The sequence below is a fragment of the Nocardia rhizosphaerae genome, assembly GCF_042650365.1.
In the GTDB taxonomy this organism is placed as follows: domain Bacteria; phylum Actinomycetota; class Actinomycetes; order Mycobacteriales; family Mycobacteriaceae; genus Nocardia; species Nocardia rhizosphaerae.
In genome coordinates, this window is the sequence record NZ_JBHSBA010000014.1 from 207282 (window position 1) to 263429 (window position 56148).

Below are 56148 nucleotides of genomic sequence, written 5' to 3' on the forward strand. Positions count from 1 at the left end.
AATCCGGCGCGTATCGAGGGGCAGAAGACCGCGTCGTTCGAGATCTGCGATGTGCTGGGCAAGGCGCCGGATGTGCATGTGCTGCCGGTCGGCAATGCGGGCAACATCACTGCCTACTGGCGTGGTTACCGCGAATACCATGCCGATGGCATCACCTCGGTGTTGCCGCGGATGCTCGGTGTGCAGGCCGCTGGTGCGGCGCCGCTGGTCAGCGGGGCGCCGGTGAAGGACCCGGAGACTGTCGCGACCGCGATCAGGATCGGTGCGCCGGCGTCGTGGAACGGGGCGATGGAGGCCAAGGAGCAGTCCGGTGGCGCGTTCCGCGCGGCCACTGACGAGGAGATCCTGGCCGCGTACCGGCTGGTCGCGGCGACCGAGGGCGTGTTCGTCGAGCCCGCGTCGGCCGCGAGCGTGGCCGGTCTGCTGGCTGCTCGTGCTGAGGGTTGGCTGGATTCGGGCCTGACCGTGGTGTGCACGGTGACCGGTAACGGTCTCAAGGACCCGGACAACGCGTTGGCCGGGATGCCCGAGGTTACGCCGATCGCTGTCGACCCGGTGGCTGTCGCGCACGAACTCGAGCTGGCCTGAGTTGAGCGCGCGCGAGAGCAGGCTGATGACAGCGACCCTGCCCGCCGGGTCTCCGCAGGTGCGGACGCTGCCCGTCGGCCTCGAAGTGACCGTGCGGGTTCCCGCGTCGAGCGCCAACCTGGGCCCTGGATTCGATGCGCTGGCGCTGGCGCTGGCGATCGAAGACCGGATTCGGGTGCGCACCATCGAATCCGGGCTCGAGGTCGAGGTCACCGGCGAAGGCGCCAGGGAGCTGCCGCGCGATGAGCGGAATGTGGTGGTCCGTTCGATCCGCCGGGTGTTCGACACCGTCGGCGTTCGGGTGCCGGGTCTCCATGTGCACTGCCACAACAAGATTCCGCACGCACGGGGTCTCGGCTCGTCGGCGGCTGCCATCGTCGGTGGTTCGGCGGTCGCCGGCGCGCTTGCCGCCGCGTTCGATTGTGCGCTGACGTTGGACGCCGATCGGCTCCTGCACCTGGCGGCGGAGGTCGAGGGCCATCCGGACAATGTGGCGGCGTGTGTACTCGGCGGCGTGGTGGCGGCCTGGGCGGATACCTCGTGTGCCCGCCCGGGGGCGCCGGTGCGCTACAGGGCGGCCAGGTTCGAGCCACATCCTGGCCTTCGGCCGCTTGTCTTCGTGCCGAAGGAGCGGTCCTCGACGCAGCACACGCGGGGCTTGCTGCCGATGTCGGTGCCACACCGGGACGCTGCCTTCACCGCGGGACGGGCAGCGCTGACCCTGGCCGCGTTGACGACGAATCCCGAGCTCCTACTGCCCGCCACCGAAGACCGACTGCACCAGGGCTACCGGGCCCCGGCCTGGCCGCGTACCGCGACATGGATGGCCAGGTTGCGGGCGAGCGGGATCGCGGCGACGGTGTCGGGTGCCGGCCCCAGCGTTCTCGCCCTGTGCGATCGAGAACTGCCGCGGCGACTGTACGACGACGCTGACGCGGCCGGTCTGGCCGTGCTGGAGCCGGGTATCAGCGCCGGTGTCAGGATCGAGTGAGCTCGGTACCGGTCCGCAGGACGCGTCCTGCGGACCGGTACCGGTAGGCGATCTGGGAATGGTCATTGACGGTCTCGTGGATGCGGTCCGCGAGGAGGCGGAGTTGCTGTGCTGACATCGCCACTTCGGTCTCCCAGCCGCCGCCGAGGTCCTGTCTCGGCGCATCCGGCGCGACGGAATCGCGCACTGCCAGGGTCGCGGCGAGGTGTCGGGACGCCGCATCGAACTCCAGGCGAATGGCGTAGAGGCTGTCGCGGAGCCGAGTCGATTCCGCCAAGGCGTGTTTGACGGTCTGTCGGGCACGGTAGGCGGCTTGGCGGCACGCGCGCGAGCAATACACCTGGGGCCGTCCGGTGGCCGGTTGACTGAATCGAGCCGAGCAAACCCCACACTGCGGATCGATCGAGGTGTTGAGCGTCGAGCTCAGCACGGTCCGGTTCATCTCTGAAATCTCCGTTCCCCAAACGGTTTACGAATGCCAGGTTCTCCTGCGCGTCCTCGGCATCCTGTTGTTCCCGATTAACTTAACAGGCGTCTGACACGGTGTCGAACGCTTGTAGTTCAAGATGTCGATCTCTAAGCTGTTCGACAACTGAGGCGCGGCAGTCAGTCGCAGTCCACCACGAAGGAGTGCCCGTCATCATCGCCAGAGGTGCCTCGGGTCGAGGCAAGGCCCCGCAGGTAGAACGCTCGCTTATCGGTGCGCTGTCGCAATTGCTCGGCGACGGAATCCCGTTCTCCGACATCACCATCGAGCAGTTGGCAGGTCGTGCCGGCATCTCCCGCCCGATGTTCTATTACTACTTCGAAGACAAGGTGGCGCTGCTGGCCCACGCCTTCGAGGCCGCGGTGCCGTTGGCTCTGTACGCGCGGCAGCAGGTGGACACCTGGACGTCGGGAGAACTCACCGTGTCGACAGCACTCGAGGCCACAGCGGAGCTCGTCGAACGTGACCGCGATCTCTTCGCCGCGGCCATACAAGTCTCCAGCCGCGACGACGCGATCTCCGCACTGCTGCATCGCACCTGTGACACCGTGCGGCTCATGCTCACCGAGCACCTGCGTTCGGCGCAGACGTCGCAAACAGCGGTCTCGGCGCAGGCGGAGTCGATCGCGTTCGGGCTCACCATTCTTGTGCGTGCGATGGTGCGCCAATTGGTGGCGGAACCCGACGTCGGTAGCTCTTGCGACATAGTTGAGGCAACGACCGTGGTATGGGAACGCTTGCTGTCCACGTGCCAGCCTGTTCGTCAATCTGGTCGGTCCAGTGCTGCCGCCCGCCCGTGAAACATGCCGCCGCAAGGCAGTGCCGGTTGGGTCGGCGACGCACTTCACGTAACAGGTGAGGTTCCCCGCTTTCCTGGAGGTTGGTCCTCCCCGATTTCACGGAGCAGCGGGGAACCTCACCTCGGAGGAGGTTGCACGCAGATCGCGTCAATCGAGCGGGACGGTCGGTTCCGAGCTGGCACCCCAGGGCGCGAACCTGCGACCCGTGACCTGGGGTTTCTTGGGCGTCCCGGTTCTAACTTCTTACTAAAATGGCCCTGACCTGCGCAAATGATGCGCAGGTTGGCGCCCCCGGCAGGAATCGAACCTGCGACCTAGGGATTAGAAGGCCCTTGCTCTATCCAACTGAGCTACGGAGGCAATCGCATCCACCTTGGCCGAACTCGGCCCCGGTGTCCAGCGCGAAAAGTATAGCGAGTGACCAAGTGCGTGGTCAGGGCAGGAGCGATGCCCCATCGGGACGGGGAGGAGCAGGCCGAACTACCCTCGTTGGCATGTCGTTGACGCAAGACCCCTCCGCTGGAACCGCCGAGGACGGCGTGCCACCGGTGGAGCCGGGTCGGGCCGCGCCGACAGGAAACGCCGCGTCCTTCGGGGCGCTCACCGTTGTCGCGGGTGCGATCGCCGCCTTCGTCGCGGCGGTGGTGGTCGGTCTGTCGGCGGCGCAGGCGCTGAGTCTGCTCGGTATTCCCGATCCCGGACCGCTCACCACCTACGGTTTGCCCGCGTTGCGTGCGGTCGCCGATCTGGCGGCCGCGGTGACCGTCGGTTCGTTGTTGTTCGCTGCGTTCCTGCTGCCACCGCGTGACAGCGGCCTGCTCGAAGTAGGCGGGTATCGCGCGGTACGAAGGGCGGGGGACGCGGCGCTGGTCTGGGCGGTGTCGGCGGCGCTGCTCGTGCCCTTGACGGTGTCGGACACGACCGGGCAGCCGGTGACCGACATCTGGCGGCCCGAGGTGCTCTGGCCGGTCATCGCGCAGGTCGAGGTGGCGGGCGCTTGGCGGACGACGACATTGTTCGCGCTGATCGTGGTGATCGGGTGCAGGCTCGCGCTGCGCTGGAGCTGGACACCGCTGCTGCTGACCGGCTCGCTGATCGCCATGATGCCGCTGGCGCTGACCGGCCACTCGTCCTCCGGCGGTTCCCACGATGTGGCGACGAACTCGCTGATCCTGCACATGGTCGCGGCCGCGGTCTGGGTGGGCGGGCTGATCGCGGTACTCGCCCACGCGCTGCGCGGCGGGCCCGGCGTCGACGTGGCCGCGCGCCGGTTCTCGCTGGTGGCGACGATCGCGTTCGTCGTGATCGGGCTCAGCGGTGTGATCAACACCTGGGTGCGGGTGCCCGCGTCGGACCTGTTCACCACCACCTACGGCAAGCTGGCGCTGGCGAAGGTCGCGGCGCTGGTGGTGCTGGGTGTGCTCGGGTACCTGCAGCGCAGGTCCGCGCTGCCTGCGCTGGCGGCCGACCCGCGCGATCGTTCCGCGCTGATCCGGTTCGCCGGGGTGGAGATGGTGATCTTCGCGGCGACCGTCGGTCTCGCCGTTGGACTCGGCCGCACGCCTCCGCCTCCGCCCACCTCGATCCCGACGCCGGTCGAAGTGGAGCTCGGCTACACCCTGTCCGGGCCGCCGACGGTGGGCAGGCTGCTGTTCGACTGGCGGTTCGACCTGATCTTCGGCACTCTCGCGCTGGTCCTGGCCGCGCTGTATCTGCTGGGGGTCCGGCGGCTGCGCAGGCGGGGTGATGCCTGGCCGGTGGGGCGGACCATCGCGTGGTGCAGTGGCTGCCTGGTTCTGCTGCTCGCGACATCGTCGGGTGTCGGCCGGTACGCGCCCGCCATGTTGAGCGTGCACATGGGCGCGCACATGGCGATGTCGATGCTGGCGCCGATCCTGCTCGCGCTCGGCGGCGCGGTGACGCTCGCGCTGCGTGCGCTGCCGCCCGCCGGTCGCGCGGGCGTGCCGGGCCCGCGTGAATGGATCCTGGCCGCGGTGCACAATCCGGTCTCCCGGTTCCTGACCCAGCCGGTGGTGGCCTCGGCGATCTTCGTCGCCGGGTTCTACGCGCTGTATCTCGGCGGGATCTTCGACGCCTCGGTCGACTCGCACGCCGCCCACCTGATGATGAACGCGCACTTCCTGATCAGCGGCTACCTGTTCTACTGGGTGGTGATCGGCATCGATCCCAAGCCGCGCGAGGTGGCGCCGCTGACCAAGCTCGCGATGGTGTTCGGCACCCTGCCGTTCCACGCGTTCTTCGGTATCGCGCTGATGAGCATGAACACCGTGCTCGGCGGCTGGTTCTACCGCACCCTCGATCTCGGCTGGAGCATCGACCTGCTCGCCGATCAGCGCAACGGCGGCAGCTTCGCCTGGGCCAGCGGCGAGGTGCCGCTGGTGGTGGTGATGCTGGCCCTGCTGATCCAATGGTCGCGCAGCGATCAGCGGCTGGCCAAGCGCACCGATCGCGCGGCCGACCGCGACAACGATGCCGAACTGTCCGCCTACAACGCGATGTACGCCGAACTGGCGCGGCGTGACGGTGAGGTTCGCCGGTGACCGGATGTGGCGTGCCGGTACGCGGCGGACCACATCGGGTGTTGCGGACCGATGTGCGGGCTGCCCGGCGCAGGCTGGTAAACCGGGTACGTAAGACGCCGGTGTTCCACACCACCGTCGACGGCCCGGAGGGACCGGTGCCGGTCTCGCTGAAACTGGAATTCCTGCAGCACGGCGGCACCTTCAAAGTACGCGGCGCGTTCAACGCGCTGCTCACCGCGGGAGACGACGTCGACCACGTGGTGGTGGCCTCGGCGGGCAACGCCGGGATCGCGGTCGCGCTGGCCGCCGCCGAGCTCGGCAAGGCGTGCACGGTGGTGGTGCCGGAATCGGCGCCGCACACCAAGGTCGCCGCGATGTGGACGCACGGTGCCGAGGTGCTCTGGTACGGGACCACCTACGTCGAGGCACAGCGCAGGGCCGTCTCGCTCGCGGTCGAACGCGAGGCACACCACCTGCCTGCCTACGACCTGCCCGCTGTTGTCGCCGGTGCCGGCGTGATCGGTCTCGAACTGGAAGAACAGGTGCGGGGCAGGCCGCCGGTGCTGGCCGCGGTCGGCGGCGGTGGCCTGATCGCCGGGCTCGGTGCGGCGCTCGGCAGGCGCAGGGAGATCATCGGTGTCGAATCCGAGCACGTGCCAGCGCTGACCACCGCGCTCGCCGCCGATCCGACAGCGGAGCACCGCTCGGAGAACGCGGCGACCGGGATCGGCGAGATCGCGCTCGAGATCGCGCGTAGGCACCGGATGCCGGTGCGCACTGTCGCCGACGACGCGATCGCCGCGGCACGTGAGTACCTGTGGCGCGAATTCCGGGTCGTCGTCGAGCTGGAGGGGGCTGCCGCGCTGGCCGCGGTGCAGAGCGGGGTGTATCGCCCCGACCCCGGCGTGCGGCCGATCGTAGTGCTCTGCGGCGCGAACACCGAACTCCCCGTCGTCTGAGCAGGCCGGTATCCACAACCGCGGAGTTGTCCCCAATTGTGGTTTCGGCCACCCCGTGCCCGACGGTGGCGGGCCATGCTCGAAAGGGTCACAGGCAACGACGAATGGGGGCGAATCGATGTACGAGGCGAATGCGACGGTGATCGGTACCGTGGTCACCCATCCGGTGCGGCGGGAGCTCGCCGGCGGCGAGCAGGTGCTGACCTTCCGGATGGCGAGCAACTCCCGCCGGTTCGACGCGAACGCGGGGGAATGGGTCGACAACGGGACCCTCTACCTCACGGTGACGTGCTGGCGCAGGCTGGTGAGCGGGGTCGACCGCTCGCTGCACCGAGGCGATCCGGTGATCGCCTACGGGCAGCTGCGCTCGCACGAGTATCGCGGCAAGGACGGGACCCAGCGACGCGATCTGGAGATGCGCGCGGTCGCGGTGGGACCTGATCTCGCCCGGTGTACGGCATCGGTGGTCCGGCGCCCCGCCGCCGCTCACCCGGCGCCGCACGCGGCCGGGAATATCTCCGACCGGCGTGGCGCTGCAATACCGGCTGCCGAGGACGCGGCCGGATATGCGCCGACCGAACCCACTGCCGTAGCCTCTACGACCGCGGCGGATTCCGTCCCGGCGCGATCGCCGGAAGCGGTGCCGATCCAGGGCACGCCCGAGCCGGTCGACGCCTGAGGGTCGGTCCGCGGCACCCGGCCCGCTCCGCATCTCACCCGTTTACCCCGCACCGATAGGCTTTCGTATATGGCTGAGTTCATCTACCAAATGATCAAGGTTCGCAAGGCGCACGGCGACAAGGTCATCCTCGACGACGTGACGCTGAACTTCCTGCCCGGCGCCAAGATCGGTGTCGTCGGCCCCAACGGCGCCGGTAAGTCCAGCGTGCTGAAGATCATGGCGGGGCTGGACCGGCCGAACAACGGTGAGGCGTTCCTCGCGCCCGGCGCGACCGTCGGCATCCTGCAACAGGAGCCGCCGCTGAACGAGGAGAAGACCGTCCGCGGCAACGTGGAGGAGGGCCTCGGCGAGGTCAAGGTGAAGCTGGACCGCTTCAACGAGATCGCCGAGCTCATGGCCACCGACTACTCCGACGAGCTCATGGACGAGATGGGCAAACTGCAGGAGTACCTCGACCACGCCGACGCGTGGGATGTCGACTCCCAGCTCGAGCAGGCCATGGACGCGCTGCGCTGCCCGCCGCCGGACGAGCCGGTCACCAACCTCTCCGGTGGTGAGCGCCGCCGGGTCGCGCTGTGCAAGCTGCTGCTGAGCAAGCCCGACCTGCTGCTGCTCGACGAGCCGACCAACCACCTCGACGCCGAGAGCGTGCTGTGGCTCGAACAGCACCTGGCCTCCTACCCGGGCGCCGTGCTCGCCGTCACCCACGACCGGTACTTCCTCGACAACGTCGCCGAGTGGATCCTCGAGCTCGACCGCGGCCGGGCCTACCCGTACGAGGGCAACTACTCCACCTACCTGGAGAAGAAGGCCCAGCGGCTCGAGGTCCAGGGCAAGAAGGACCAGAAGCTGCAGAAGCGCCTCAAAGAGGAGCTGGCCTGGGTGCGCTCCGGCGCGAAGGCGCGGCAGGCCAAGAACAAGGCCCGCCTCGGCCGCTACGAGGAGATGGCCGCGGAGGCCGAGAAGCACCGCAAGCTGGACTTCGAGGAGATCCAGATCCCCGCGGGTCCGCGCCTCGGCAACGTGGTCGTCGAGGTCGAGCATCTGGACAAGGGCTTCGGCGACCGCCAGCTCATCAAGGATCTGTCGTTCACGTTGCCGCGCAACGGCATCGTCGGCGTGATCGGCCCGAACGGCGTGGGTAAGTCCACGCTGTTCAAGACCATCGTCGGGCTCGAGCAGCCCGACAGCGGCGAGGTGAAGGTCGGCGACACCGTCAAGCTCAGCTATGTCGACCAGAACCGCGCGGGCATCGACCCGGACAAGAACGTCTGGCAGGTCGTCTCCGATGGGCTCGACTTCATCGAGGTCGGCAACCAGGAAATGCCGTCGCGGGCCTACGTGAGCGCGTTCGGGTTCAAGGGCCCGGACCAGCAGAAGCCGGCGGGGGTGCTCTCCGGTGGTGAACGCAACCGGCTGAACCTGGCCCTGACGCTCAAACAGGGTGGCAACCTGATCCTGCTCGACGAGCCGACCAACGACCTCGACGTCGAGACCCTGAGCTCACTGGAGAACGCACTCGAGCAGTTCCCCGGCTGCGCCGTCGTGATCTCCCATGACCGCTGGTTCCTCGACCGCACCTGCACCCACATCCTGGCCTGGGAGGGTGACGACGACAACGAGGCCAAGTGGTTCTGGTTCGAGGGCAACTTCGAGGCCTACGAGGCGAACAAGATCGAGCGCCTCGGCGCCGAAGCGGCCCGCCCGCACCGGGTAACCCACCGGAAGCTGACCCGCGACTGACCTCGCGAGGAGTACACGGCCCGGCGGAAAAGATCGGTGAACGATCGGCTCCGCCGGGCCGTGCTCATCGTTCACCGAACGTTGGCCAAGTTACCGGCGCGGCAAGGACAAAATCCCTCCGCGTGTCCAACTACCCCCGGCTAGTCTCGAAAATGCGTCACCTGAGTTGCGGAATCGAAGCGAACCGAATCCATGGGAGTGGGCGAAACAATGACGGTCTCGTCGGAAATGTCGAGCGCGGCGTGGGCCGCGGGGATGCCGCACAGCTTGCGCGGTGATCTCGCGACACTCGAAGGCGCGTATTTCCGACACGTCGACGCCGGTGACGCCGACTTCCCGGTCACCGGCATCAACCAGATCTTCCGCCGCCATATGGAATTGGCCGCGCAGCGCCCTGCGGGCACCGCGCTGGTGCGGGTCTACCATCCCGACGACGGATCGGGGATGGGGGCCGCCGTGCAGGTGGTCACCGACGATATGCCGCTGCTCGTCGAATCCATCACCGCGGCGCTGAGCCGGATGCAGATGAGCGTCACCGAGGTGATCCACCCGGTCTTCGAGGTCACCCGCGACGCCGCAGGCGTGCTCACCGGAGCGGCGCCGCACGAGGTCGACGGCAACGGCTCCCACGGCGAGCCGGAGTCGTGGATGCACCTGCAGCTGCATCCGTCGACGAGCCGAGCCCAGCTCGACCACATCGAGCGCACCCTGCCCGAGGTGATCGCCGACGTCCGTCAGGTCATCGACGACACCGAGGCGATGGCCGCGGTGCAGAGCGCGCTGGCCGACCAGCTCGACCGCACCGCGGGCAGTAACTCCGCCCCGTTCCCCGCCATCGACCTGGCCGAATGCGCCCAGCTGCTGCGCTGGCTCGCCGACGGCAACTTCACGCTGCTCGGCTACGCCCGCTACCGGCGCGAGAGCGACCACGGCCGCACGATGTCCACGCCGGTGTCCGGCTCCAGCCTCGGCGTGCTGCGCGCCGATATCGGCACCGACTTCCAGGTGCCGATCAACGGCGGTGACCGGCCGCTGCTGATGCTCACCCAGGGGCTGGTCCGCGCGACCGTGCACCGCTCGGTGTATCCGTACTTCGTCGGTGTCGCCGATGTCGACGACGCGGGCGTGATCGCCGGGGTGCATCTGTTCATCGGCATCTTCACCGTCAGCGCCGTGCACGAGAACGTGCTCGACATCCCGGTGATCAACACCAGGGTGCGGACCGCGATCGAGGCGGCAGGCTTCGACAAGGACTCGTTCTCCGGGCAGGCGATGCTCGAGGTGATCGAGTCGTTCCCGCGCACCGAACTGTTCTCCGCCGATATCGAGACGATGCGCCGCACCGCGGTCGCCGTGCTCGGCGTCGGGCTGCGCAGGCAGGTGCGGCTGTTCCTGCGCAACGACGGCTACGGCCGGTTCGTCGCGTGCATGGTGTACCTACCGCGGGACCGCTACACCACCGCCGTCCGCCTGCACATGCAGGAGATCCTGGTCGAGGAACTCGGCGGCGTCGACATCGACTACTCGGCGCGGGTCAGCGAAAGCGAGCTCGCCAGTGTGTACTTCACGGTGATGCTGTCCGGGGAGGGCGCGGTGGCGCCCGACACCTCCGAGGAGAACCGGCTGCGGCTGCAGACCTTGCTGAACGCGGCCAGCCACACCTGGGACGACCGGATCGGCGAGCAGGTCGCCACCTCCACCGTGCTCGATCCCGCGATGGTGAAGCGGTATGCCGAGGCGTTCCCGGAAAGCTACAAGGAGGACTTCGGCCCCGACCGCGCGCTGGCCGATATCGGCAGGCTCGAACGGCTCGCCGAGGGGGGTATCGGCCAGCACCTGTACCGCAGGCCCGACGCCGCGCCGGGTTCGTGGCGGTTCAGCCTCTACATCGGCGGCTCCGGTGTCTCGCTGAGCCAGGTGCTGCCGGTGCTGCAGAGTCTGGGCGTCGAGGTGGTCGACGAGCGGCCCTACCAGCTGGACTTCGACGGCGGGCCCGAGCGCTGGATCTACGATTTCGGTCTGCAGGCCAGGCCGGAGCTGCTGCGCAACGCGCTCGGCGGTGATCTCGACGCCGAACTGCTCGAGCGCCCAGGGCATCAGCACGCCCTGCACTCGCGGTTCACCGACGCGTTCGAGGCGGTCTGGTACGACCGGGCCGAGGCCGATGGTCTCAACGAGCTGGTGCTGCGCGCCGGGCTGCCGTGGCGGTCGGTGTCGATCCTGCGCGCGTACGCGAAATACCTGCAGCAGGCGGGCTTCCCGTACAGCCAGGCCAATATCGCCCGTGTCCTGCTCGCCCATCCCGAAGTCGCGCGCGGCTTCGTCGACCTGTTCGCCGCCCGCTTCGATCCGGCGACCGTGTCCGCCGAGGCCGCCGCCGAGATCGAGGCGACGGCACGCGCCGGCATCGACGACGTGGTGAGCATGGACGCCGACCGCATCCTGCGGGCCATGCTCGGCCTGATCAAGGCGACCTTGCGCACCAACTACTACGTCCTCGACGCCGAGGGCAACTCGCGCGGCTTCCTGTCGTTCAAGGTGGAACCCCGCGAGATCGCCGAATTGCCGAAGCCGCGACCGCAATTCGAGATCTTCGTGTACTCGCCGCGGGTCGAGGGGGTGCACCTGCGGTTCGGTTCGGTGGCGCGCGGCGGTCTGCGCTGGTCGGACCGGCTCGAGGACTTCCGCACCGAGATCCTCGGTCTGGTGAAGGCGCAAGCCGTGAAGAACGCGGTGATCGTTCCGGTCGGCGCGAAGGGCGGTTTCGTGGTGAAGCAACCGCCCGCCGCTAGCGGTGATCCGGTCGCCGACCGGCAGGCGAGTATCGCCGAGGGTATCGCCTGCTACCGCACCTTCATCTCCGGTCTGCTCGATGTCACCGACAACGTCGACCTGGCCACCGGCGCGGTGCTGCCCCCCGACCGGGTGGTCCGCCGTGACGGCGACGACACCTACCTGGTGGTCGCCGCCGACAAGGGCACCGCCAGTTTCTCCGACATCGCCAATGAGGTGGCTATCAGCTACGGCTTCTGGCTCGGTGACGCGTTCGCGTCCGGTGGTTCGGCCGGCTACGACCACAAGGCGATGGGCATCACGGCCAGGGGCGCGTGGGAAGCCGTCAAACGGCACTTCCGGGAGATGGGTATCGACACCCAGACCCAGGACTTCACCGTCGTCGGCGTCGGCGACATGAGCGGCGACGTGTTCGGCAACGGCATGCTGCTGTCCGAACACATCCGGCTGGTCGCCGCGTTCGACCACCGGCACATCTTCCTCGATCCGAATCCCGACGCCGCCACCTCCTACGCCGAGCGTGCCCGGCTGTTCGCCCTGCCGCGCTCCTCCTGGGCCGACTACGACCGCACCCTGATCAGCGCGGGCGGCGGCGTCTTCGAACGGACCGTGAAGTCGGTACCGATCTCGGCGCAGGCGAGGGCCGCGCTCGGGCTGCCCGACTCGGTGCAGGCGCTCTCGCCGCCGGAGCTGGTGCGCGCGATCCTGCTGGCCCCCGTGCAGTTGCTGTGGAACGGCGGCATCGGTACCTACGTGAAGGCGAGCACCGAATCCAACGCCGAGGTGGGCGACAAGTCCAACGACGCGGTGCGTGTCGACGGAAACCAGCTGCGGGTCGCGGTGATCGGCGAGGGCGGCAACCTGGGTGCCACCGCGCTCGGCCGGATCGAGTTCTGCCGCGTGGGCGGCAAGATGAACACCGACGCGCTGGACAACTCGGCGGGCGTGGACTGCTCCGACCACGAGGTCAATATCAAGGTGCTGCTCGACGGCGTGGTGAGCGCGGGCGCGCTGGCGCGGGCCGAGCGCAATCCGCTGCTGGCCTCGATGACCGACGAGGTCGCGCGGATGGTGTTGCAGGACAATGTCGATCAGAACGTGCTCATCGGCATCGCCCGCACCGACGCGCCGCAGATGGCCAGTGTGCACGCCAGGGTCATCGACGATCTCGAACAGCGGCGTGGCCTCGATCGTGAGCTCGAGGCGCTGCCGACCGATGCGGAACTGAAGCGGCGGGCCGAGGACGGCCGCGGCCTCACCTCACCCGAGCTGGCCAACCTGCTCGCGCATGTGAAGCTCGGCCTCAAAGCGGACCTGCTCGAGACCGATTTGCCCGACAGCGTCTACTTCGCCCGCCGACTGCCGAAGTACTTCCCGACTCCGCTGCGGGAGCGGTTCGGCGCGGAGATCAAGAAGCACCGGCTGCGCCGCGAGATCGTCACCACCATGCTGGTGAACGAGGTCGTCGACTACGGCGGTATCACCTACGCGCACCGGCTCAACGAAGAGGTGGGCGCGAGCACCTCCGACACCGTGCGCGCGTTCGCCGCGGCCACCGAGATCTTCGAGCTGCACGATGTGTGGGCGCGCATCCGCACCGCCGACGCCCCCGCCGGGGTCTGTGACCTGCTGGAACTGGAATCCAAGCGGACCCTGGACCGCGCCTCGCGCTGGCTGCTGAGCAACCGGCCGCAGCCGATCGCGGTCGGCGCCGAGATCAACCGGTACCACCGCCGGGTGCAGGAGCTGGCGCCGCGGGTGCCGGGCTGGCTGCGTGGGCACCACATCACCTCGCTCACCCAGGGCGCGGCCGAACTGATCGCGCGTGGCGCGCCGACCGAGCTGGCGACCGAGGTGTTCGGGCTGCTCAGCCTGTACCCGTTGCTCGACATCGTCGACATCGCCGATATCGCCGACCGGGACGGCACCGAGGTGGGCGCGCTGTACTACGCGCTCAACGAGCACCTCAAGATCGACTGGCTGCTGGAGGCGGTCAGCCATCTGGAACGCGGCGACCGGTGGCACGCGCTGGCCCGGCTCGCGCTGCGCGACGACATGTACGGTTCGCTGCGCTCGCTCACCCTCGACGTGCTGTCCGCGGGTGACCCGGAGGAGACCGCCGACGAGAAAATTGCATACTGGGAGTCGAAGAACCAGTCCCGGCTCGGCCGTGCGCGCGCGGCGCTGTCGGAACTGTTCGAGTCCGGGACCCACGACCTCGCCACACTGTCGGTCGCCGCGCGACAGGTGCGGAGCATGGTGAGCGGGGTGGGCGCCCAATCGGAGGTACCCCGGTGACGAGTTCGCCGAACGGCAATACGGCCGCCCCCGCGGCCGACTTGGCGCTACCCCAGCGCTTCCACGCGAAAGTGGAGATCCGCTGGTCGGATATGGACGTGTATCAACACGTCAACCACGCGCGGATGGTGACTCTGCTGGAAGAGGCCAGAATTCCGTGGCTGTTCGACGGTGACAAGCCGACGGCGTCGATGGGCAGGCAGGGCTGCGTGCTGGTCGACCTGCACGTGAAGTACCGCGGGCAGTTGCGGCACGAGGACACCCCCCTCGATATCGCCATGTGGATCAAGCAGTTGCGGGCGGTGGACTTCACCATCGGCTACGAGGTGCGAGCCAGCGGCGCCGCGCCGGATTCGCCGCCCGCGGTCACCGCGACCACCCAGCTGGCCGCGTTCGACATCGACACCCAGCGCTTGCGCAGGCTCACCGACAGCGAACGCGACTATCTGGCCCGGTGGCGGGCCTGACGCCGGTGAGTGCCGAACAGCGGGTGCTGCACGCCGCCGACCCTGCCGAACGCGAAAACCTGGCCACCTTCCTGACCAGGGCCATCCGGCTCGATCCAGCTGCGGTCGTGCGCCTGCGGCGCCGGGGTTCGAGTCTGGTGTCGGCTTGGGTCGCAACAGGTTTCGAGACGCTGGCGGTCCGCACGGTGACCGCCGAACTCGGCGTCGACGATGTGACCGCCGGCGCCGACACCGTGCTCGCCGGGATCCGTACCGGGCATCCGGTCGACCTCGGTTACAGCATGGACTCGGCCTGGCGCGGTGCGCTGCCACCCACCGAGGGCTTCACCCACCTCGACGACGTCCCGGCCCGCGCCCTGGTCGAATTGGCCGAGCGCGGCGCCGATCTGGCCCGCGAGCATGGTGGCGCCCACGGCCCGCCCGCCTCGCTGCTGGATCAGCCGGTGCTCACCGTCACCGGCGCGGACGACCGTGCGGTCGAGGTGCCGATGCGCGTGGTCTTCGCGCTCACCGCCATGGATTTCATTCCGCACGCGGGGGAGAAGACCGAGTCGCGCCGCATCCAGCCCGCGGAGCTGGTCCGCGTTCGCGCCACTCGCACCTGGCTGCGCCTCGACGCGCGCTACGGATCGGTGGCCCGCCGTCTAGGGGGCGCAATCCCGCTGTCGCCCAGCTGATCTCGTGATCATGCCGGTCGAGGAGCACGCGGTCGACCGCGAGTCGGCGGGTGGCGTGCGGCCGGCTTGATCGAGCGGGTTCACGGCTGGACCGGCGTATCCGGTCACCCGCAGCGGTCGCTGTCCGCGCACCATGATGGGGAGCGCGAACGAGGCAGGCATCGGTGCCGGGCCGGCAGCATCGGCGTGCTACCGGTTCGTGCGGTGGTACGCGGCCGGGGTCCTGAATCAGTGCACGCCGACCAGCCGGAGCAGGGCCGTCGTCGCCGCCGCGGCGATCACGGTGACCAGCAGCGGTGCCCGGCGCCACGCCAGGACGCCGCCGACACCGACCCCGGCGGGCAGGGCGATGCCGAGCTCGCCCGAACCGGTCGGCAGGGTCGCGGTCGCGACGAGTGCGGCGAGCAGGATCATGGCTCCGGTGTCGAGCAGGTGAGTCGCCCTGGCCGACAGCCGAAGTCGATGCCGCAGCGCGGGGCCGGTCCAGCGCAGCGCGTAGGTGCCGATCGCGAGGGCGAGCATGGCGGGGAGCAGATACGGCGCGTTCATCGCCCGCACCGCCGCCGCGCGCTGGAGTCGTCGACGGAACGGGCGGCGCAGGACGTCCGCGACGGACTCCATCGTTCGCCTCGCCCGCGAGCACGCCGTCGCTGCCCCGGCGGCGCAGGCACCGAGGTCGGCAGCTGGGCGTGGGTCGCGCGCGAGGCGGCAGAGCCCCACGTGGATCGGCAGCCACGCGGGTCGGTCGACGCGGTGCCACGTCCCGATCCCGTGGCTGACGCGAGATCGAGAGACACGACATCGCTCGACGGGGGTGGTGCAGGCAGCGGCGGTGTCGAGGCGAACGGGGCCGCGCGGGCCATCACGCCGTCGGCCGCCATTCTCAGCATGCCGCCACCTCGGCGGTGCTCGTCGGCGGGCGGAGCGCGAACACCAGTCCGAACAGGGCGATCAGCACCGGCAGCCCGGCGGGGACGAACGGAGCGACCGCGACAGCGAGCGCGGCGCCGACGAGGACCGCCCGCAGCGTGGTCCGATCGCGGAGCGCGGGCAGGATCAGTGCCAGCAGGATCACCGGGAACACCGCGTCCAGGCCGAAGGCCGCGGTGTCGGGGACCAGCGATCCCAGGGCGGCGCCGAGCGCGGCGCCGACCGGCCAGCACAGGGCAACGCCGATACCGCAGGCCCAGTAGGCGGCGCGCTTGCGGTCCCGGTCGCCGGGCGCGGTGGCGAAGGCGACCGATTCGTCGTTCAGGACATGGATACCGAGCATTCGCCGCCAGCCCTGCCCGAACACCTCGGGCGCCGACAACCCGTAGGGCAGGTGTCTGGCGTTGAGCAGCAGTCCGGCGACCACCGCGGCCAGCGGGCTGCCACCGGCCGCGACGATGCCGAAGAACAGCAGTTCCGAGCCGCCGGCGAGCACGGTCACCGCCATCACGATCGGCATCCACGCCGGGAATCCGGCCGCGATCGTCGAGGCGCCGTAGGACACGCCGAAGAGGCCGACGGCGAAGCAGGCCGCGGCCACCGCGGCCAGGGTGCCGCGATCGAGTGTTCGTTGAATCGAACGCATGTTTTTCATGGTGAACGCCCGCTGTGGGTAAAGTCAACTCGAAATCGCCAGCTCCCCAGGAGGCGTTGATGGACCGGCAGGACCCGGTCGCCGGACCACCCCAAGCGGTGATCGCGGCGTCGCTACGGCGCGAGCGTGCCCGCGCAGGCTTGTCGCTGACCGAGGTCGCGAATCGGGCCGGGATCGCGAAATCGACACTGTCCCAACTGGAATCGGGCACCGGGAATCCCAGCCTGGAGACCCTGTGGGCGCTGTGCGTCGCGCTGGAGATGCCGTTCTCCCGGCTGCTCGATCCACCGCGGCCCAATGTGCAGGTGATCCGCGCCGACGAGGGCGCGCCGGTGCCTGCGGCCGACGCGGCCTACCGCGTGACGTTGCTCGCAGCGGGTCAATCACACACCCGCTGCGACGTCTACCGGGTCGTCGCCGAGCCCGGCCACACCCGGCGCTCCGATCCACACCAGGTCGGCGTGGTCGAACACGTGGTGCTGTCGGCCGGGCGCGCGCTGGTCGGGCCCGCGGACGACCCCATCGAGGTCGGTCCCGGTGACTACGTCCGCTACCTGGGAGATCTCCCGCACATCTTCGAGGCGCTCGAACCGGGTACCTGGGCGTCGATGGTCATCGAGAGCCCCTGACTCAGGCGGCTCCCTCGCCCAGATACTGCAACCAGACGGGATCCAGCTCGGCGGTGGTCGACAGCAACCGCCAATGCGGCCCTTTCGGGGACACCAGCGGGTGGCGCAGGGTCCAGCCGAGCTCGGTGAGCATCTTGTCGGCCTTGCGGTGATTGCACGGTGCGCAGCTGGCGACGCAGTTCTCCCACGAGTGCTCGCCGCCACGACTGCGCGGGATCACGTGGTCGATGGTCTCGGCTTTGCCGCCGCAGTATCCGCAGCGGTAGCGGTCTCGGTGCATCAGGGCGGCGCGGGTCATCGGAACCCTGGCGCGGTAGGGCACGCGGACGTAGGTGCGCAGCCGGATCACGGAGGGAATGGCCACGGCGGCTCCCGCCGAATGCAGGACCGGGGCCTCGGGATTGTCGTGGACCGCGTCGGCCTTGGCACAGATCAGCAGGACGACGGCGCGGCGCGCGGACAGCGCGGTGAGCGGTTCGTAGGTGGCGTTGAGGAGGAGGACCCGGCGTTTGCGCCAAGCGGCGGCGTCGCGGTCTCCGGCGAGGTGCAGCGGTGGTGCGGGGTGATGCGGCTGATGGTCGGACACGATGTGCAGCGGAATGGCCCCCGACCCACGATTGTGGACGTCGGCGGGCTGGAGTTGTCGGTGCGCGCGCGCCTCGTGTGACCGGGCGCCGGGTCGCTGCTTCATCTTGACCTCAATTTCATGATTGGCAGGATCATGTGGTATCTGGGGCCGATACCGTCCCCAGTTGACCATGGTTCGCCCCGTATTGCACGGCTATTTTTCAAACTATCGGGTGAACTGTGGCTGAAGGGCGACCAGGCCGGTGGTCGAGGCACAATGGAGCCTGTGACTTCAGGTGAGCAGACAGCAACCTCGTTCTATGAGGCAGTGGGCGGCGCCGAGACCTTCCGTCGCCTCGTCTCGGTGTTCTATCGCGAGGTCGCCGCCGACGAGATCCTGCGTCCGCTGTATCCGGAGGAGGATCTCGGCCCGGCCGAGCGCCGGATGCGGATGTTCCTCGAACAGTACTGGGGTGGTCCGCGCACCTACTCCGACGAGCGTGGGCACCCGCGCCTGCGGATGCGGCACCACCCGTTCGCCATCGGGCCGCTCGAGCGGGACGCGTGGTTGCGGTGCATGACGATCGCGGTGGGTGAGATCGAACCGTCGATCCTGGACGACGAACACCGCAAGGCCCTACTCGACTACTTCCGGATGGCCGCGGCTTCCCTGCAGAACACGCCCGGCTGACAACGACGGTGCGTCGGATTCCGGCAAAACACGCCCGGCTGACAGGCTAGGTGCCCAACGTTCGCTGATCACCGGCCGCTCGCCGCGCCGATCTCCGGCGATATCGGGGTTACCCGAAGGTTTCCGGCAGGAGTCGTGAACGCTGACAATTTGCCGTATCGGCAGAAAGTCTCGTGCCGTAGGAATATCACGAGCGATCTTTGGCAATATTGCGGATGTGACACAGACACCTGCCTCGCCGGTGCCGGGGGAAGACAGCACCGCTCCGTGGTGGACCACCGCCGTGTTCTATCAGGTCTATCCGCGCTCGTTCGCCGACTCCGACGGTGACGGCGTCGGCGACCTCGGTGGCGTGCGCGAGAAGCTGGGCTACCTCGAGCTGCTCGGCGTCGATGCGCTGTGGATCTGCCCGGTGATGCGCTCACCGCAGGCCGACGGTGGGTACGACGTGTCGGATCCGCGCGATATCGACCCGCTTTTCGGTGGGTTGGCCGCGCTCGACGAGCTGATCGCCGATGCGCACGATCGCGAGATCAAGGTGACGATGGACCTGGTGCCCAACCACACCAGCGTCGAACACCCGTGGTTCACCGCGGCGCTCGAGGCCGCGCCGGGCAGTCCGGAGCGGGAGCGATACCTCTTCCGCGACGGTCGCGGCCCGGACGGCGCCGAGCCGCCGAACAACTGGCCGAGCATCTTCGGCGGCCCCGCCTGGACCAGGGTCATCGAGGCCGACGGCACACCCGGCCAGTGGTACCTGCACATCTTCGCGCCGGAACAGCCCGACCTGAACTGGGAGAACCCCGAGGTCGCCGCCGATTTCGAGAAGACACTGCGGTTCTGGCTCGACCGCGGCGTCGACGGTTTCCGTATCGATGTCGCGCACGGCATGGCCAAGCCGGACGGCCTGCCCGATATGGCCAGGGTCGAGACCAAGATGCTGGTGCACGACGACGACGATCCCCGCTTCAACAATCCCGGCGTGCACGCCATTCACCGCCGGATCCGCGCGGTGATGGACGACTACCCGCACGCGGTGTCGATCGGGGAGGTGTGGGTCGACGACAACACCCGCTTCGGCGAGTACGTCCGCCCCGACGAACTACATCTCGCTTTCAATTTCCGGCTGGCCGAGACCCCGTTCACCGCCGAGGCGGTGAAGGGCGCGATCACGCATTCGCTCGACGCGGTGCGCGGGGTCGGCGCGCCACCCACCTGGACGCTGTCCAACCATGACATCGAGCGGGAGGTCACCCGGTACGGCGGCGGTCGCGAGGGGTTGGCGCGGGCGCGGGCGATGATGATGGTGGAGCTGGCGCTGCCCGGCGCGGTGTTCGTCTACAACGGCGCCGAACTCGGCCTGCCCAATGTCGACGACCTGCCCGACGACGCATTGCGCGATCCGGTGTGGGAACGCTCCGGCCACACCGAGCGCGGCCGTGACGGCTGCCGGGTGCCGATCCCGTGGGAGGGTGCGCTGCCGCCGTTCGGTTTCACCGAGGGCGAGCCGTGGCTGCCGATTCCCGCCGAGTGGGCCGATCGCACCGTGGAAGCCCAGCTGGAAACGCTGCGTTCGACGCTGTCGCTGTACCGGCTGGCGATCGAATTGCGCGGGACGAGAACGGAATTCGCCGGTGCGCGCATCGAGTGGTACGGCAGCCCCGATGGGTGTCTGGCGTTCCGGCGGCCGGGCGGGCTGGTGTGTGTGCTCAATGCCTCCGATGGACCGATCCAGCTGCCGCCGGGGGAGGTGCTGCTGGCCAGCGCGCCGGTCTCCGACGACCGGCTGCCCGCGAACGCGGCGGCCTGGCTGGTGTGACGAGGCCGGACACGCCGGTCACTGGTGTGGCCGGAGGATGACCTACTACACAGCATCGTCTACCGTTGGACCGTGAGCATTCTCGAGACAGTGCTGATCTTCGTCGGCATCCCGGCCGCGATCTACTTCGCGATCGCGGGTTTGTCCTATCTCGGTAAGCCATTTCCCGGTGACAAGCCGGCCCACTTCGCGCTCGGGCAGAAGTGGACCCACCCGCCGGTGCTGTGGAGCGCTACCGACGAGGTGACCTCAGCGGGTCACCACACCGCCGAGTCGCATGGCAGCCATGCGGCTCTCGAAGCCGCAGACGCGGAGCTGATCGGAGGCCGGGCAAGTGGCAAGTTCTAAGTGGCCCGCGGTGGTCGAGGCCGACCTGGCGCACGGATTCGCGCTGACCAGCAGCGGCCGCGTGTCCGGTGTGCACGAGCCGGGCACCGTGTTCGACGAGGTGCCCTTCACCGATCGTGAGCGGGTGTCGCTCGACAACGCGCTCACCGACGCGACCCGCGCGACGAAGGTTCGCTTCAACATCTACCTGGGCGATCTCGGTGCCGACCCGGCGGCCGGTGCCGACGCGCTGCTGCCGAACACCCCGGAGGCGGCCGGCTCGGTGCTCATCGCGGTGTCGCCGAACCAGGGTGCGATCGAGGTCCGCTCCGGCGCCGACGTGGCCGAGCGTGCCAACGACCGCATCTGCCAGCTCGGCGTCACGGCCGCGCTGGCCTCGTTCCGTCAGGGCAACCTGATCGACGGCCTGATCTCGGCCGTGCGCGTGATGGCCGCGGCTATCGGTCGCTAGTCTCCCTCGTCGCCGTCCGGCGCGTTCACCCACTGTGGTGAACGCGCCGTTCGTGTTTTCGGACCGGGTTGAGCCGGGTGGCGGCCGCGGGGCTGTCGGACGAATCCGAGAAGTTTCCTGAAGCGGGAATCAACCGGCAGCATCTAACCGTTCATCCTTATGTAAGTGGTTAGAGCAACCGAACGTGAAAGGACACAACATGTCTCGTCTACCCCTGATCCAGCCCGATACCGCCACCGGTAAGGCCGCCGACCTGCTTGCCGGTGTGCAGCAGGCGCTGGGGGTCACGCCGAACATGACCAAGGCGATGGTCAACAGCCCGGCCGTGCTCGAGGCCTACCTCGGCTTCTCCTCGGCGCTCGCGGGCGGCGCGCTGTCCGCGCCGGCCAGGGAACGTATCGCGTTGCTGGTGGCCGAGGAGAACGGGTGCGACTACTGCCTGTCGGCGCACAGCTACATCGGTGCCACTATCGCCGAGCTCGATGACGCCGAGATCGCCGAGGCGCGGCACGGGCGCTCGGCCGATCCGATGGCCGCCGCGGTGCTCGCGTTCGCCACCGCCGTGGTGCGCGCCAAGGGCGGAGTCGACGAGGCCGAGGTCAAGGCCGCGCAGGCCGCCGGCCTGACCGACGGTGAGATCGCCGAGGTGATCGCGAACGTGGCGCTCAACGTGTTCACCAACTACCTGAACAAGGCCGTCGACACCGATATCGACTGGCCGGTGGTGCGCCACCACGCGCATTGATGACTCCTCGCCCGGCCGGGCCGGTCCTGGCCGGGCGGGTTCCACACCCGACGAGCGGGAAAGCTCCCATGATCGAATACGCAGTTCCCGGCCACCCCCGGCGCACCGGGGCGCTGTCATGACCGGGCATTACGCACAGGTCGCGTTCACCCCGCTGGTGCGCGAGCATCAGCGCGCACACGGCAGCCTGCGCAGCTACCAGCGGATGGCGAGCGTGCCCGAGGTCGCCGACCGGATCGGGCCCGACGAGGCCTGGTTCATCGGCGAGCGCGACAGCTTCTACCTGGCCACCGTCGGGGAGACCGGCTGGCCCTACATCCAGCACCGCGGCGGCCCGCCGGGGTTCTTGAAGGTGCTCGACGAGCGCACGCTCGGCTTCGCCGACTTCCGCGGCAACAAGCAGTACATCAGCCGCGGCAACCTCGACCACGATGCGCGCGTCTCGCTGTTCCTGATGGACTACAGCACCCAGTCCAGGATGAAGATCTTCGGCCGGGCCCGCGTGGTGGAGGCGGCCGACGATCCGGCACTGCTCGGCTCGCTGGTGGTCGAGGGGTATGCGGCGCGGGTCGAGCGGGCGGTGCTGATCGAGGTCGAGGCGTTCGACTGGAACTGCCGCCAGCACATCCCGACGCTGTACCCGCGCGCCGCGGTCGCCGAGGCGATGCAGGTCCTGCGTGACCGGATCGCGGAGCTCGAAGCCCAGAACGCCCGGTTGCGCGCCGACTCCGGGCGCGACTGAACCGCACTCGATCCGGCGGTAGCACCTGCATGCCCGGTTCTAACCATTGAAATCTATATAAACAGTTAGGAGGTAACGTCATGCGGGCTCCGCATCTCGCCTCGGCCGGCCTCGCGGCCATGACGGTGTCGTTCGGGCTGAACTTCACCATGGGGGTGTTCTTCGCCCCGACCGCCGCCGCGTACGGGGTGTCGGCGACCGCACTGGCCGTGGCCGCCGGCCTGAGCACCGCGGTGACCGGGCTCGCCCAGGGCGGCGTCGGCCGGCTGCTCGACCGATACGGTCCCAAGCTCGTCCTGACCGGTGGGCTGACGCTCATTTCCGGCAGCTACCTGGTGCTTTCCGCGGTCACCGAGACCTGGCAGTTCGTCGCGGCCTACATGCTGCTCGGCGGGTTCGGCTTCGCGGCATCGTCCACCCTCACCGTAACCACCCTGCTCGCGCGGGCTCATGGCGCGCAGGCGGGACCGGCGATGGCGCGGGCGGCGATCGGCATCAACCTGGGCCAGTTGATCACGCCATGGGCCGCGACCGCGCTGTTCGATCCGGTCAGCGTGCGCGGCACCTTCGCCCTGCTCGGCGCCGTCGGCCTCGTGGCTACCGCGCTGCTGTGGACACTGCTGCCCGCGGATCGGCCGGCGTCCACCGCCGCGACGGCCGGCGAATCGCTCGCGGATCGGTGGAAGGTGCTGGTGTCGTTCGGGTTACACGCGGCGACGCTGTACGTGGTGGTCCTGATGCTGCCGAAACACGCGGTGGACCTGGGCTGGTCGGTGGCCGGGGCGGGCAGGCTCGTCGCGCTCGCCGCCCTCGCGGCCGGGCTGACTTCGGCGGCGATGGTCCGGCTGCTGCCACGGCACTCGCCGGAATCGCTGCTGCGCGTGCTGTATTCGGTGCGTCTGGCCGCGCTGCTGCCCGCGGTGTTCGTGCCGGGCCCGCAGGTGCTCGTCGTCGTCGCGGTGCTGTTCGGCATCGCCTCGTTCCCGGTCATCCCGCTGACCATGGCGATTCTGTCGCGTGGTCTCGATCCGGCCCGGATGGGCCGCTCGCTGGCACCCGCCTGGGTGATCCACCAGCTCGCCGCCGCGACCGGACTCGGCGTCGCCACGATCGTGCACGCCGTCACCGACAGCTACCGCGGCTACTTCGCCCTCGGCGCGGCGTTCACCGTCGCCGCCGTTCTCCTGATCACCCCGGTGCGCAGCCGCATCGCGGTGACCGTCTGACCATCCGCACGAAACAACCATCGAGAAAGCGAGAGTCCCATGACCGACGTCCGCCACCGCACAATCGACATCCAGGGACAGTCGATCTTCTACCGGGAAGCCGGCGATCCCGCCGCGCCGACAGTGGTGCTGCTGCACGGCTTCCCGACCAGTTCGGCGATGTTTCGCAACCTGATCCCCGAGCTCGCCGCGGACTACCACGTGCTCGCCCCCGACCACCTGGGCTTCGGCCAGTCGGCGATGCCGCCGGTCGACGAATTCGACTACAGCTTCGAGAAACTCACCGAGATCACCCTGGACCTGCTCGATGTCCTCGGGATCGACCGGTTCGCGCTCTACATCCAGGATTACGGCGCTCCGATCGGCCTGCGCATCGCCGCCCGGAACCCCGAGCGGGTCAGTGCGCTCATCACCCAGAGCGGCAACGCCTACCTCGAAGGGTTCACCCCGTTCTGGGAGGTGCTGTTCGCGCACGCGAACGACCGCGCCACTCACGAGCCCGAGGTGCGCAAGCTGCTCGAGCCCGACGCGACGAAGTGGCAGTACACCCATGGTGTTCCGGCCGACCGGCTGGCGCTGATCAGCCCGGACACGTGGACCCTGGACCAGGCCTACCTGGAGCGGCCGGGCAACAAGGAGATCCAGCTGCAGCTGTTCGCCGACTACAAGCTCAACCTCGACGGCTACCCCGGCTTCCAGAAGTATTTCGCCGAGCACCGCCCGCCGACGCTGATCGCCTGGGGCGAGCACGACGAGATCTTCGGCCCCGACGGCGCCCGCGCCTACCTGCGCGACCTGCCCGACGCCGAACTGCACCTGCTCGATGCCGGGCACTTCGCGCTGGAAACCCACGGACCCGAGATCGCCGGGCTGATCCGGGATTTCCTCGGCCGGGTGTTGCGCTGACCGGTCGATCCGGCCCGGGGCCGCCGGGCCGGATCGAGTACCCTGATGCGCGGTCTATCGGCGTCGACGGGGGGGAACATGCGGACCGGAATCCTGCGGGCGGTCGCGGCCGCCGTGGTAGCGTGCTCGGCCCTGGTGACCACATCCTGCGCCGGGGACACCGCTGACGCGGCAGGCGTCGCGCTCGGCACGCCGCAGTCCGACTTCTACGCACCCCCCGCCGAAGCCGTTCCGGGACGGCACGGGTCGGTGATCAGGACCCGTGCGCTGACCGGCGTGCCGACGGTGCGCGGCGCGAGCAACCACCTCGTCCTGTACCGCTCGGTCGACGCGCGCAACACCCCGGTGGCGGTCTCCGGCACGCTCGCGGTGCCTGCGGGCGCACCGCCCGAGGGTGGCTGGCCGCTGGTCGTCTGGGGCCCTGGCACCAGCGGGGTCGCCGACGACTGCGCGCCCTCACGGACCGGTGGGTCCTCGCCGAGCGCCGACGACCAGGCGCGGTGGGTGGCGGCGGGCTACGCCGTCGCCAAGACCGACTATCAGGGGCTCGGCACCCCGGGTCCGCACGGCTACCTGATCGGCGACACCGAACAGCGCGCCATGGCCGATCTGGCCACGGCCGCACGGGAAGTCGACGCCTCCGTGGGGACCCGCTGGGTGGCGATGGGACACTCCCAGGGTGGGCACGCGGCCCTGTTCGCCGCGGGAGCGGCCGCGGCGTGGACGCCGGAATCGCCGCTGCTCGGCGCCGTCGCGCTGGCGCCGGTCTCGCATATCGGCGAACAGGTGCGGATGGCGAAATGGACGGTCGGCAACCCCCTCGGCAAGCTCGGTGCGGGCGACATCGGGAGTTTCGTGCCCCTGCTGGTCCGCGGGGCGCAGACGGTCACCGAGCTCGATCCGGGCCGGTTCCTCACCGGGCGCGCGGTGGAACTGCTGCCGAGCGCCGACACCGAATGTGCCGCCGCGCTCCGAGATTCGAGCAGGTGGGGTGGACTGTCGCCGCGGGAGGTGTTCACCTCCGACGGTGATCTGTCCGAACTGCTGCGGGTGCTCGACGACAACGATCCCAGCGGTGTGCGGTTCACCGTGCCCGTACTGGTGCTCCAGGGCCGCGACGATCTGACGGTACCGCTGACGTCGACCGACGCGATGGTCGCCGAACAGCAACTGCGCGGTCAGACGGTCGACTACCGCAAGTTCGACGACACCGACCACAGCGCGATCATCGGCGCCTCCTTCACCGACGCGCTCGGCTGGGTGGACACCCGCTTCGGCATCACCCGCTGAGCCGATTACGCCGACAGCAGAAGAACCGGGTACTTCGCCGCCGCTGTCCCTACGCTCGCGGTATGGGCGAGCACAACGGGTTGCGGGTGATTCCGGGCGGACGACGCGAGCAGCGGGCGCGGCCCGAGCCACTCTGGCGCGAGGCACTCGGTGACCGGCTGCGCGCCCTACGCCTGGAGCAGCGCTCCACCCTGGTCGACACCGCGGGCCGGGCCGGTATCTCCCCGCAGTACCTGTCCGAGGTGGAACGCGGGCGTAAGGAACCCTCCAGCGAGATGATCGCAGCGCTGGCAGGCGCCCTCGGCACGTCGCTCGGCGAGCTGGTTGCCCAGGTGGCCGAGTCCATGCGGGGCCCGGCGCATGCCGTCCACATCGGCGGTGATCGCCGCGTCGCCGCACCCCGGCCGAACTCCGTCGCCCCGAACGCATTGCTCTCGGTGGCCTGAGCCGACGCGAGCTCGGTTTTCCGCTGCGGACAGCAGGCCGGACGCCGCCTCGTCGAGGCGGATCCGCCGATCAGTGGCGGACAGCGGGCTCCTCGACCAGGCTGCGCACGAGATCGACGAGGGCGCTCACGGGCATCTCCGGGTCGATCGCGCGTTGGACACCGAGGCCGATGCCGAGCGAAAGCAGCCGCAGTGCGGCCTCGTCGGCGGAGATCGGCAGCTCGATGCCGAGTTGCTCGGCCTGCACCTGGATCAGCGAGCCCAGCATCGCGGTGAGTGATCTTCTGCGCGTGGCCAATTCGGCGCGCACCTCCGGCAGGTGCCGGGTGCTGGTCGCGAACTCGACCTCGAGCGCTGTCCAGCCGACATCGCCGATGTTCGCATCCGCCCAGCGGGCGAATCCCTCGATCCGCGCCGCCATCGTGTCCTGGTGCAGCAGGGCTTCGCCGAGGGATTCGGCCCGCTCCACATGCACGACATCGATGACGGCCAGGCCCAGCTCGTGCTTGGTGGCGAAATTCGAGTAGACCGCTCCTTTGGAGAACCCGGCCTCCGCGGCCACCTTCTCCAGCGAGGTCACGTTGTAGCCGTCGGCCAGGAACAGGCGCTTGGCTGTCTCGACCAGACGTTCGCGAGTCTGAGCATGCGACTGCTTGCGCGTCATCCTGGCCATGCGCCGGAGTTTAGCAAAACGGGGTACCGCTGGAATTCGAATACCGTTAGTATCCGAAACATGACTACACGACGTGGCCTCGCCATCGGATGCGGCGGCATCCTCGGCTTCGCCTGGACGGCGGTGGCCCTCGCCGCCGTCGAACGCGCGCTCGACTGGGACGCCAGGACCGCAGAGGTCCTGATCGGTACGTCCGCGGGGGCCGAGATCGCTGCCGCGCTCGGCTCCGGCCGCACGCCCGCCGACCTGCTGGCCGCCCTCGACGGTGCCCCGGCCACCGATCCGGTGCTCACCCGGCACGTCGCGGTCGACCCTGGCCGGGTTCCACCGCTGCCCGCGCCCGCGCTGCCCGGACTCGGCTTGATCGGTGCGGGCCTGCGTACCGGATCGCCCTACACCGCCCTCGCCGGTCTACTTCCCCGCGGCCGCGGCGACGCACGCTGGTTGCGCGATTTCGGCAGCGCGCTCACCGAACCAGGTGCCTTCGGCGGCAGGCCGGAGAGGGGCAACGCACCAGCTGCCAACGCGCGAGGTGCGAAGCTCAGCGCGAGCCCCGATGCCGCAGCCGACGCCGGCACCGGTAGCCCTGCCGACGGGCGGGGGCGCACCGGAGCGGTACCTGGTCAGGCCGCTCGAGCGTGGGTGGATCACCCCGCGACGTGGCTGGTCGCCGCTGACGCCGCGACGGGGGATCGGGTCGCCTTCGGCAGTCCCGGCGCACCCCCGGCTGACCTCGGTGCGGCGATTGCCGCGTCCTGGGCGATCCCCGGCTGGTTCCCTCCGGTGCGGATCGCGGGGCGCGACTATGTCGACGGTGGCGCGGTCTCGTCGGTCTCGGCGGATCTGTTGCTGCCGCTCGAACTCGACGAGGTGGTCGTCGTCGCGCCGATGACATCCGCCGGTGGTGCTCCGGCGCGGGGACTGGACCGGGCCGAGCGGTTGCTGCGTCGGCAGATGACCCGTGGTCTCGACCGTGAAGTCGCGGCTCTGCGTGCCGCCGGAACCCGGGTGATCCGGGTTGAACCGAGCCTGGTCGATCTCGCCGTCATGGGCCCCAACTTCATGGAATTCAGCAGGCGCGCGGCGACACTCGAGATCGCCCGCCGCACCACCTCCACCCGGGTCGCCGCGGCGATCCGCGCCGCACACGAAGGAGCGACCGTATGACCAGCCACCACGAGGTGATCGTGATCGGGGCGGGCATCTCCGGCATCTGCGCCGCCATCAAGCTCGCCGAGGCGGGCGTCGAGGACGTGCTCATCGTCGAGAAGGCCGACGCCTTCGGCGGCACCTGGCGCGCCAACACCTACCCCGGTTGCGCCTGCGATGTGCCGTCGGGGCTGTACTCGTTCTCGTTCGCGCCCAACAGCGAGTGGTCACGGCTGTTCGCGACCCAGCCCGAGATTCTCGCCTACGTCGACCGGGTGGCCCGCGAGCACGGGCTGGCCGAGCGCACCCGGTTCGGCGTCGAGGTCACCGGCGCGCACTGGGACGACGCCGCGCGGCAGTGGCGCCTCGCCACCGGAGACGGTGAGCTGACCGCGCGCTTCGTGGTCTCGGCCGCGGGGCCGTGGAACGAGCCGCGCGTCCCCGAGATCCCCGGCCTGGCCGAATTCCCCGGCGAGGTCTTCCATTCCGCGCGCTGGAACCATGAGTACGACCTGCGCGGCAAGCGGGTCGCGGTGGTGGGCACCGGTGCCTCGGCCGTGCAGTTCGTGCCCGCGATCCAGCCCGAGGTGGCCGAGCTGCACCTGTTCCAGCGCACCGCGCAGTGGGTGCTGCCGAAACTGGATCACCCGGTGCCCGCGATCGAGAAGCGGCTGATGCGCCGGGTACCGTTCGCGCACAGGGCGCTGCGCTCGGTGGAGTACGCGCTGATGGAGGCGCTCGGTGTCGCCTTCCGGCATCCGCGGCCGCTGATGCAGACGGTGCAGTCGGTCGGCTCCGCGTATCTGCGCGCGGTGGTGCGCGATCCGGTGCTGCGCGCCAAGCTCACCCCTGACTACCTGCTCGGTTGTAAGCGAATCCTGTTCTCCAACAGCTACCTCCAGTCGCTCACCGAAGGCAATGTCGATGTGCACGCCACTGCGGTGGCCGAATTCCGCGGCAGTACCGTGCACGGCGCCGACGGCACCACCGCCGAGGTCGACGCGGTGATCCTCGGCACCGGCTTCCACATCCTCGACACTCCGCTGGCCGATATCGTGCGCGGTGCCGACGGACGCTCGATGGCCGAGCACTGGCAGGGCTCGCCCGAGGCCTATCTCGGCACCGTCACCACCGGATTCCCCAACGCGTTCACCGTGCTCGGGCCGAGTCTGGGCACCGGGCACTCCTCGGCCTTCGCCATTCTCGAAGCCCAGGTCGACTTCCTGGTTTCGGCGATCGCGAGCGCGCGGCGGCGGGGTTGGGCGATGCTGGACGTGCGGCCGCAGGTGCAGGCCCGCTACGTCGAGCAGGTGCAGGCCGCGCTGGCCGGCACGGTCTACAACGCGGGCGGCTGCCAGAGCTACTACCTGGATGCCAATGGCCGCAACAGTTTCAGCTGGCCCTGGTCGACCGGCGAGCTGACCCGCAGGGTCAGTGCCTTCGACCCCGACGACTTCACCATTGTCACCGACGACGAGATGGCGGTACCGGCATGAGTTACCCGCGAATCGATCTGAACGGCGCGCTGGTCGCGATCACCGGCGCGGCCCGCGGGATCGGCCTCGCCACGGCGGCGGCGTTCGTGGCCGAGGGCGCCTATGTGGCGCTCGGCGATCTCGACGAGGCCATGGCCGTGCAGGCCGCCGACGGGCTCGGCGACCGGGCCGTGGGGCACGCGCTCGACGTCACCGACAAGGCCTCCTACGCGGCGTTTCTCGGCGCGGCGGCGGCCTGGCGTGGCGCGCCGCTGGACGTGCTGGTGAACAACGCCGGGGTGATGCCCAACGGACCGTTCCTCGACCAGTCCGACCGGATCGACCAGCTCACGATGGACGTCAACGTCTACGGTGTCATCCACGGGATGCGGCTGGCCCTGCCCGGCATGCTGGAGCGCGACCGCGGGCACGTGGTCAATATCGCCTCGCTGGCGGGCAAGTTCCCGATCAAGGGCCTGGCGGTGTACAACGCCAGCAAGTACGCCGTGGTCGGACTTACCGCCGCCACCCGCCTCGAGCTGGACGACACCGGCGTGAGCGTGAGCGCCGTGCTGCCCTCGGCGGTGCGCACCGAACTCAGCTCCGGCATCGACTATGGCATCCTGCCCGCCGTCGACCCCGAGGATATCGCCGCCGCCGTGGTCCGCACGGTCGAGACGAGGGCGGCCGAGACCGCCGTGCCCGGCTATGTCGGGATGGCCGCCAATGCCGCCGGGCTGGTCCCGGAACCGGTGATGCGCCTGCTGCGCAGGGCCGCCAACGATGACGCCGCCATCACCCGCGTCGACCACGCCACCCGCCGCGTCTACCTCGACCGCATCGAAAAGCAGTAGCGCCCGCCCATACCGGGTAGGTCGATTCGCCAGGCGACGGTGGCTTCGCCTCCTGCCCCGGTCGCCGCCACGCGGGCCTGGGGATCGATCGTCCGACAGTGGCTAGTCGCGTTCCTGCAGGACCTGGTCGACGAGGCCGTAGGCGGGAGCGGTCTCGGCGGTGAAGACGCGGTCGCGGTCGGTGTCGCGACGCAGGGTTTCGGGGGTCTGGCCGGTGTGTTCGGCGAGAATGGTCTCGACCGCGGCGCGCATGCGGACGAGTTCGTCGGCCTGCAGGATCAGGTCCGGGATGGTGCCCTGGCCGCGCGTCGCGGGCTGGTGCAACACGATTCGGGTGTGCGGGAGCATCGCGCGGTGGCCGGGTGCGCCCGCCGCGAGGAGGACGGCGCCGACGGCGATGGCCTGCCCGACGCAGGTCGTGTGCACCGGTGCCTTGATGAACCGCATGGTGTCGTAGACCGCGAGCATGGCCGACAGGTCGCCGCCCTCGCAGTTGATGTAGAGGCTGATCGGCGCGCCAGGGCTGTCGGATTCCAGATGCAGCAGTTGCGCGATGAGCGCGTTGGCGACACCGGAGTCGATCGGGGTGCCGAGATAGACGATGCGTTCGCTGAGCAGGTGCGAATAGATGTCGGTGATCCGCTCGCCACCGCGATGCTGGGAGACGACGTTGGGGATGGTGTAACTCGTCATGGTTGCCGCCTTTGGGCGTTCGGGCCGAACTCGTCGGCGGATGGCTGTGCTCGGCCTCGGCGACGGTGCGGGGTGGGCTGTCTCGCGTCGGAGAGGTGACCGAGCGTGCGGTATCGGGTCGTGCCGTCAGGCTGTGATGCCGATGCGGTGCCGATTGGGCACGACCTCGTCGAAGGATTCGACGATGTGGTCGATGAAGCCGTATTCGCGCGCCTGGGTCGCGGTGAACCAGCGGTCGTGCAGCGAGTCCTCGTAGACCCGGTCGTAGGGCTGACCGGTGTCGGTGGCGATCAGGCCGAGCACCGTCTGCACGGTGTAGCGCAGATCGTCGGCCTGTACCTCGACCTCCACCGCGCTACCGCCGATCCCGGCCGAACCCTGGTGCATCAGGATGCGGGCGTGCGGCAGTGCGAACCGGCGCCCCGGCGTGCCCGAGGACAGCAGGAATTGCCCGGCGCTGCACGCCAATCCGAGCGCGAGGGTGGACACCTCGCACGGCACCAGCCGCATCACGTCGCGGATGGCGAGCATCGATGGCACCGAACCGCCGGGGGAGTGGATCCACAGCGAGATCGGCGCCTCCGGGGATTGGGCGGCCAGGGTGAGCAGCTGGGTGATCAGCAGGGTGCCGTTGTCGTCGTCGAGCGCTCCGTCCAGCACCAGAATCCGGCGGCCGAACAGCTGCTCCCGCGCCCGCCAGCTGAACATCGGGGTCTTGTCGTCGTGTGCCATGCGTCCACCGTGCCTCGCCCGCACCGCGATTCGCCCGCGATGCTGCCCTGGGCAGATCCGCTCACAGCAGCAGCGCTGTCGGCCTGCGCGGGCCGGGCAGCTTGCCGGATTGTCGGCGGGTTGCGGTGGCGACGCGGCACGGACCAAGGGGCGGCCGTAGCGGCGATGGCCCCGATCCGCCGGGGATCGGGGCCATCGGGTGTCGTTCCTACTTGGCGTCGAATTCCCTTGCGCGCAGGGAACGTTCGATGCCCGCGCGGCCCTCGGAGACGAGGCGGTACAGGGCGGGCGGATGGTCGCCTGCCAGGAACTCGTCGGCCTTGGCGACGGCCTGTTCGCTGATCGCCCAGTGCGGGTACAGGCCTACGACGACGGTCTGGGCCACCTCGCTGGAGCGGCGCTCCCACACCTCGGGGATGTCGGCGAAGTACTGGTCTACATACGGCGCGAGCAGCTCACCCTGGCCGACCGGCGCGAAGCCGCCGACGATGGCGCGGGCGGTGATGTTGGGCACCGAATCGTCGCCCATCACCGTCTGCCAGGCCTTGGCCTTCACCTCGGCGATCGGGCGGGCGGTCGAGGCCGCGGCCGCCTGCCGCTTGCCCGCCGCGGTCGGATCGTTCGCCAGCTCGGCGTCGATGGTGGGGGTGTCGAGGCCGTCGGCGTCGATCTGCCCGGCCGCGGCCAGCGCGGTGACGACCCGCCAGCGCAGATCGGTGTCGATGCTCAGGCCCGCCAGCCCCGCCGCGGCCGGATCACCGTCGAGCAGCTGCGCGAGCACCCCGGTGTGCCGGGACTCCAGCTTGGCGCCGGTGAGCGCGTTGACGAAGGCCAGCTGATGATCCGAGCCCGCCTCGGCGCCGCGGGCCAGCTCTAGCAGCCGGTCGGCGAAACCGGGCCAGCCCTCCCGCTGCGCCCAGACCGGATCGGCGTAGCTGGAGATGGCGGTGGCGGCCTGCATGAGCAGCCGCTGCACCACCCCGATCTCGGACTCCGCGCCGATCCCGCGCTGCACGAGGGCGACGAAATCGCGGGCCTTGAGCTCGGCCTGCCGGGTCATCTCCCAGGCCGCCGACCAGGCCAGCGTGCGCGGCAGCGAATCGGCGATATCGCCGATTCGCTGCACCGCCACCTCGAGCGAGTCGGGGTCTAGACGCAGCGAGCAGTAGGTGAGGTCGTCGTCGTTGACCAGCACCAGCTTGCCGCGCGGCACCCCGACCAGCTCGGGCACCTCGGTGCGTGAGGCCGCGTCGAGGTCGAGTTCGACACGGTGGGTCCGTACCAGCTTGCCGTCGACATCGTCGTACACACCGACCGCGATCCGGTGCACCCGGACCTCACCGGCGCCGGGCGCGGCACCCTCTTGCACCACACCGAAATTCGCGAAGGTGCCGTCGGGCGCCACCACGAAGTCAGGGCGCAGGATATTGAGCCCGGTGGTCTTGAGCCACTGCGCGCCCCAGTCGGACAGATCCCGGCCCGACGCCTTCTCCAGTGCGGCGAGCAGATCGTCGAAGGTGGCATTGCCGTAGGCGTGTTCGGAGAAGTAGTCGCGCAGCCCGGCCAGGAACGGCTGCAGGCCGACGTAGGCGACGAGTTGCTTGAGCACCGAGGCGCCCTTGGCGTAGGTGATGCCGTCGAAGTTCACCTCCACCGCGTGCAGGTCGGGGATGTCGGCGGCGATCGGATGGGTGGAGGGCAGCTGGTCCTGGCGATATGCCCACGACTTCTCGACATTGGCGAATGTCGTCCAGGCGCTGGTGTATTCGGTGGCCTCGGCTTGGCACAGCACCGAGGCGAAGGTCGCGAACGACTCGTTGAGCCACAGGTCGTCCCACCACTTCATGGTGACCAGGTCGCCGAACCACATGTGCGCCATCTCGTGCAGTACCGTCTCGGCGCGGCGCTCGTAGGACGCGCGGGTCACCTTGGACCGGAACACGTAGTCCTCGAGGAAGGTGACCGCGCCCGCGTTCTCCATCGCGCCCGCATTGAACTCCGGCACGAACAGCTGGTCGTACTTGCCGAAGGCATACGGCACACCGAAGTTGTCGTGGTAGAAGGCGAAACCCTGCTTGGTCTCGGTGAACAGGCGCTGCGCGTCCATGTGTTCGGCGAGCGAGGCCCGGCAGAACAGGCCGAGCGGGATCTCGCCGTGGCTGTCGGTGTAGGTATCGGTCCACTTGGCGTACGGACCGGCGATCATGGCGACCAGGTAGGTGCTCATCTTCGGGGTGGTGGCGAAGGTGTGCCGCACCACCGCGCCGACCTTGTGCTCCTCCACAGTCGCGCCGTTGGACACGACCTGCCAGTCGGCGGGAGCGGTCGCCACCACGTCGAAGGTGGCCTTGAGATCGGGCTGGTCGAAGCAGGCGAACATCCGCTTGGCGTCGGCGGTCTCGAACTGCGAATACAGGTAGACCCGGTCGTCGGTGGGGTCGACGAAGCGGTGCAGGCCCTCGCCGGTGTGCGAGTACTCGCAGTCGGCCTCGACCACGAGCTCGTTGGTCGCCGCCAGGTCGGTCAGCGCGATGCCCTGCGACTCGTTGTAGTCACGCACATCCAGGGGCGTGCCGTTGAGTACCGCCGAGCGCACCCGCGGCGCCACCAGGTCGATGAAGGTGCTCGCGCCCGGGGTGGCGGTGAAGGTGACGGTCGTCTTCGAACCGAAGGTGTCCGAGACCTCCGAACCCGTGCCTCGCGGCTGGTCGGTGAGGTCGAGTTCGATCCGGTAGTTCTGCACGGCCACCGTGGCCGCGCGTTCGACCGCCTGGTCGCGGGTGAGATTCGGGGCGGACATAGATCTCCTTCGTCGTCGACGAACACGGCACGGCTCGCACACGCCGGGTTCGCCCGGCGCGCACATCAGCGTCCACAATGCCACCTGCCGCGTGGGACCGCCCACGAGTTTCCCGCCCCGGAATGTGATCGGACTCGCGTCCCGGTGACCAGGGATGATCCGGTGCGGTTCCGGGCCGGTACAGTTCCTCCGTACGCGAGAGAACCCAGGATCCGAAAGGCTCGACGTTGAAGCATGTGCACGCGGGGAAAGTCCGTGACCTCTACTCCGACGGTGACACCCTGCTGCTCGTCGCCTCCGATCGGGTCTCGGTCTACGACGTGGTGCTGCCGACGCCCATCCCGGAGAAGGGCGCGCTGCTGACGCAGCTGTCGAACTGGTGGTTCGAGTACTTCACCGGTATCCCCAACCATGTCGTGTCGGCGACCGACGTGCCCGCGGAGTTCGCCGGGCGCGGCATCCGGGTCAAGCCGCTGAAGATGGTGCAGGTCGAGTGCATCGCGCGCGGCTACCTCACCGGATCCGGGCTGAAGGAGTACCAGCGGTCGGGCACCGTGTCCGGGATCGCGCTGCCGCCGGGACTGCGCGACGGTGACAAGCTGCCCGAGCCGATCTTCACCCCGTCCACCAAGGCCGCCGAGGGGCACGACGAGGCGATCAGCTTCGCCGACGTGGTGAATCAGGAGGGCCGCGAGGTCGCCGAGCTGCTGCGTGATCGCACGCTGGAGATCTACTCGCGCGGTGCCGAGCACGCGGCGAAGTCCGGCGTGATCGTCGCCGACACCAAGGTCGAATTCGGTTGGGACGGTGACGTTCTCACCCTCGGCGACGAGGTGCTCACCTCAGACTCCTCGCGTTTCTGGCCCGCCGACGAATGGGAGCCGGGCAGGCCGCAGCGCTCCTTCGACAAGCAGTTCGTGCGCGACTGGTCCACCTCGACCGGCTGGAACAAGGAATACCCCGGCCCGCAGATCCCCGCCGAGGTGGTCGAGGCCACCCGGCGCAAGTACGAAGAGGCCTACGAGCGCATCACGGGCAAGACCTGGACGGGAATCCGGGCCTGACGGTTCGCGGCGTCGGCGCCGAGCGCGGTCTCAGTGCACCGGCGCCGCGACGCCTTTCACCGCGCAGATGTGATCCATGTTGTCGTTGCCCCAGGCACCGAGGGTCACCAGCGCCGCGTTCAGTGAGACACCCAGATCGGTGAGGGAGTACTCGACCTTCGGCGGTACCTGTGGGTAGACCTCGCGGTGCACGATGCCGTCGTGCTCCAGCTCGCGCAGCTGCTGGATCAGCATCTTCTCGGTGACGCCGGGAACCAGGCGTTTCAGGTCACCGAACCGCTGCGTCCCGGTGGACAGCGCCCACAGGATCAGCGCCTTCCATTTGCCGCCGACGACGTCGAGCGCGGCGTCGATACCGCACGAGTAGGGCCGTTCCCGCTGCTTCATACTTACCTTTTGGTTGGTATTGCACTTGATTGTCGGTACTTGTGCCGCATAACTCTACCGATGAATCTAGGAGTGCGTCACGTCCGGCGACGCGAACTTCTGAGCAAGGGGAGATATGACCAACTCGGGTACGACGCAGCGGGTTTCGGTGATCGGCCTCGGCGCGATGGGCGCCGCGCTGGCACAGGCGCTGCTTCGCGGTGGGCATCGGGTGACGGTGTGGAACCGCACCCCCGCCAAGGCCGAGGCGCTGGTGGGCGATGGTGCAGTGCTCGCGGCGACGGCCGCGGATGCGATGGCGGCGAGTGATCTGGTGATCCTGTGCGTGCTCGACGATGCCGCGGTGCGCGAGCACCTCGAACCGGCGGCCGAGCGGCTGCGCGGTCGCACCGTGGTGAACCTGACCACCACCACGCCGGAGCAGGCCCGCTCGCTGGGTGCGTGGGCGGGTGGGAACGGGATCGACCTGATCGACGGTGGGATCATGGCCGTGCCCGCGATGATCGGTGGTCCGCGGGCGTTCGTGCTCTACAGCGGCGCGACGGCGGCGTTCGAGCGGTACCGGGAGGTGCTCGGCCTGTTCGGCCGGGCCGAATGGGCCGGCGCGGATTTCGGCGCCGCCGCGATGTACGACCTGGCGATCCTGGGTGGCATGTACTCGATGTTCGCAGGCTTCCAGCAGGGCGGCCGGATGGTGCGCACCACCGGCGGCACCGCCACGCATCTGGCCACCCTGATGGCGCCGTTCCTGCAGGCGATGGCCGGGTTGTTCGGGCAGTACGCGCTGGGAATCGATGACCCGGCGAGCTATGTCCCGGAGCAGAGCGCCGATTTCACCGTAGGCGCGCTGCGTACCATCGCCACCGCTGCCGACGAGTCAGGCACGGCCAGTGAGCTTTTCGAGGTGCTGCTGAAGACCGTGCCGGGGATCTGAGCCGGATGTGATGGCTCGGCTGTCGTTCCTCCCCGGACCCCGAGTGCCGGATACGCGCTCGGGGTCCGGCGGCGCGTCGGTCAGGCCCTGACCAGCTGGGCGGCGAGGAAATCGTCGACATATCCCTCGGCGGTCGCCTCGAACGCGGCGTAGTGCGCGTCGCGCGCGTTGCCGCTGATCGCGGCGCCGACCTGGAAGTTGCCCTCGGCATCCAGGGTCTGCGGCTGCTCCTCGGCGTCGGGGAGTACGTGGACCCGAGAATCGGCGAAGCCGGAGTAGTAGGCCAGGCCCTCGCTGAGCTGGGTGGCCAGCACCTGCTCCATGCCGGGGACGATCGCGTCGTCGGCGGTCGCCCCGGCCAGGCCGAGCCACAGCATCCGTTTGCCCGCCAGGCGCGGCTTGCTGCGACCGTAGGCGAAACCGTAGTTCCATACCCGGTCGATCCAGCCCTTCATGATGGCGGGCACGCTCATCCAATAGATCGGGAACACCGCGACGACCACCTCCGCGGCCAGGAGACGACCCATGTGCGCCTCGACCTCGGCGGAGTACCGCTTGTCGCGATCGCCCCAATCGGGTTGGTCGGCCACGGTCATCCGGGGGTCGAAGTTCTCGGCGTGCAGGTCGAGCAGGTCGACGGTGTATCCGGCGGCGGTGAGCCTGCCGACCGCCCGGCGGGCGATGTGGGCGGACAGCGAATCGGCCCGGTGGTGGGCGAGCACGACAAGCGCTGTGCGGGTAGAGGATTCGGCCGGCTGCGTCACGATGGACTCCCTGTTCGATGATGGCGGCGGGCTGTTCGTCCCGCGTGCTCAGTCAACCGCAGAAAGTGTGGACGATCTATGGATGATCGTCTCCTTTTGATAGGAGATCGTCTATCGTGGGGGAGTGGATCTGTTGAGTTCGCTGCTGAGCGGCATTCGTGCCGATGGTTCCGTCGTCGCCCATGCGGTGCTGTCGGCACCGTGGACGATTCATTTCGCCGACCGTGCGCCGCTGATCATGGTGAGCGTGGTCCGCGGCGGCGGCACGCTGGTGCTCGCCGACGGCTCACGCACCCGGCTCGGCGTCGGCGACACGGCGCTGGTCCAGGCGAAGGAGCCGTTCCAATTGTCCGATGCCGCATCGGCATCCGAGCGGCCACCGATCGAGTACGAACTGTCGTGCTTCGCGCCGGACACCATCGTCGATACCGAACTTCGCTGCACCACACCGGAATATGTCGCCTGCGGCACCGAAGGGGACGCGGCGGAGGAGACCTCGCTGATCGTCGGGGTGTATCGCGCCTCGGGGCACCGGCACGAACGCCTGTTGCGGGCGCTGCCCGCCGTGATGGTGGTCGGCAGCGACAGTGACGTGTGCGAGTGGCTGGCGAAGATCGCCGCCGACGCGGTGCGGTTCAGCGCGGGCTCACAGGCGCTGATGGACCGGCTCATCGACTGGTCGCTGGTGTGCACACTGCGCGACTGGCTCGCCAGGGAACAGCACTGCGCGCCCGCCTGGTACCGGGGCATGATCGACCCGGTGGTCGGTCCGGCGCTGGAAGCCATCCACGCCAAGCCGTTCGAGCGCTGGACGGTGGCGAGCCTGGCCGCCGAGGCCGCCGTCTCGCGCGCGTTGTTCGCCAAGCGTTTCACCGAGGTGATGGGTCAGCCGCCGCTGGCGTACCTCACCGAATGGCGGATGGCCGAGGCCGAGGAACTGCTCGCCGACCCCGCGCGCAGCGTCGCGCAGGTGGCAACCACCGTCGGCTACTCCGACGCGTTCGGGTTCAGTGCCGCGTTCAAACGCTCGCGCGGCGCCAGCCCGACCGAGTTCCGCGCCGCGCTCGTCTAGCGGGGCGTCAGCAGGACCAGCGGGATCTCGCGGGTGGTCTTGGTCTGGTAGTCGCCGTAACCCTTGTACGAGGCGACCACGCGCGGCCACAGCGACGCCCGCTCCTCGGCGGTCGCGACGTGCGCGCGCATGGGCTTGCGGGCACCCTGCGCCAGCGCCACCTCGACCTCGGGATTGTCGCGCAGGTTGAGGAACCAGGCCGGATGGGTGGGGTCGCCGCCGCGGGAGGCCACGACCACGATGGTGTCGCCATCGATGACCGGCGCGGTCAGCATGACCTTGCGCGGGGTGCCGGATTTGCGGCCGACGGTGGTGAGCTCGAGGGACGGCATCCCGAAGATCTGGTTGCCGATCCGGCCGCCGGTGACGGTCAGCAGCGCACGGTGGACGCCGTTCATGATCTTCAGCTGGAGGTCGCTGGGCATGCTGAGCAATCTACCGCCGTGCGGCGTCGGCCGCTCGGGTCGTCGGTGTCAGTCGAGGTATTCGGCCAGGCGGCCCAGGAACGGGCGCTGGCCCTTGCCGAGCTTGTCCGCCGCGGTGTCCAGGTCGAACCAGGCGGCACGATCGATTTCCGGGAACACCCCGATCCGGCCCGACCGCGGCGGCCACTCCAGCTCGAAGGTGCCAGGCACGATCTCGGCCGGATCGAGGTCGCCCTCCACGCCCCACACGGTGACGGTCTTGCGTTTGCCGCCGCTGCCGTACCGCACATCGCCGAGATCGACCCACGGCCCGTCGGGCACCGGCAGGCCGAGTTCCTCGGTGAACTCGCGCCGGGCCGCCGCACGCGGGTGTTCCTCGCCGAGCAGGTACTGGCCCTTGGGAATCGACCAGGCCGAGGCGTCCTTCCGCACCCACAGCGGCCCGCCCATGTGGCCGAGCAGCACTTCGGTGGTCGCCGCTGCGCCGCGCCGGTAGACCAGGACTCCCGCGCTGAACACTTCCGTCACGCGGGTGAGTCTGCCAGCAATCCGGTCAGTCCAGCGCGTCGACGAAGCGGGCGAGCAGAAGGGCGAAGGCGGTGCGGTCGGTATCCGGCCAGCCGGTCATCGCCCGGTCGAAGGCGGCGCGCCTGCGGTCGTGCGCCTGCTCGAGTACCGCGCGACCCCGTTCGGTGAGTACCAGCAGTGAGCGCCTGCCGTCGGCCTGGTCGGCTTCCCGGCGCAGCAGGCCGTCGGTGACCGCGGCGGCGACGAGCTTGCTCGCCCGTGGCTGGTCGACGGCGAGCGCGCCGGCCACGGTCGACACGGTGGGGTCGGTCGCGTCCTCGACGACATCCAGCACGTCGAACGCCTGGCCGCGCGGCTCGTCCGCGGCCAGCGCGCGGCGCGTCTGGCGCCGTCGGATGGCGATCATCGCCCGTTCGATCCGCTCGACCTCGTCCACCGACACATGGTACCGTCGGGAATATGCATGTCATTGGACATGTAGTTGCGGGAAGGAATGTCATGGCGGAGCGCAGATTGATCGGCTATCAGGTCAAGCGCCTCGACCAGCTCATCGAGGCTGCCTTCGGCCAGGCGATCGACACGGCGGGCATGACCCGCACGCAGTGGCAGGCGCTGAACACCATCGTGTGCGCCCCTGTCGCCGAGACGGACCTCGACGACGCCCTCCGTCCGTTCTGGGATGGTGGCACGGAATCGGTCGCCGACGTGCTGGCCGCCCTGGTCGGCCACGACTGGATCACTCCGGCCGGTGGCCGATACACCGTGACGCCCAGCGGTCGGGCGGCACACGAGGCTGCGGCGCACTCGGTCGCCCGCATTCGCGCCCAGCTGGCCGCAGGGCTCACCGATGCCGAATTCGCCACCTGCACAGCGGTTCTCGCACGCATGATCGCGAATCTGGAAGGCGCCGGGTCATAGTGCCGACGCTGCTCGGCATCCCCCTAGCCGGCCTCGCGGAGCCTGGCCGCACGCAACAGCAGATAGTCACGCTCGGGTGTGCTCGCCGTCCGGTCCGCGGCGAGCTGGTACTCGGCGACGGCCGCCGCTCGATCACCCGCCATCTCGTGCAGGTGGCCACGAACGGCGGCGAGCCGGTGCGACCGGGCCAGCGGTCCGGCGACCGTGTCCGCCACGGCCAGCCCGGCCGCCGGGCCGTGCACCATGGCGGTCGCCACCGCTCGGTTGAGGGTGACCATCGGATTCGGGGCCAGCTGTTCGAGCATGGTGTACAGGACCAGGACGCGCGGCCAGTCGGTGTCCTCGACCCGCGATGCCTGCGCGTGCAGCCCGGCGATCGCGCCCTGGATCTGATAGGGCCCGGTGAGGCCGCCCGCCAAGGTGCCGGTGAGCAGGCGCAGGCCCTCGGTGATCTGGGCGCGGTCCCAGCGCGAGCGGTCCTGTTCGTGCAGCGGGATCAGTTCGCCGTGCCGGCCGGTCCGCGCGGCGCGGCGGGCATCGGTCAGCAGCATCACCGTGAGCAGGCCGACGACCTCGGTGTCGTCCGGCAGTAGGGCGTACAGCGCTCGGGTGAGGCGAATCGCCTCCGCCGACAGATCGGCCCTGCGCAACCCGGTGCCCGCCGTGCTGGTGTGGCCTTCGGTGAAGATCACATACAGCGCCCGCAGTACCGCGCCGAGCCGGGCGGTGTCGGTCGCGCCGTCGGCGAACGGCCGGTCCACCTCGGCCAGACGCTTCTTCGCCCGCGAGATCCGCTGTGCCATGGTGGCTTCCGGAACCAGGAAGGCGGCAGCGATCTCGGCGGTGCTCAGGCCACCGACCGCGCGCAAGGTGAGTGCGATCGCGCCCGCGGGCGGCAGGTCGGGGTGACAGCACAGAAAGTACAGGTCGAGCGTATCGTCGCGGCCGCTCGCCGCCACCTCGACCTCGACCTCGCGCACGAAAACCGTGGTCTCCCTGCGCCGCCGGGCCACCTCCGCGCGGACCGCGTCGGCCATCCGGCGCTGGGCCACCTGGATCAGCCAGCCGCGTGGATTGTCCGGCAACCCCTCGGCGGCCCACTGGGTCGCGGCCGCGAGCAGGGCGTCCTGCACCGCGTCCTCGGCCAGGTCGAAGTCACCGAAGCGGCGGACGAGCACGCCGAGGACCTGCGGCGCGAGCGCGCGCAGCAGGTCCTCCTGGCGCGGGGTCAGGGTGTCGGTCACTCGGCGGGCGCGCTCATGATCGGGCGCACCTCGATGTACTCGCCGATCGGCACGCCACCGGGGCCGGGCGCGGCCGAGGCCTGCGCGGCGATCTCGACCGCGCGCTCGGTGGAATCGACATCGATGATCCAGTACCCGGCCAGGAACTCCTTGGTCTCGGGGAACGGTCCGTCGGTCACCACCGGCGCCGACCGGCCGTCCGAGCTGACGATCAGCGCCTGCTCCGGCCCGGCCAGTCCCTGACCGTCGACGAGTTCGCCCGCGGCGGCGAGTTGCTCGCCAAGGGCCCGCTGGAAATCGATGTGGGCGGCGATGTCCTCCGGCGCCCACTCCTGGATCGGGAGATCGCAGTTGGCGGTCGCGCCGTAGGTCTTGACCAGCATGTACTTCATGAGAGCCTCCTCGTGTCGGTGCGCCATCGTGGCGCGCTCACCGACAGGTCGTTGCCGCGTCGCCCACCTCGACACACCGGATATGTGATCTGGATCACAATGGGGTGTCCGGGTCGGCCAGACGCTGCGGGTCGACCGGTTCCCCGGACAGAATCAGCGCCTTGATCCGCTCGGTCACGTCCCAGACATTGACGTTCATCCCCGCGACGACTCGATCGCGCTGGTCGAGCCAGAAGGCGACGAACTCGCGTTCGGCCTGATCGCCGCGCACCACCACCCGCACGTCGTCGTCGCGACCGACATAGCCGGTGTACTCCATGCCGACGTCGTACTGGTCGCTGAAGAAATAGGGGAGACGATCGTAGGAGGCAGGCTTGCCGAGCATGGTCCGCGCGGCGACGGCAGGCTGGTTCAGCGCCGTCGCCCAGTGCTCGACCCGCACCGGACGGTTCAGCACCGGATGCTCCTGCTCGGCGATGTCACCGACCGCGACCACATCCGGATCGCTGGTGCGCAGCGCCGCGTCGACCAGCACACCGCCGTTCACGGCGAGGCCGGCGGCCAGCGCACTCTCGACATTGGGTTGCGCGCCCACCGCGACCAGCACCGCCTGCGCCGGGATCTCGGTGCCGTCGGCAAGGCGCACCCCGGTGGCGATGCCGTCCTCGGTGCGGATCTCGGCGACCTGGGTGCCGGTGCGCAGGTCGACACCGTGCGCGCGGTGCAGGTCGGCGTAGAAGCGGCCCATCTCGGGGCCGAGCGCGCCGAGCAGCGGCAGCTGGGCGGCCTCCAGCACGGTGACGTCGACATCGCGGGCCCGCGCCTGCGCGGCGACCTCTAGCCCGATCCAGCCCGCGCCGATGATCACCAGCTTCCGGTTCTCCCGCAGTACCTCGGCGAGCACATCGGAATCGCCGATCGTGCGCAGGGTGTACACATTGGGCGCGGCGGCACCGGGGATGGGCAGATTGCGTGGCCGCGATCCGGTGGCGAGCGCGAGCTTGTCGTAGCTCAGCGTCGAGCCGTCGGGCAGCGTCACGGTGTGCGCGCGCGGATCGAAGGCCGTGGCCATGGTGCCGAGCCGCAGGTCGATATGGTGATCGCGGTACCAGGAGCCCTGGTCGACGGTGAAATCGGGCAGCTGCTGGGTGCCCGCCAGATGCTGTTTGGACAGTGGTGGCCGCTCGTAGGGCAGCTCCTCCTCGGCGGCGAGCACCGTCACCCGGCCGTCGAAGTCGTTGGCGCGCAATGCCTCGGCCAGCTTGGCTGCACCGAGCCCGCCGCCCATCACGACGAAATGCTGATTCGAGCTCATGAACGGACTCCTTCTCGCTGACGACCCGGACTCCTCGCCGTCGAGCCTAATGCGCGCCGCGCCGCGCGGGAACGATTCCGGGCGCATCGCGGTTGCACCGAATGGCGGGGTCATGCGGCCTGCCACTTCGACCCGAGAGGAAAGTCGTGAGCGAGAAAGCCACGAAGGACGTCGTCGATTTCTGGTTCGATCCGCTGTGCCCGTGGTGCTGGATCACCTCCCGCTGGATTCTGGAAGTGGAGCAGGTGCGTGACATCGAGGCCGACTTCCACGTGATGAGCCTGGCGGTGCTCAACGAGGGCCGTGATCTGCCCGAGCAGTACCGCGACCTGATGCGGGCGGGCTGGGGTCCGGTCCGGGTCGCCATCGCCGCCGCCGAGAAGTACGGCGACGAGATCCTGCCCGCGCTCTACACCGCGCTCGGTACCCGGATCCACAACCGCAGGGCCGACTACGAACGCGAACGCGCCGAGGACACCTTCGCCGCGGTCGTCGCCGACGCCCTCGCCGAGCTCGACCTGGCCGCCGAGCTGGCCGACGCGGCCACCAGCACCGCGTTCGACGAGGCGCTGCGCAAGAGTCACCACGCTGGCATGGACAAGGTCGGCCCCGATGTCGGCACCCCCACCATCCACGTCAACAACGTCGCCTTCTTCGGCCCGGTGCTCTCACGCATTCCGCGCGGTGAGGAGGCGGGCCGGGTCTGGGACGGTGTCGTCGCGCTGGCCTCCTACCCTCATTTCTTCGAGCTCAAGCGCACCCGCACCGAAGAACCCCAGTTCGATTGAGCCGGTGGGGCGTCGCACGGGCGCCCCACCGGCTCACACCTGCTTCGGTGGTAGCGCCGGCGGCGCCACGGCGGGCTGGTAGCCGCCGGGCGGTGGGAGCGCGCCCGGTTGTGGGGCGCTGGGCCGCCAGAACATCGGGCCCGGCTTGCTGCGGTCGCGCAGCGCCCACATCCGCCAGGTCAGCACCGGATGGCTCGACATCGCGTTGACCAGCATCACGAACCCGCCGCGCTCCAGCGCGGCCCGGTCGGCCATCTCGTCGAATCCGACCTGGGTGTTGAGGTACTTGCCCGCGGCCAGGGTCGCCATCGCGCCCGGCGCGCCCTGATGGCGATTGCAGTAGCCGTGGTTGTCGGCGGTGTACTCCTGTGCCCGGATCAGGGATGACCCGAGCAGCGGCAGCCACGGCGCAACGAACATGCCGAGCTGTCTCCAGTACGACACATGCCCGGCCGCGATGTGGCCGACTTCGTGGCCGATGATGAACGCCAGCGCGTCGGGCTCGCGGGCCGCGCCGCCGACCTCGAACAGATCGCTGTAGACGACGACGAACCGGCGGAACCCGTGTCCGGAGGCGAACGCGTTGATCTGGCCGTTGCCGAGTACGACGAACGCGTCGGGCGCCTTGGTCATCCCGAGCCGGGCCGCGGCCTCCTGCACCATCCGGTATCCCTCGGGGAACTGGGTGGGCGACATCTTCACCCCGTTGATCCGCATCCGCGCGAAGTTCATGCCACGACCCGCCCACAGCAGCACCGGTGCGAACAGCAACAGCAGGACATACGGGCTGGTGAGGATCGAGCCGGTGGCCTCGGGCCGACCCTGCTCGTCGACGATCGGCGGCGCGACCAACTCGGCCAGCAGGACGAGCAGCACCAGCAGGTACGCCACCGAGGTGATCATGATGACCACCACAAGCAGCGGGATCTCCCACGGATGCCGGGCAGGCATCCCGAACGGCGACAGGCCGCGCGGCAGCTGCCGCGGTGGCAGCGGCGGACCACCCGGCCCGTAGTGGCCGGGCTGGTGGTTGCCATGGGGCACCGGCGGATAGCCGTGCAGGCCAGGCATCGCCGGATAGCCGCTGGTGTGCGCGGCGGGGAAGCTGCCGGTCGGTGGTGCGAAGGGGGATCCGGCATACACCGGCGCATCCACCGGCCTGCCCGGTGGCTCGGGCGGCGGACCTGCCGAATGCGGGGACTGCGGTTCGTGCGGGTGCATGAAACGACTCTAAGCGGGCCTGACACAATCGCAGCCATGCGCGTTTACCTGGGTGCCGACCATGCCGGTTTCGAACTGAAGAATCACGTCAAGGCCCATCTGCAGGAGGCCGGACACGAGGTCGTCGACTGTGGCGCCCTCGAATACGACGCTCTCGACGACTACCCCGCGTTCTGCATCGAGGCAGCCCGCCGCACCGTCGCCGACCCGGGCTCGCTCGGCCTGGTCTTCGGTGGCAGCGGCAACGGTGAGCAGATCGCCGCCAACAAGGTCCCCGGCGCCCGCTGCGCACTGGCCTGGAGCGTCGAAACCGCCAAGCTGGCCCGCGAACACAACAATGCTCAGCTGATCGGCATCGGCGGCCGCATGCACACCACCGCCGAGGCACTGGCCATCGTCGACGCCTTCCTCGCCCAGCCGTGGTCGGAGGAGCCGCGCCACCAGCGCCGCATCGACATCCTCGCCGACTACGAGAAGTCCGGCGAGGCCCCCGCGGTGCCGGCCTACTGAGGAAATATTGCCTGAGGGACACACGCTGCACCGGATCGCGCGGTTGCACCATGACCGGTGTGCCGGTGGGGTGGTGCGGGTTTCGAGTCCGCAGGGCCGCTTCGCCGACGGGGCGGCCCGGGTAAACGGGCAGGTGCTGGTCGGGGCCGAGGCCTACGGCAAGCACCTGCTGCATCATTACGAATCCGGGCTGACGGTGCACGTGCACCTCGGGCTGTACGGCACCTTCAGCGAGGCCGAGCTGCCGATGGCGGCGCCGGTGGGCCAGGTGCGGATGCGGATGCTCGGTACGGCAACCGATTTCGGTACCGACCTGCGGGGCCCGACGGCCTGCGAGGTGCTGCTGCCACCCGAGGTGGACGCCCTCACCGCCCGGCTCGGCGCCGACCCGTTGCGGGCCGACGCCGACCATGAGCGGGCAGGTGCGCGAATCCGGCGCTCCCGCAGGCAGCTCGGCGCCCTGCTGCTGGACCAGGCGCTGATCGCCGGCGTCGGCAACGTGTATCGCGCGGAAGTGCTTTTCCGGCACGGTATCTCCCCGTTCCGGCAGGGCACGCAGGTCGGCATCGCCGAATGGGACGCGATCTGGGCGGACCTGGTCGAGCTGATGCCGGTTGGTGTGGCGACCGGGCGGATGCACGTGGTCCGGCCCGAGCACGACCTCGGCGCACCGTCGTACGCCAAGGACCGGCCGCGCACCTACGTCTATCGCCGTCAGGGCGAACCGTGCCGGGTGTGCGCGACGACGATCGCGCACCAGGTCATGGAGGGGCGAAACCTGTTCTGGTGTCCCACCTGCCAGCCGCGGTGAATCCGGCCGCGGCGCGGATGCGGGCACCCTGTGCGATCATCGGCGCATGACTGACAGGGGGAAGGCGGCTGCTTCGGGCCGGCCTGCGTACGTTCCGAGCGCCTTCCGATTCGGGGGCGTCGGGCAGTTCGCCCCCGACCTCGTGGTGGTGCGTCGCCGTGACATCGGCACATAGCGCCGCCGACTACACCGAACACTGACCCGTATCAGAGGACTGAGCCGGATCGCGAAGTGCAGGCTTCGCGATCCGACTCAGCCCGCGACCGCGGTTCCCAGTTCCGGGTCGCCCGATTCGGCGAGCGCGAATCGCCGCCCGCCCGCGGATTTCGCCGAATACATCGCGCGGTCGGCGCGACGCAGCAGGTCGGTGAAATCGCACGTCTTTCCCGGCGCGCAGAACGCCGTGCCGACGCTGGCCGACACCGGGACCGGTCCCGCGCTCGACCACACCGGGTCGCGCAGGGCCGCGACCACGCGGTGGGCCAGCTCGCCGAGGGTGTCGCGGCGCGGATTGGCCGCGACCACGAACTCGTCGCCGCCGTACCGGCAGATCACCGTGTCGGGCGGGCACACCTCACGCAGCCGGTTGGCCAGTTCGACCAGCACCTCGTCGCCGATCGCGTGTCCGTAGCCGTCGTTGATCTGCTTGAAGCGGTCCAGGTCGACCACCAGCACCCCGACACCGCGGGTCGGGTCGGCCGCGAAGGCGCGTACCCGTTCCTGCAGCAGGGTGCGGTTGGCCAGATCGGTGAGCGCGTCGTGGGTCGCCTCGTGGCGCAAGCGGTGCTGCAGCGCGGCGATCTCCTGCACGCGCAGCGACACTTTCGCCGAAATGTTCTGTTCCTGTTGCGCGAGCGCGCGTTCCTGCAGCGCCTGCGCGTAGCTGTCGATGGCCTGGCTGGCCACCAGCGGCCACCGGGTGGCGACCAGCGAGCCGGGCACGCCGGAGGGGAAGCCGAGCAGCCAGCGGGTGGCGTGCGCCAGCATCCTGGTTCGTTCGAAGGGCGCCTCGGCCAGTCGCGCGCCGAGCATGCGCGCCTGGGGCACCGGGAACGGTTCGGTCCGCGCCAGGTGCAGCAGCCGCTCGACGATGTCGACGAGCACCGGCTCCAGCTGGTGCGGCGCCGTGGAGGATCCCGGTTCGGCGCACACCGCGCGGGCCCAGGCGCGGGCCATGGCGGCGACCGGTGGCTCGATGTGGGCAGTCATCGAGATCACCGGCGGTAGGTGGCTACGGTCATGCCACCTCGATCGTTCGCACTGCTACGCGGTCGAGTCCACCGAGTTCGGTACACGCTCACCGCCCCCTTTCCAGATACCCCCGTCCGGCAAAAAGGATCCTAGCAAGCCACCCGAGACCAAAAAGTCACGTTGTAGAACACGTTGCAGGTCTCTCGCGAATGGCGATCGGGTATGACATCGCTGCGGCGGGCTCGGCGTTACACATCTCCCGAAAAAAGTTTCGGAGCACCGAAACGCGCAGCGTGTTGCCCTGCCGACGGTGGTGGGCGTTGCATCGCCATGCGATTCCTCCTGGTTTGGGCGCTGACTGTGACGATCGGAGCCGATCTGTCACGACGCCATCTCATGGTGGCCTACCCGCCGCCCACCCGCCAGGTTTTTGAGGAAAATGCTCCTATTTATTCCCCCGGTGAAGCAGGCGCCGGTCCCCAGAGAAGCGCAACCACCATCGTGTCGGCCGGAGGGGTCGGGGCAATAGGGTCATTGGGCCCTAATCGGGCAGGTGTCCGAGGGGTGGCCAGTGGGCCGGGCGACGCGCGGCGCCTGCTCGCCGGGGGCGGATTGGCGTTTCTCGCGCGGGATTCGGTACAGTCGTGGCGCACACGACATCGTGGCGATCCCATCGATGTCGTATGCCTGCGGGTGTAGTTCAATGGTAGAACCTCAGCCTTCCAAGCTGATGGTGCGGGTTCGATTCCCGTCACCCGCTCAAACACGAATTCCCTCGACGGCGTCGCAGCCTGCGAGGTCTCGGGGTGTAGCGCAGCTTGGTAGCGCATCCGCTTTGGGAGCGGAGGGTCGCAGGTTCAAATCCTGTCACCCCGACCATCACCACCCACCCGGCTCCCGGCCGTGACAGCCCGGTGCCGGTGTGGGTTCGGCGCCTATCAGGCGCACTGGAAGCGGAATCCGGCCCGTGCCTCGGTGCCCGCGGCGACCGTGACCCGGACCGGCGCGGTGTCGGCAAGCGCGCAGCCGCCCGGCACTTTCGCCACCTTCGCTTCGTAACAACCGTCGGGCAGTGCCATATTCGCTTCGCCGTCGGCGCCGCTGACCAGCGTGGCGACCACCTGTTCGGCCCCGCACGGCGTGATCGCGACATCGGCCCGGTTCACGGGGATCGGCTCCCGGCCGGTGAAGGTATGGATCGTGAGGGTGCCCGCGCCGGGCGGGGCCGGATCGGCGGTGGCGACCGCCCCTGCCGTCAGCGGAGCCAGTGCGAACAGGACGAGCAGCGTATGGCGCATGAACCTCTCCTCAGCGATGAGTCGGGTCGTCCGCAGCCGATCGTAGGCCGGTGGTCGCCGCGCGCCGCGCGCCGGGCCGGGATGTCGAGTTGACGATTCGGCGACGATCGGGGCAACGCGCGCTAGCCGGTGGGCGTGATGCCCGCGCGTGCGGTCCAGATCTGTTCGGCGGGAACGGAGTGCGTGGTCCGCTCCGGATACCGCAGCGCCGACAGGCTGCCACCGAATACGACCCCGGTGTCGAGGCAGAGGGTGTTGTTGACCCAGCGCAGCTCGGTGACCGGCGTATGACCGTAGGCGACGGTCGCCGCGCCACGATAGTCCCGTGCCCAGTCGTAGCGGATGGGGAAACCGTGCTCGTCGTACTCGCCGGTGGGTGACCCGTACATGGCGAAGGAACGGGCCCGGCTCGAGCTGCTGCCGTGCAGGCTCTCCGGCAGTCCCGCGTGCGCGACGACCAGCCTGCCGCGGTCGAGCAGGTAGTGACTCGGCAGCGAACGCAGGAAACCGTGTGCGGCGGTACGGAATTCCGTGTCCACACGGGACAGCTGCGCGAGCGAGGTCTCCAGACCGTGCGCGATGCGGACATTGCGGCCGTCGAGGGCGCGCATCAGCTTGTTGTCGTGATTGCCGGTGACGCACAGCGCGGTGCGCGCGGCGGCCATGCCCATCACCAGGCGCAGCACGCCGGGGGTGTCGGGCCCGCGGTCCACCAGATCGCCGACGAACACCGCGGTCCGCCCGGCCGGGTGCGCGGCGCGGATGGCGCGGCCGTGCTCGTCGCGGTCGAACAGGTAACCGAGCTCGCCGAGCAGGGTCTCCAACTCGCTCCGGCAGCCGTGCACATCGCCGACGACGTCGAAGGGCCCGGTGAGGTCGCGGCGGTCGCGCGGCATGGCATCGAGAGGTCGGGGCTGGGTCATCGCCTCCATCGTCGTGCAGTTGGGGCCGGGGCCGCAACCGCGTTACGTCACAGCGGGGATGGTGGCGTCGGGCCAGGCCCAGTGCGCGACCGCGGGGATGTCCTCGCCGTGCTCTCTGGTCCAGCGCCGCGCCGTCAGCCGGGCGTCGACGATCTCCTGCCGCAGCCCGGCGGCGCGCTCGCGCAGGCCGGGCACCCGGTCGATCACGTCGAGGACCAAGTGGAAGCGGTCGAGATCGTTGAGCATGACCATGTCGAACGGGGTGGTGGTCGTGCCCTTCTCCTTGTATCCGCGCACGTGCAGGTTGGCGTGGTTGGTGCGGCGATAGGTGAGCCGGTGCACCAGCCACGGATAGCCGTGGAAGGCGAAGATCACCGGGCGGTCGGTGGTGAAGAGGGTGTCGAAATGGGCGTCGGACAACCCGTGCGGGTGCTCCTCGGCGGGCAGCAGGCGCATCAGATCCACGACATTGACCACCCGGATCCGCAGCTCGGGCAGCCGGTCGCGCAGAATCGCCGCGGCGGCCAGCGTCTCCAGGGTGGGGATGTCGCCCGCGCAGGCGAGCACCACATCCGGCGTCGTGCCGAGCTCGTCGTTGTGGCAGGCCCACTCCCAGATCCCGAGCCCCCGCGCGCAGTGCACCGCGGCGTCGGCCACCGAAAGCCAGTCCGGCCCGGGTTGTTTGCCCGCCACCACCACATTCGCGTAGTGCAGCGAGCGCAGGCAGTGGTCGTAGGTGGACAGCAGGGTGTTGGCATCCGGCGGCAGGTACACCCGCACGATCTCCGGGCTCTTGTTGGCCACGACGTCGAGGAATCCCGGGTCCTGATGGGTGAATCCGTTGTGGTCCTGGCGCCATACGTGGGAGGTGAGCAGATAGTTCAGGCTGGGGATCCGCCGCCGCCACGGCACCGCCAGGCTGGCGTCGAGCCATTTGGCATGCTGATTGAACATGGCGTCGACGATGTGGATGAACGCCTCGTAGCAGGTGAACACCCCGTGGCGGCCGGTGAGCAGATAGCCCTCCAGCAGGCCTTGGCACATGTGCTCGGAGAGCACCTCCACGGCCCGGCCGGTCCGCGACAGGTCGACATCCCAGCGCCCGACCTCGGCCTGCCAGTTCCGCCCGGTCACGTCGAGAATGTCCTGCAGCCGATTGCTCACCAGCTCGTCGGGGGCGAAGGTGAGGAAGTTGTGCGGATTGCGCGCGGTGACCTCGCGCAGCCAGCCGCCGAGCACCCTGGTCGCCTCGTGCTCGGTGGCACCGTTGGTCTCGACCGCGACACCGAACGCCCGCCAATCGGGTAGATCCAGATCGCGGACGAGCAGGCCGCCGTTGGCCACCGGGTTGAGGCTCATCGGTCGCGCCGGGATCTGTTCGAGCAGCGCGGGCACCGGTGTCCCGTCGTCGCCGAACAGTTCCGCCGGCCGGTACGAGCGCAGCCACTGCTCCAGGACCCGGCGATGGGCCGGGTCGGTTCGTGCGGCGGGCAGTGGCACCTGGTGGGCGCGGAAGGTGCCCTCGACCCGCTCGCCGTCGACGACAGGGGGACAGGTCCAGCCCTTCGGGGTGTGCAGCACGATCATCGGCCAGCGCGGGCGCGCGGAGTCGCCGTTCGTTCGTGCCCCGTGCTGGAACTCCGCGATCCGGTCCAGGCAGGAGTCCATCGCGGCCGCCATCGCCTGGTGGACCGGGGCCGGATCGTCCCCGGAGACGATCAACGGCTCGTAGCCGTACCCACGGAGCAGTGTCACCAGTTCGTCCCGCGGGATCCGCGCCAAGATGGTCGGATTGGCGATCTTGTACTCGTTGAGTGCCAGGATCGGCACCACCGCGCCGTCGCGGCCCGCGTTGAGGAACTTGTTGGCGTGCCAGCTGCCGGCCAGCGGGCCGGTCTCGGCCTCGCCGTCGCCGATCACGCAGAACACCGTCAGATCGGGATTGTCCAGGGCGGCGCCGTAGGCGTGCAGCAGGCTGTACCCGAGTTCACCGCCCTCGTGGAACGAGCCGGGCGTCTCCGGCGCGCAGTGGCTCGGCACCCCGCCGGGAAAGGAGAACTGGTGGAACAGCCTGCGCATGCCGGCCTCGTCGCGCGCGATGTCGGGGTACAGCTCGGCGTAGGCGCCTTCGAGCCAGGCGCAGGCATTCGGTCCCGGGCCGCCGTGCCCCGGACCCGCCACGAACACGGCGTTCAGGTCGCGGCGCGCGATCACTCTGTTCGCGTGCGCCCAGACCAGATTCAGGCCGGGGACGGTACCGAAATGGCCGAGCAGCCGCGGTTTGATGTCCTCGGGCCGCAGCGGCTCGCGCAGCAGCGGATTGCGCAGTAGATAGATCTGGCCGACCGCCAGATAGTTCGCCGCGCGCCACCAGGTGTCCACCGCGACGAGCTCGTCGCGCGAGAGCGGGCCGGTGGCATCGGTGAGGGTGTAGGGCTCCGGGGCGATGGTCTCGCCGTCGCCATCGGCCACCATGTCGGCGGCGGTATCGCTGGTCCTGGTCATCGCGGCTTCTCCTCGCGGTGGTGAGCTGCGGCGTCGTGCGCCGCTCGACCTGGTCGGGTGGCGCGGCGCCGAGCCGGGCCACCGGTGGACACGCATCGCCGAGCCTACCGCCGGGCCCGATCCCGCGTCGATTACTGTGCGGGCCATGCACTCTCTCGGCAGGATCATGGGCATCGGACTCGTCGCGGCCGCCGCGATCGCGACAGCGGCCTGCGGCTCGGAGACCGAATCGAGCACGACCACCACGACCACCAGCGCCGCAGCGGGCACGCCGACGGCGAGCAAGGGCCGCGAGTGCACCGCCGAGGACGTACGGGTCGACGGCGGCTTCGGCGACGTACCGCAGATCACCATCCCCGATTCGTGCGATCCGCCGACCACGCTGATCGTCAAGGACCTGGTGCCGGGCACCGGACCCGGTGCGGAGGCAGGGCAGCCGCTGACGATGAACTACGCGCTGGTCACCTGGTCGGACAAGCAGACGCTGGACAGCTCGTTCAAACGCGGAACGCCGTTCCAGCTCACCCTGGGCGCCGGCCAGGTCATCGAGGGCTGGGACCAGGGGCTGCTCGGCGTCCAGCAGGGTGCGCGCAGGCTGCTCATCGTGCCGCCCGACCTCGGCTACGGCGCGGGCGGCAACGGCGTCGCACCCAACGAGACGCTGGTCTTCGTCACCGACGCGGTGCAGGTCGGAAGCTAGCCGCCTACCGCAACCAACCGCCGATTGCACGACCGTGAAGGCGGTCAACTACCCTGGTCGGGATGCGTATTCACCTGCGCGCCGCTCGCGACACCGGGGCGCGACGTCCCATGCGGGGACACCACCGAACTACGAACCAAGGAGCATGTCCGTGAAGAGCACCGTCGAGCAGCTGAGCCCGACCAGGGTCCGGATCAACGTCGAGGTGCCCTTCGAGGAGCTGAAGCCCGACTTCGACAAGGCGTACAAGGCGCTGGCCCAGCAGGTCAGGATCCCCGGCTTCCGTCCCGGTAAGGCCCCGGCCAAGCTGATCGAGACCCGCGTCGGCCGCGGTGCCGTGCTCGAGCAGGTCGTCAACGACGCGCTGCCCAGCCGCTACGCCGAGGCCGTGCAGGCCACCGAGGTGAAGGTCATCGGCCAGCCGGAGATCGAGATCACCAAGATCGAGGACGGCGACGAACTGGCGTTCACCGCCGAGGTCGACGTGCGTCCCGAGATCGCCCTGCCCGACTACGCCGGCCTCGAGGTCACCGTCGACGCGTTCACCATCGACGACGCCGACATCGAGCAGCAGCTCACCTCGCTGCGCCAGCGCTTCGGCACCCTGACCGGCGTCGAGCGCGCCGTGCAGGACGGCGACTTCGTCTCGATCGATCTCTCGGCCACCGTCGACGGCGAGGACGTCCCGGAGGCGGCCACCACCGGGCTGTCGCACGAGGTCGGTTCGGGTCAGCTGATCGAGGGCCTCGACGAGGCCGTCACCGGTCTGAAGGCGGGCGAGTCCGCCGAGTTCACCTCCACTCTGGTGGCGGGTGACCACGCCGGTTCCGAAGCCGTTATCACCGTCACCGTGCAGTCGGTGAAGGAGCGCGAGCTGCCCGAGGCCGACGACGAATTCGCCCAGCTGGCCAGCGAATTCGACACCATTGATGAGCTCAAGGAAGACCTGAAGGGGCGCGTCGAGCGCACCAAGAAGGTCGAGCAGGCCGGTCAGATCCGCGACAAGGTGCTCGACACCCTGCTCGAGACCGTCGAGGTCCCGCTGCCGGAGGCCGTGGTGAAGGCCGAGGTCGACGCGGTGCTGCACGACGCCGTGCACGGCTTCGACCACGACGAGGCCAAGCTGGCCGAGGCGCTGGCGGCACAGGGTTCCTCGCGCGAGGAGTTCGACAAGGACACTCAGGAGGCCGCCGAGAAGTCGGTGAAGACCCAGCTGCTGCTCGACGCCATCGCCGAGGCCGAGAACACCCAGGTCGGCCAGCAGGAGCTGACCGAGCGGATCCTGTTCCAGGCCCAGCGCTACGGCATGTCGCCGGAGCAGTTCATCCAGCAGGTGCAGCAGGCGGGTCAGCTCGGCGCGGTGTTCGCCGATGTGCGCCGTGGCAAGGCGCTGGCCGGTGTCGTCGGCCAGGTCAAGGTCACCGACTCCGAGGGCAATGTGGTTGACACCACCGAAATGTTCGGTGACCCCGCGGATTCCGCCGAGACCGAGCAGGTCGAGGCAGCCGCCGAATAAGTTCTGCAAGGCCGGTGTGACGATCGCCCCCTGGGGGGTGGTTGGATTGCGCCGTGAGGGAGCGTAGCGAGCGAACCGATGACGCAGTGCGCCTCGCGCACAGCGCCATCGAGCGGAGCGAGATTGCGCTGTGAGCGAAGAAGGGCGGTACCGGGAGTTCGGTGCCGCCCTGCTTCGTTAGTGTTTGTGACGACGAACCGTAGGCCGTAAGCAATCGGTGAGAAGAGAAGGCAGGTATCCGTGACAATCAACCAGGCAGGGGTCATGACAGCCGCTACTGCTGGTCTCAACCTCAGTGATTCGGTGTACGAGCGGCTGCTGCGCGAGCGCATCATCTTCCTCGGCACCCAGGTCGACGACGACATCGCGAACAAGCTGTGCGCGCAGATCCTGCTCCTCGACGCCGAGGATCCGACCAAGGACATCTCGCTCTACATCAACTCCCCCGGTGGCTCGGTCACCGCGGGCATGGCGATCTACGACACCATGCAGTTCGCCGAGTGCGACATCAAGACCGTCGCCATGGGGCTGGCGGCCTCGATGGGGCAGTTCCTGCTGACCGCGGGCACCCCGGGCAAGCGCTTCGCGCTGCCGCACACCCGGATCATGATGCATCAGCCCTCGGCGGGCATCGGTGGTTCGGCCGCCGACATCGCCATCATGGCCGAGCAGTTCGCGCACACCAAGCGGGAGCTCAACGAGCTGCAGGCCCAGCACACCGGCAAGTCCGTCGAGCAGGTCACCGAGGACGCGGACCGCGACCGCTGGTTCACGGCGAAGGAAGCCCTGGAGT

53 protein-coding genes, 3 tRNA genes and 2 pseudogenes (1 of these 58 cut by a window edge) are annotated in these 56148 nt (G+C 69.3%); 36 read left to right on the forward strand and 22 right to left on the reverse strand.

The window, feature by feature from the left end:
* Both ACFOW8_RS21225 and thrB read left to right on the forward strand, forming a co-directional pair.
* The coding region (locus tag ACFOW8_RS21225) for a pyridoxal-phosphate dependent enzyme (RefSeq protein ID WP_378552853.1) at positions 1-588 on the forward strand (588 nt) is incomplete at its 5' end.
* A gap of 25 nt (positions 589-613) precedes the next feature.
* Positions 614-1579, forward strand: coding sequence for a homoserine kinase (thrB, locus tag ACFOW8_RS21230; RefSeq protein ID WP_378552854.1), 966 nt, complete (start codon positions 614-616; stop codon positions 1577-1579).
* Here thrB and ACFOW8_RS21235 read toward each other — a convergent pair.
* Positions 1566-2021, reverse strand: coding sequence for a hypothetical protein (locus tag ACFOW8_RS21235; protein WP_378552856.1), 456 nt, complete (start codon positions 2019-2021; stop codon positions 1566-1568). The two genes, thrB and ACFOW8_RS21235, sit on opposite strands and share 14 nt — an antisense overlap.
* A gap of 188 nt (positions 2022-2209) precedes the next feature.
* Between ACFOW8_RS21235 and ACFOW8_RS21240 the strand changes: the two genes are divergently transcribed.
* The gene (locus ACFOW8_RS21240) at positions 2210-2866 is read left to right on the forward strand and encodes a TetR/AcrR family transcriptional regulator (protein WP_378552857.1); all 657 of its coding nucleotides are present in this window, start codon (positions 2210-2212) and stop codon (positions 2864-2866) included.
* Positions 2867-3149: 283 nt separating this feature from the next.
* Here ACFOW8_RS21240 and ACFOW8_RS21245 read toward each other — a convergent pair.
* A tRNA-Arg gene (locus tag ACFOW8_RS21245) sits at positions 3150-3226 on the reverse strand.
* A gap of 134 nt (positions 3227-3360) precedes the next feature.
* On the opposite strand from ACFOW8_RS21245, the gene ACFOW8_RS21250 reads away from it, so the two are divergent.
* The 7 genes from ACFOW8_RS21250 (at position 3361) to ACFOW8_RS21280 (ending at position 15028) form a co-directional block, all read left to right on the forward strand.
* Positions 3361-5427, forward strand: a complete 2067-nt coding sequence (locus ACFOW8_RS21250) for a cytochrome c oxidase assembly protein (protein ID WP_378552859.1) — start codon at positions 3361-3363, stop codon at positions 5425-5427.
* Positions 5424-6368, forward strand: a complete 945-nt coding sequence (locus tag ACFOW8_RS21255; RefSeq protein WP_378552860.1) for a pyridoxal-phosphate dependent enzyme — start codon at positions 5424-5426, stop codon at positions 6366-6368. The genes ACFOW8_RS21250 and ACFOW8_RS21255 overlap by 4 nt, the downstream gene beginning before the upstream one ends.
* 118 nt (positions 6369-6486) lie before the next feature.
* On the forward strand, positions 6487-7047 hold the full coding sequence (locus ACFOW8_RS21260; protein ID WP_378552862.1) for a single-stranded DNA-binding protein: 561 nt from the start codon (positions 6487-6489) through the stop codon (positions 7045-7047).
* Between the two features lie 69 nt (positions 7048-7116).
* A complete protein-coding gene (ettA, locus tag ACFOW8_RS21265; RefSeq protein ID WP_378552864.1) occupies positions 7117-8793 on the forward strand; it encodes an energy-dependent translational throttle protein EttA in 1677 nt (558 codons plus the stop codon).
* Between the two features lie 210 nt (positions 8794-9003).
* Entirely contained in the window at positions 9004-13884 is a 4881-nt protein-coding gene (locus ACFOW8_RS21270) for an NAD-glutamate dehydrogenase (RefSeq protein ID WP_378552865.1), read from the forward strand.
* A complete protein-coding gene (locus tag ACFOW8_RS21275) occupies positions 13881-14351 on the forward strand; it encodes an acyl-CoA thioesterase (protein ID WP_378552867.1) in 471 nt (156 codons plus the stop codon). The genes ACFOW8_RS21270 and ACFOW8_RS21275 overlap by 4 nt, the downstream gene beginning before the upstream one ends.
* Positions 14339-15028: a hypothetical protein gene (locus ACFOW8_RS21280; protein WP_378552869.1), complete on the forward strand. Its 690-nt coding sequence runs from the start codon at positions 14339-14341 to the stop codon at positions 15026-15028. The genes ACFOW8_RS21275 and ACFOW8_RS21280 overlap by 13 nt, the downstream gene beginning before the upstream one ends.
* A 228-nt stretch (positions 15029-15256) precedes the next feature.
* Here the strand turns inward: ACFOW8_RS21280 and ACFOW8_RS21285 are convergent, their stop codons facing one another.
* The gene (locus ACFOW8_RS21285; protein ID WP_378552870.1) at positions 15257-15649 is read right to left on the reverse strand and encodes an AzlD domain-containing protein; all 393 of its coding nucleotides are present in this window, start codon (positions 15647-15649) and stop codon (positions 15257-15259) included.
* A 262-nt stretch (positions 15650-15911) separates the two neighbouring features.
* Positions 15912-16604, reverse strand: a complete 693-nt coding sequence (locus tag ACFOW8_RS21290) for an AzlC family ABC transporter permease (RefSeq protein ID WP_378552872.1) — start codon at positions 16602-16604, stop codon at positions 15912-15914.
* A gap of 68 nt (positions 16605-16672) precedes the next feature.
* Between ACFOW8_RS21290 and ACFOW8_RS21295 the strand changes: the two genes are divergently transcribed.
* The gene (locus ACFOW8_RS21295; RefSeq protein WP_378552873.1) at positions 16673-17242 is read left to right on the forward strand and encodes a helix-turn-helix domain-containing protein; all 570 of its coding nucleotides are present in this window, start codon (positions 16673-16675) and stop codon (positions 17240-17242) included.
* A 1-nt stretch (position 17243) separates the two neighbouring features.
* Here the strand turns inward: ACFOW8_RS21295 and ACFOW8_RS21300 are convergent, their stop codons facing one another.
* Positions 17244-17933 (reverse strand): HNH endonuclease, encoded by a 690-nt coding sequence (locus ACFOW8_RS21300; protein ID WP_378552875.1) that lies wholly within the window; start codon positions 17931-17933, stop codon positions 17244-17246.
* Positions 17934-18086: 153 nt separating this feature from the next.
* On the opposite strand from ACFOW8_RS21300, the gene ACFOW8_RS21305 reads away from it, so the two are divergent.
* The 10 genes from ACFOW8_RS21305 to ACFOW8_RS21350 all read left to right on the forward strand — a co-directional run bounded on the left by ACFOW8_RS21305 (position 18087) and on the right by ACFOW8_RS21350 (position 26473).
* A complete protein-coding gene (locus ACFOW8_RS21305) occupies positions 18087-18500 on the forward strand; it encodes a globin (protein WP_378552878.1) in 414 nt (137 codons plus the stop codon).
* Positions 18501-18717: 217 nt separating this feature from the next.
* Positions 18718-20319, forward strand: a complete 1602-nt coding sequence (locus ACFOW8_RS21310) for a glycoside hydrolase family 13 protein (RefSeq protein ID WP_378552881.1) — start codon at positions 18718-18720, stop codon at positions 20317-20319.
* A 72-nt stretch (positions 20320-20391) separates the two neighbouring features.
* Entirely contained in the window at positions 20392-20667 is a 276-nt protein-coding gene (ctaJ, locus tag ACFOW8_RS21315) for an aa3-type cytochrome oxidase subunit CtaJ (protein ID WP_378552884.1), read from the forward strand.
* Positions 20654-21118 carry a DUF5130 domain-containing protein gene (locus ACFOW8_RS21320; protein ID WP_378552885.1) on the forward strand — a complete coding sequence of 155 codons (465 nt, stop codon included), beginning with the start codon at positions 20654-20656 and terminating at the stop codon, positions 21116-21118. The genes ctaJ and ACFOW8_RS21320 overlap by 14 nt, the downstream gene beginning before the upstream one ends.
* Positions 21119-21317: 199 nt before the next feature.
* On the forward strand, positions 21318-21863 hold the full coding sequence (locus ACFOW8_RS21325; protein ID WP_378552886.1) for a carboxymuconolactone decarboxylase family protein: 546 nt from the start codon (positions 21318-21320) through the stop codon (positions 21861-21863).
* 118 nt (positions 21864-21981) lie between these two features.
* Positions 21982-22605: a pyridoxamine 5'-phosphate oxidase family protein gene (locus ACFOW8_RS21330; protein ID WP_378552889.1), complete on the forward strand. Its 624-nt coding sequence runs from the start codon at positions 21982-21984 to the stop codon at positions 22603-22605.
* An 80-nt stretch (positions 22606-22685) separates the two neighbouring features.
* On the forward strand, positions 22686-23831 hold the full coding sequence (locus tag ACFOW8_RS21335; protein WP_378552891.1) for an MFS transporter: 1146 nt from the start codon (positions 22686-22688) through the stop codon (positions 23829-23831).
* A gap of 39 nt (positions 23832-23870) precedes the next feature.
* Positions 23871-24737, forward strand: a complete 867-nt coding sequence (locus ACFOW8_RS21340; RefSeq protein WP_378552894.1) for an alpha/beta fold hydrolase — start codon at positions 23871-23873, stop codon at positions 24735-24737.
* Between the two features lie 78 nt (positions 24738-24815).
* Entirely contained in the window at positions 24816-26027 is a 1212-nt protein-coding gene (locus ACFOW8_RS21345) for a lipase family protein (protein ID WP_378552895.1), read from the forward strand.
* A gap of 62 nt (positions 26028-26089) precedes the next feature.
* Complete coding sequence (locus ACFOW8_RS21350) at positions 26090-26473, forward strand: helix-turn-helix domain-containing protein (RefSeq protein WP_378552896.1); 384 nt, start codon at positions 26090-26092, stop codon at positions 26471-26473.
* 70 nt (positions 26474-26543) lie between these two features.
* Here ACFOW8_RS21350 and ACFOW8_RS21355 read toward each other — a convergent pair whose 3' ends face one another.
* A complete protein-coding gene (locus ACFOW8_RS21355; protein WP_378552897.1) occupies positions 26544-27146 on the reverse strand; it encodes a TetR/AcrR family transcriptional regulator in 603 nt (200 codons plus the stop codon).
* Positions 27147-27206: 60 nt separating this feature from the next.
* On the opposite strand from ACFOW8_RS21355, the gene ACFOW8_RS21360 reads away from it, so the two are divergent.
* The 3 genes from ACFOW8_RS21360 to ACFOW8_RS21370 are packed head-to-tail and all read left to right on the forward strand — an operon-like array spanning position 27207 to position 30624.
* Positions 27207-28313 carry a patatin-like phospholipase family protein gene (locus ACFOW8_RS21360; protein ID WP_378552899.1) on the forward strand — a complete coding sequence of 369 codons (1107 nt, stop codon included), beginning with the start codon at positions 27207-27209 and terminating at the stop codon, positions 28311-28313.
* The gene (locus tag ACFOW8_RS21365; RefSeq protein WP_378552902.1) at positions 28310-29791 is read left to right on the forward strand and encodes a flavin-containing monooxygenase; all 1482 of its coding nucleotides are present in this window, start codon (positions 28310-28312) and stop codon (positions 29789-29791) included. Before ACFOW8_RS21360 ends, ACFOW8_RS21365 begins: the two co-directional genes overlap by 4 nt.
* The gene (locus ACFOW8_RS21370; RefSeq protein WP_378552903.1) at positions 29788-30624 is read left to right on the forward strand and encodes an SDR family oxidoreductase; all 837 of its coding nucleotides are present in this window, start codon (positions 29788-29790) and stop codon (positions 30622-30624) included. The genes ACFOW8_RS21365 and ACFOW8_RS21370 overlap by 4 nt, the downstream gene beginning before the upstream one ends.
* Positions 30625-30726: 102 nt before the next feature.
* Here the strand turns inward: ACFOW8_RS21370 and ACFOW8_RS21375 are convergent, their stop codons facing one another.
* From ACFOW8_RS21375 to pepN, 3 genes are all read right to left on the reverse strand, one after another.
* Positions 30727-31317: a ClpP family protease gene (locus ACFOW8_RS21375; RefSeq protein ID WP_378552905.1), complete on the reverse strand. Its 591-nt coding sequence runs from the start codon at positions 31315-31317 to the stop codon at positions 30727-30729.
* A gap of 126 nt (positions 31318-31443) precedes the next feature.
* Complete coding sequence (locus ACFOW8_RS21380) at positions 31444-32049, reverse strand: ClpP family protease (RefSeq protein WP_378552907.1); 606 nt, start codon at positions 32047-32049, stop codon at positions 31444-31446.
* A 208-nt stretch (positions 32050-32257) separates the two neighbouring features.
* Positions 32258-34849, reverse strand: coding sequence for an aminopeptidase N (gene pepN / locus ACFOW8_RS21385; RefSeq protein WP_378552908.1), 2592 nt, complete (start codon positions 34847-34849; stop codon positions 32258-32260).
* A 212-nt stretch (positions 34850-35061) separates the two neighbouring features.
* On the opposite strand from pepN, the pseudogene ACFOW8_RS21390 reads away from it, so the two are divergent.
* Positions 35062-35913 (forward strand): annotated as a pseudogene (locus ACFOW8_RS21390) (phosphoribosylaminoimidazolesuccinocarboxamide synthase); the annotation flags it as partial.
* Between the two features lie 30 nt (positions 35914-35943).
* On the opposite strand, the gene ACFOW8_RS21395 reads toward ACFOW8_RS21390, so the two are convergent.
* Positions 35944-36300, reverse strand: a complete 357-nt coding sequence (locus tag ACFOW8_RS21395; RefSeq protein WP_378552909.1) for a winged helix-turn-helix transcriptional regulator — start codon at positions 36298-36300, stop codon at positions 35944-35946.
* 115 nt (positions 36301-36415) lie between these two features.
* On the opposite strand from ACFOW8_RS21395, the gene ACFOW8_RS21400 reads away from it, so the two are divergent.
* Positions 36416-37234, forward strand: a complete 819-nt coding sequence (locus ACFOW8_RS21400) for an NAD(P)-dependent oxidoreductase (RefSeq protein ID WP_378552911.1) — start codon at positions 36416-36418, stop codon at positions 37232-37234.
* 80 nt (positions 37235-37314) lie between these two features.
* Here ACFOW8_RS21400 and ACFOW8_RS21405 read toward each other — a convergent pair whose 3' ends face one another.
* The gene (locus ACFOW8_RS21405) at positions 37315-37998 is read right to left on the reverse strand and encodes an NAD(P)H oxidoreductase (protein ID WP_378552913.1); all 684 of its coding nucleotides are present in this window, start codon (positions 37996-37998) and stop codon (positions 37315-37317) included.
* Between the two features lie 124 nt (positions 37999-38122).
* Between ACFOW8_RS21405 and ACFOW8_RS21410 the strand changes: the two genes are divergently transcribed.
* Complete coding sequence (locus tag ACFOW8_RS21410; protein ID WP_378552915.1) at positions 38123-39070, forward strand: AraC family transcriptional regulator; 948 nt, start codon at positions 38123-38125, stop codon at positions 39068-39070.
* On the opposite strand, the gene ACFOW8_RS21415 is transcribed toward ACFOW8_RS21410, so the two are convergent.
* From ACFOW8_RS21415 to ACFOW8_RS21425, 3 genes are read right to left on the reverse strand one after another with little or no spacing between them, the layout of a single operon-like run.
* Positions 39067-39495 (reverse strand): nitroreductase family deazaflavin-dependent oxidoreductase, encoded by a 429-nt coding sequence (locus ACFOW8_RS21415; RefSeq protein WP_378552918.1) that lies wholly within the window; start codon positions 39493-39495, stop codon positions 39067-39069. The two genes, ACFOW8_RS21410 and ACFOW8_RS21415, sit on opposite strands and share 4 nt — an antisense overlap.
* A 48-nt stretch (positions 39496-39543) precedes the next feature.
* Positions 39544-40023: an NUDIX domain-containing protein gene (locus ACFOW8_RS21420; protein WP_378552919.1), complete on the reverse strand. Its 480-nt coding sequence runs from the start codon at positions 40021-40023 to the stop codon at positions 39544-39546.
* A gap of 25 nt (positions 40024-40048) precedes the next feature.
* Entirely contained in the window at positions 40049-40459 is a 411-nt protein-coding gene (locus tag ACFOW8_RS21425) for a MarR family winged helix-turn-helix transcriptional regulator (protein WP_378552921.1), read from the reverse strand.
* Between the two features lie 62 nt (positions 40460-40521).
* On the opposite strand from ACFOW8_RS21425, the gene ACFOW8_RS21430 reads away from it, so the two are divergent.
* Positions 40522-40941, forward strand: coding sequence for a MarR family winged helix-turn-helix transcriptional regulator (locus ACFOW8_RS21430; RefSeq protein ID WP_378552922.1), 420 nt, complete (start codon positions 40522-40524; stop codon positions 40939-40941).
* Positions 40942-40964: 23 nt separating this feature from the next.
* Here ACFOW8_RS21430 and ACFOW8_RS21435 read toward each other — a convergent pair whose 3' ends face one another.
* The 3 genes from ACFOW8_RS21435 to ACFOW8_RS21445 all read right to left on the reverse strand — a co-directional run bounded on the left by ACFOW8_RS21435 (position 40965) and on the right by ACFOW8_RS21445 (position 43892).
* Positions 40965-42185 carry an RNA polymerase sigma factor gene (locus tag ACFOW8_RS21435; protein ID WP_378552924.1) on the reverse strand — a complete coding sequence of 407 codons (1221 nt, stop codon included), beginning with the start codon at positions 42183-42185 and terminating at the stop codon, positions 40965-40967.
* Positions 42182-42577: a YciI family protein gene (locus tag ACFOW8_RS21440; RefSeq protein WP_378552926.1), complete on the reverse strand. Its 396-nt coding sequence runs from the start codon at positions 42575-42577 to the stop codon at positions 42182-42184. The genes ACFOW8_RS21435 and ACFOW8_RS21440 overlap by 4 nt, the downstream gene beginning before the upstream one ends.
* A gap of 94 nt (positions 42578-42671) precedes the next feature.
* On the reverse strand, positions 42672-43892 hold the full coding sequence (locus ACFOW8_RS21445; protein WP_378552929.1) for an NAD(P)/FAD-dependent oxidoreductase: 1221 nt from the start codon (positions 43890-43892) through the stop codon (positions 42672-42674).
* Between the two features lie 146 nt (positions 43893-44038).
* Here ACFOW8_RS21445 and ACFOW8_RS21450 point away from each other — a divergent pair, with 146 nt between their 5' ends.
* Positions 44039-44680 carry a mycothiol-dependent nitroreductase Rv2466c family protein gene (locus tag ACFOW8_RS21450; RefSeq protein WP_378552931.1) on the forward strand — a complete coding sequence of 214 codons (642 nt, stop codon included), beginning with the start codon at positions 44039-44041 and terminating at the stop codon, positions 44678-44680.
* A gap of 33 nt (positions 44681-44713) precedes the next feature.
* On the opposite strand, the gene ACFOW8_RS21455 is transcribed toward ACFOW8_RS21450, so the two are convergent.
* Complete coding sequence (locus tag ACFOW8_RS21455) at positions 44714-45751, reverse strand: M48 family metallopeptidase (protein WP_378553187.1); 1038 nt, start codon at positions 45749-45751, stop codon at positions 44714-44716.
* A gap of 186 nt (positions 45752-45937) precedes the next feature.
* On the opposite strand from ACFOW8_RS21455, the gene ACFOW8_RS21460 reads away from it, so the two are divergent.
* Positions 45938-46411: a ribose-5-phosphate isomerase gene (locus ACFOW8_RS21460; RefSeq protein WP_378552933.1), complete on the forward strand. Its 474-nt coding sequence runs from the start codon at positions 45938-45940 to the stop codon at positions 46409-46411.
* 7 nt (positions 46412-46418) lie between these two features.
* Positions 46419-47222 carry an Fpg/Nei family DNA glycosylase gene (locus ACFOW8_RS21465; protein WP_378552935.1) on the forward strand — a complete coding sequence of 268 codons (804 nt, stop codon included), beginning with the start codon at positions 46419-46421 and terminating at the stop codon, positions 47220-47222.
* A gap of 252 nt (positions 47223-47474) precedes the next feature.
* Here the strand turns inward: ACFOW8_RS21465 and ACFOW8_RS21470 are convergent, their stop codons facing one another.
* Positions 47475-48431, reverse strand: a complete 957-nt coding sequence (locus tag ACFOW8_RS21470; RefSeq protein ID WP_378552936.1) for a diguanylate cyclase domain-containing protein — start codon at positions 48429-48431, stop codon at positions 47475-47477.
* Positions 48432-49102: 671 nt separating this feature from the next.
* Between ACFOW8_RS21470 and ACFOW8_RS21475 the strand changes: the two genes are divergently transcribed.
* Positions 49103-49173: transfer RNA gene (locus tag ACFOW8_RS21475), tRNA-Gly, on the forward strand.
* A 42-nt stretch (positions 49174-49215) separates the two neighbouring features.
* A tRNA-Pro gene (locus tag ACFOW8_RS21480) sits at positions 49216-49292 on the forward strand.
* Between the two features lie 59 nt (positions 49293-49351).
* On the opposite strand, the gene ACFOW8_RS21485 is transcribed toward ACFOW8_RS21480, so the two are convergent.
* From ACFOW8_RS21485 to ACFOW8_RS21495, 3 genes and pseudogenes are all read right to left on the reverse strand, one after another.
* Positions 49352-49711 carry a hypothetical protein gene (locus tag ACFOW8_RS21485; RefSeq protein WP_378552938.1) on the reverse strand — a complete coding sequence of 120 codons (360 nt, stop codon included), beginning with the start codon at positions 49709-49711 and terminating at the stop codon, positions 49352-49354.
* A 155-nt stretch (positions 49712-49866) separates the two neighbouring features.
* Positions 49867-50598 (reverse strand): annotated as a pseudogene (locus ACFOW8_RS21490) (metallophosphoesterase); the annotation flags it as partial.
* A 78-nt stretch (positions 50599-50676) separates the two neighbouring features.
* The gene (locus ACFOW8_RS21495) at positions 50677-53139 is read right to left on the reverse strand and encodes a phosphoketolase family protein (RefSeq protein WP_378552942.1); all 2463 of its coding nucleotides are present in this window, start codon (positions 53137-53139) and stop codon (positions 50677-50679) included.
* A gap of 145 nt (positions 53140-53284) precedes the next feature.
* On the opposite strand from ACFOW8_RS21495, the gene ACFOW8_RS21500 reads away from it, so the two are divergent.
* From ACFOW8_RS21500 to ACFOW8_RS21510, 3 genes are all read left to right on the forward strand, one after another.
* Positions 53285-53839: an FKBP-type peptidyl-prolyl cis-trans isomerase gene (locus ACFOW8_RS21500; protein ID WP_378552944.1), complete on the forward strand. Its 555-nt coding sequence runs from the start codon at positions 53285-53287 to the stop codon at positions 53837-53839.
* 151 nt (positions 53840-53990) lie between these two features.
* Positions 53991-55355, forward strand: coding sequence for a trigger factor (tig, locus tag ACFOW8_RS21505; protein ID WP_378552946.1), 1365 nt, complete (start codon positions 53991-53993; stop codon positions 55353-55355).
* Between the two features lie 264 nt (positions 55356-55619).
* Positions 55620-56148, forward strand: partial view of an ATP-dependent Clp protease proteolytic subunit gene (locus ACFOW8_RS21510; protein ID WP_229740108.1) — the 5' portion only. The gene runs 47 nt beyond the window's last position; 529 of the gene's 576 nt are visible here — the first part of the coding sequence; its start codon is at positions 55620-55622; its stop codon lies beyond the right edge, outside the window.

Coding starts and splice junctions, on each gene's coding strand:
- ACFOW8_RS21330 (WP_378552889.1), top strand. CDS start 21,982: ATGACCGGGCATTACGCACAGGTCGCGTTCACCCCGCTGGTGCGCGAG.
- ACFOW8_RS21235 (WP_378552856.1), bottom strand. CDS start 2,021: ATGAACCGGACCGTGCTGAGCTCGACGCTCAACACCTCGATCGATCCG.
- ettA (WP_378552864.1), top strand. CDS start 7,117: ATGGCTGAGTTCATCTACCAAATGATCAAGGTTCGCAAGGCGCACGGC.
- ACFOW8_RS21325 (WP_378552886.1), top strand. CDS start 21,318: ATGTCTCGTCTACCCCTGATCCAGCCCGATACCGCCACCGGTAAGGCC.
- ACFOW8_RS21350 (WP_378552896.1), top strand. CDS start 26,090: ATGGGCGAGCACAACGGGTTGCGGGTGATTCCGGGCGGACGACGCGAG.
- ACFOW8_RS21340 (WP_378552894.1), top strand. CDS start 23,871: ATGACCGACGTCCGCCACCGCACAATCGACATCCAGGGACAGTCGATC.
- ACFOW8_RS21495 (WP_378552942.1), bottom strand. CDS start 53,139: ATGACCAGGACCAGCGATACCGCCGCCGACATGGTGGCCGATGGCGAC.
- ACFOW8_RS21395 (WP_378552909.1), bottom strand. CDS start 36,300: ATGAAGCAGCGGGAACGGCCCTACTCGTGCGGTATCGACGCCGCGCTC.
- ACFOW8_RS21355 (WP_378552897.1), bottom strand. CDS start 27,146: ATGGCCAGGATGACGCGCAAGCAGTCGCATGCTCAGACTCGCGAACGT.
- ACFOW8_RS21460 (WP_378552933.1), top strand. CDS start 45,938: ATGCGCGTTTACCTGGGTGCCGACCATGCCGGTTTCGAACTGAAGAAT.
- ACFOW8_RS21375 (WP_378552905.1), bottom strand. CDS start 31,317: ATGACGAGTTACACCATCCCCAACGTCGTCTCCCAGCATCGCGGTGGC.
- ACFOW8_RS21370 (WP_378552903.1), top strand. CDS start 29,788: ATGAGTTACCCGCGAATCGATCTGAACGGCGCGCTGGTCGCGATCACC.
- ACFOW8_RS21380 (WP_378552907.1), bottom strand. CDS start 32,049: ATGGCACACGACGACAAGACCCCGATGTTCAGCTGGCGGGCGCGGGAG.
- ACFOW8_RS21285 (WP_378552870.1), bottom strand. CDS start 15,649: ATGGAGTCCGTCGCGGACGTCCTGCGCCGCCCGTTCCGTCGACGACTC.
- ACFOW8_RS21500 (WP_378552944.1), top strand. CDS start 53,285: ATGCACTCTCTCGGCAGGATCATGGGCATCGGACTCGTCGCGGCCGCC.
- ACFOW8_RS21400 (WP_378552911.1), top strand. CDS start 36,416: ATGACCAACTCGGGTACGACGCAGCGGGTTTCGGTGATCGGCCTCGGC.
- ACFOW8_RS21290 (WP_378552872.1), bottom strand. CDS start 16,604: ATGCGTTCGATTCAACGAACACTCGATCGCGGCACCCTGGCCGCGGTG.
- ACFOW8_RS21305 (WP_378552878.1), top strand. CDS start 18,087: ATGGAGCCTGTGACTTCAGGTGAGCAGACAGCAACCTCGTTCTATGAG.
- ACFOW8_RS21455 (WP_378553187.1), bottom strand. CDS start 45,751: ATGCCTGGCCTGCACGGCTATCCGCCGGTGCCCCATGGCAACCACCAG.
- ACFOW8_RS21445 (WP_378552929.1), bottom strand. CDS start 43,892: ATGAGCTCGAATCAGCATTTCGTCGTGATGGGCGGCGGGCTCGGTGCA.
- ACFOW8_RS21300 (WP_378552875.1), bottom strand. CDS start 17,933: ATGAAGCAGCGACCCGGCGCCCGGTCACACGAGGCGCGCGCGCACCGA.
- ACFOW8_RS21365 (WP_378552902.1), top strand. CDS start 28,310: ATGACCAGCCACCACGAGGTGATCGTGATCGGGGCGGGCATCTCCGGC.
- thrB (WP_378552854.1), top strand. CDS start 614: ATGACAGCGACCCTGCCCGCCGGGTCTCCGCAGGTGCGGACGCTGCCC.
- ACFOW8_RS21440 (WP_378552926.1), bottom strand. CDS start 42,577: ATGAAGTACATGCTGGTCAAGACCTACGGCGCGACCGCCAACTGCGAT.
- ACFOW8_RS21470 (WP_378552936.1), bottom strand. CDS start 48,431: ATGACTGCCCACATCGAGCCACCGGTCGCCGCCATGGCCCGCGCCTGG.
- ACFOW8_RS21485 (WP_378552938.1), bottom strand. CDS start 49,711: ATGCGCCATACGCTGCTCGTCCTGTTCGCACTGGCTCCGCTGACGGCA.
- ACFOW8_RS21335 (WP_378552891.1), top strand. CDS start 22,686: ATGCGGGCTCCGCATCTCGCCTCGGCCGGCCTCGCGGCCATGACGGTG.
- pepN (WP_378552908.1), bottom strand. CDS start 34,849: ATGTCCGCCCCGAATCTCACCCGCGACCAGGCGGTCGAACGCGCGGCC.
- ACFOW8_RS21260 (WP_378552862.1), top strand. CDS start 6,487: ATGTACGAGGCGAATGCGACGGTGATCGGTACCGTGGTCACCCATCCG.
- ACFOW8_RS21270 (WP_378552865.1), top strand. CDS start 9,004: ATGACGGTCTCGTCGGAAATGTCGAGCGCGGCGTGGGCCGCGGGGATG.
- ACFOW8_RS21345 (WP_378552895.1), top strand. CDS start 24,816: ATGCGGACCGGAATCCTGCGGGCGGTCGCGGCCGCCGTGGTAGCGTGC.
- ACFOW8_RS21360 (WP_378552899.1), top strand. CDS start 27,207: ATGACTACACGACGTGGCCTCGCCATCGGATGCGGCGGCATCCTCGGC.
- ACFOW8_RS21415 (WP_378552918.1), bottom strand. CDS start 39,495: ATGCCCAGCGACCTCCAGCTGAAGATCATGAACGGCGTCCACCGTGCG.
- ACFOW8_RS21295 (WP_378552873.1), top strand. CDS start 16,673: ATGGACCGGCAGGACCCGGTCGCCGGACCACCCCAAGCGGTGATCGCG.
- ACFOW8_RS21430 (WP_378552922.1), top strand. CDS start 40,522: ATGGCGGAGCGCAGATTGATCGGCTATCAGGTCAAGCGCCTCGACCAG.
- ACFOW8_RS21250 (WP_378552859.1), top strand. CDS start 3,361: ATGTCGTTGACGCAAGACCCCTCCGCTGGAACCGCCGAGGACGGCGTG.